Consider the following 57671-nt stretch of genomic DNA (forward strand, 5'->3'; position numbering starts at 1 on the left):
ACGATTGACGCCATCAGCCAGGATAACGTCCTGAACGCGCAGGAGGCCATGCAGCCCCTGAGCCTGAGCGGGACCAGTAATCTGCCGAACGGCAGCGCTGTCACCGTGACGCTGAACAACGTTAACTATCAGGCCACCGTTGAGAACGGTCGCTGGTCCGTTCAGGTGCCGGTTTCCGACGTGCTGGATCTGGCGAATACCCTTTACACCGTCAGCGTCAGCGGCACCGACAGCGTGGGTAACAGCGGCTCCGCCGAGGCGAATCTGCTGGTAGACACCGTGCTGCCGCAGGTGATCGTCAACACCTTTGCCGGGGATAACCTGGTCAATAACGCCGAAGCGGCGGTTGACCAAACCCTCAGTGGACGCGTCACCGGCGCGGCGGCGGGCGATACCGTCTCTGTCACCGTGGGCGGCAAGAGCTACACCGCAACGGTTGGCAGCGACCTGAAATGGAGCGTGACAATCCCATCGGCCGACCTCCAGGCGTTTGGCGACGGCGATTTAACCTTCAGCGCCTCTGTCACCAATGCGCACGGCAATACCGGCACCGGCGAACGTGATATCAACATCAACGCCGAACTGCCGGGCCTGCGCGTGAACACGATCTCTGGCGATGACGTGATTAACGCCATCGAGCAGCAGCACGATCTGGCCGTAACCGGCTCCAGCACTCATCTGGCCGAAGGCACACAGATCACCGTTACCATCAATAATGTCGAATACGTCACCACGGTTAACGCCAGCGGCAACTGGCAGATTGGCGTGCCGGCGGCGGACCTTCAGGCATGGACGGCGGGAGGCATGACCGTCAGCGTCAGCGCGGAAGATGCCTGGGGCAACACCGTGGCGGCTGAACACCCGATCGAGCTTGACCTGAATGCGGTGGCCGTCACCATCGATACCGTAACCACTGACGATATGCTCAACGCGGCGGAAAAAGGCGCGGATGTCACGCTTTCTGGTCAGACGCAGGGCGTGGAGGCCGGGCAGACCGTGGTGGTGAAATTCGCGGATCAAACCTTTACTGCACAGGTGCAGCAGGACGGCTCCTGGCACCTGACCGTTCCGGCGAGCGCGATGGAAACGCTGATCGACGGGCGTGCGCAGGTGAGCGTCAGCGTGACTAACGTCAACGGCAACAGCGCGGACGCCTCACGCGTGGTGATCGTCGATACGCAGCCGCCAGCCATTACGCTTGATAACCTGACCGATGACAACATCATTAATGCGGCAGAAGCGCAGCAGGATCTGGTGCTCAGCGGCAGCACAACCGCTGAAGCGGGCCAGACGGTCACCGTGACGCTGAATGGTAAATCTTACCAGACCACGGTACAGGCGGACGGTCGCTGGCAGCTGAACGTGCCTGCCGCCGACGTAGGCGCGCTGACCGATGGCAATGTCACCGTGACGGCCACCGTCAGTGACGTGGCGGGCAACAGCAGCAGCGCGGACCGCGTTGGGCTGGTGGATGCCACCGTGCCGCAGGTGACCATCAACGATTTCGTCACCGACACCAACACCGTTAACCAGCTGGCCCATGCTCAGGCGCAGATCCTGAGCGGCTCCGTCACCGGCGCGGCGGCGGGCGATTTGGTCACCATCACCATCAATAACGTGGACTACACCACCGTGGTGGATGCGGCAGGCAACTGGAGCCTCGGCCTGCCTGCGTCCGTCGTTCAGGGGCTGACGGACGGCACCTGGACCATTAACGTCTCCGTGACCGACCAATCCGGCAACACCGGCAGCAGTTCAGTGGATGTGGTGGTCAATACTGTGACGCCCGTTATCGGTATTAACACGCTGGCCGCGGATGACGTGATCAATGCGGCAGAGAAGGGCGCAGATCTGCTGCTTTCCGGTACCAGCAACCAGCCGGAAGGAACCACCATCACCGTTAATCTGAACGGTATCAACTACACCGCCACCACCGACGCCAGCGGCAACTGGAGCGTTACCGTCCCCGCCTCTGCGGTGAGCGCGCTGGGTGAAGCCAATTACACCGTGACGGCGAGCGTCACCGATAATGTGGGCAACAGCGCCGCTGCCACGCACGATGTGCTGGTGGACAGCTCGCTGCCGGTGGTCACCATCAACACCCTCGCGGGCGACAATATCGTCAACGCGGCGGAAGTGGCCGCAGGGCAAACCCTGACCGGAAAGGTTTCTAACGCGGCATCGGGCGATACCGTCACGATTATCCTCGGCGGGCAGACATACACGGCCACCGTACAGGACGATCTCACCTGGAGCCTGCCGTTAACCCAGAGTCAGTTAACCGCGCTCGGCAACGGCGACCTGACCGTATCGGCCAGCGTAACGAACGCGCACGGCAATACCGGATCGTCTTCCCTGGATGTCACCATTGACGCCCAGCTGCCCGGCCTGCGCATTGATACCGTCGCCGGTGACGACGTCATTAACGTTATTGAACACGCGCAGAACCTGGTTATCTCCGGCACCAGCACCGACCTGGCGGCGGGTAGCACCGTCACCGTGACCATCAACGGCAAGAGTTATTCCGCCTCGGTACTGGCGGATGGCACCTGGCAGGCTGCGGTTCCGGCCGCCGACGTCTCCCGGTGGGCAGACGGGTCGCTCACCATCAGCGCCAGCGCGCAGGATACCTCCGGCAACCCGGTGAATATCGGTACCGTTGTGGATGTCGATCTCGCCCCGGTGGCGATAAGCATCAACAGCGTGACGGACGACAACGTGCTTAACGCGGCAGAAAAAGGCCAGGATCTGGTGCTGTCCGGCTCCTCCTCGAACGTTGAAGCGGGCCAGACCGTTACCATTATCTTAGCGGGTAAAACCTGGACCACGACGGTCGATGCCAACGGCGACTGGACCTGCACCGTACCGGCTGCCGATCTAAGCGGCCTGAAGGACGGCGACGCCCGCGTACAGGTCAGCGTCACCAACGTGAACGGCAACGCGGCCTCTTCCTCGCAGGCATTCAGCGTCGATACCGCCGCGCCAGCGGTCACCATCAACACCATCAGCGGCGACAACATGCTGAATGCGGCAGAGGCGGCGCAGGATCTGACCCTGAGCGGGACGTCTACTGCCGAAGCAGGCCAGACGGTCACCGTGACCTTCAACGGCAATCAGTACACCGCCCAGGTGCAGGCGAACGGCAGCTGGACGCTGGACGTACCGGCGGCGGATCTGGCGGGGATCGCCGACGGCAGCGCGGCGGTCACGGTGACCGTGTCCGATAAAGCGGGCAACCCGGCCAGTGCGGGGGCGTCCGTGCTGGTCGACACTACCGTGCCGCAGATTACCTTCAACATTGTGGCGGGCGACGACATTGTTAATATTGCCGAGCACGGCCAGGCGCTGATTGTCTCCGGCAAGGTGACGGGCGCGCAGGCGGGCGATGTGATTACCCTGACCCTGAACGGCAAAGACTACACCGCAATGCTGGACGCTGCCGGTAACTGGAGCGTGGGCGTTCCGGCGACGGACGTGGGCGCGCTGGCTAACGGCGATCAGACGATCTCCGCGACACTCACCGATAAAGCGGGCAACAGCACCAGCGCGACGCACGCGTTTGACGTCTCCCTGACCGCGCCGGTGATTGCCATCAATACCCTGGCGGTTGACGACGTGATCAACGCGACCGAAAAAGGCCAGGACCTGTTGATCTCCGGCACCAGCAACCAGCCGGACGGGACCCGCATCACCGTAACCCTGAACGGTATCAGTTACGCCGCCACCACCGATGCCAGCGGTAACTGGAGCGTCACCGTTCCGGCGGCAAACGTCTCGGTACTGGGCGAAGCGAGCTACAGCGTGACGGCCAGCGTGACCGATACCGCGGGTAATAGCGCGAATACCAGCCATAGCGTGCTGGTCGACAGCGCGCTGCCGCAGGTCACCATTAATGCGGTTGCCACCGACGACGTGATTAACGCGGCGGAAGTGGCTTCCGGTCAAACCCTGAGCGGGAAAGTGAGCGGCGCGGCGAGCGGTGACACTGTCACGATCGGTATCGGGGGCAACACCTATACCGCGACGGTTCAGGACGACCTGAGCTGGTCGGTTAACGTGGCGTCTGACGTCTTAACCGCTATCGGTAACGGCGATCTCACCGTAACAGCGAGCGTGACCAACGGCCACGTCAACACCGGCACCGGCGAACGCGACATCACGATTGATGCCAGCCTGCCGGGCCTGCGCGTGGATACCGTAGCAGGCGACGATGTGATCAACAGCATCGAACATGGTCAAAACCTGATTATCACCGGCTCCAGCGACGGGCTGGCGAGCGGATCGGCGCTGACGGTCACCGTCAACGGCAAAACCTACGCGGCAACCGTGCTGGCGGACGGCACCTGGACGGCGGCTATACCGGCGGCGGACGTCGGTGCGCTGAGCGCAGGCACAATCACTGTGACCGTTGACGGCCAGAGCGCGGCGGGTAACCCGGTTTCCATCAGCCACGACGTGAAAGTGGATCTGGCGGCAGTCGCCATCAGCATTAATCCGATTGCCTCGGACGACGTAATCAACGCGGCTGAGAAAGGCGCGGACCTGGTGCTGTCTGGCTCGACCACCAACGTGGAAGAAAACCAGACCGTTACCATCACCTTCGGCGGCAAGTTGTACACCGCGACGGTGGATGCCAGCGGCAACTGGACGGCGACCGTACCGTCTGCCGATTTGGGCGGACTGAAAGACGGCGACGCCAGCGTGCAGGTCAGCGTCACCAACGTGAACGGCAACAGCGCCTCGGCGGGCCGCGAATACAGCGTGGACGCCACCGCGCCGACGGTGTCCATCGAGATCGTCAGCGACAACAACATCATCAACGCGGCCGAAGCGCAGCAGGATCTGGTCGTTAACGGTGTCTCCAACGCCGAAGCGGGCCAGACCGTGACCGTGACGCTGAACGGCGTGGACTACACCACCACCGTACAGGCGAACGGCAGCTGGAGCGTCACCGTACCGTCTGCGGATATCGGCGCGATTACCGACGGCGATTACACCATCACGGCAGCCGTCGCGGATAAGGCGGGTAACCCGGCCTCGGCGGACCGCGATGTGCTGGTGGATACCACGGTGCCACAGCTGACCATTAACACCGTTTCCGACGACGACGTGATCAACAGCGCCGAGCATGCGCAGGCGCTGATTGTCACCGGTTCCGTGACCGGCGCGGCGGCGGGCGACGTGGTGACCGTCACCATCAATAACAAAGATTACACCGCGACCCTGGACACTTCCGGCAGGTGGAGCGTGGGCGTGCCTGCGGCGGACGTGAGTGCCCTGGCCGCCGGGGATTACACCATCACCGCGGCGCTGACCGATAAAGCCGGAAACAGCAACAGCACAACGCACGAGGTTGAAGTCAACCTCACCGCGCCGGTGCTGACCATTGACACCGTGTCCGGTGACGATGTGATCAACAGCAGCGAGAAAACGCAGGATCTGACCATCACAGGTACGGCTTCCGGGCTGGCAGCGGGCGCGGTGGTCACCGTGATGCTCAACGGCAAAGCGTACAGCGCCACGGTGGACACCAATGGCCAATGGACCACAACCGTTCCGGCGAGCGAGGTGGGGCAACTGGGTGAAGCGCTTTACACCGTGTCGGCCTCCGCGACGGACAGCGTCGGCAACAGCTCCAGCACCTCGCACCCCGTGAACGTGGAATCCGTGCTGCCTGGCGTCATCATCAACACCGTGGCGGGCGACGACGTGATCAACGCAGCGGAGCTGGCAACCGGCCAGACCATTAGCGGCACAGTGGTGAATGCCGAAGCGGGCAACACCGTGACTGTGTCTGTTGGCGGCCACAGCTACACCGCAACGGTACAGGACAATCTCACCTGGTCCGTCAGCGTACCGGATTCTGTGCTCACCGCGCTGGGCAATGGCGATCTGACCGTGACCGCCAGCGTCACGAACGGCGCGGGCAACAGCGGCAGCGGCGAGCGCGATATCACTATCGACGCGAATCTGCCGGGCCTGCGCGTGGACACCGTAGCGGGCGATGACGTGATTAACAGCATCGAACACGGGCAGAATCTGATTATCACGGGTTCAAGCGACGGCCTGACGGCGGGTACGGCGCTGACCGTCACCGTAAACGGTAAAACCTATCCGGCTACCGTGCTGGCAGACGGCACCTGGAGCGCGGCGATCCCTTCTGCGGACGTGAGTGCCCTTGCCGCAGGCACGGTCACCGTGAACGTTGAAGGCCAGAGCAGCGCGGGCAATCCGGTGACTATCAACCATGATGTGACGGTGGATCTGGCAAACGTCGCCATCAGCATTGACGCCATCGCTTCCGATGACGTGATCAACGCCGCCGAGAGGGGTGCGGATCTGGTGCTCTCCGGCACCACCTCGAACGTCGAAGAAAACCAGATCATCACCATCACCTTCGGCGGCAAGAACTACACCGCCACGGTGGACGCTGAGGGTAAATGGACCGCCACGGTGCCGTCTGCGGATATGACCGGTCTGAAAGACGGCGACGCCAGCGTGCAGGTCAGCGTCACCAACGTGAACGGCAACAGCGCGTCTGCGGGACGCGAGTACAGCGTGGATGCTACCGCGCCGTCCGTGACCATCAACACGATTGCCACCGACGATATCCTGAACGCCTCAGAAGCGCAGTCCGACCTGGCAATCTCCGGCACCAGTACCGCCGAAGCAGGCCAGACGGTGACCGTATCGCTGAACGGCAAAGATTACACCACAACCGTCAGCGCGAACGGCAGCTGGACGCTGAACGTGCCGGCAGCTGACCTTGCAGGATTAACCGACGGCAGCGTCACCGTGACCGCGGCCGTCAGCGACAAGGCGGGTAACCCGGCGTCGGTGGACCACACCCTGACGGTGGACGTCACCGTTCCGGCAGTGACCATCCACACCGTGGCAGGCGACGACGTGATTAACGTGGCTGAACACAATCAGGCGCAGATTATCAGCGGCTCCGCCACCGGCGCGGCGGCGGGCGATACCGTTACCGTCACCATCGGCGGCCAGACTTATACCACCGTGCTGGATGCGGCGGGTAACTGGAGCGTGGGCGTCCCGGCCAGTGTCATTTCCGGCCTCAGCGACGGCAGCGTGACCGTCACTGCGTCAGTCACCGACGCGGCGGGCAATACCGGCAGCGGCACGCATAATGTGACCGTCGATACCGGTCTGCCGTCGGTCAGCTTCAACGCCATCAGCGATGACAACGTCCTGAACGCCGTTGAAAAAGGCCAGGATCTGAGCGTCAGCGGCACCAGCGCCAACCTGGCGGAAGGCACCGTGGTCACCGTGACCCTGAACGGTAAAAACTACACGGCGACAACTGCGGCAGACGGCACCTGGAGCCTGACGGTTCCGGCTGCGGATCTGGCCGGTCTCGGTCAGGCCAGTTACACCCTGAACGCGACGGCCACCAACGGCGTTGGCAACAGCGTGAGCAGTTCTGCGAACCTGCTTGTCGACACCGCGCTGCCAACCGTTACCATCAACACCGTGGCGGGGGACAACGTCATCAACGCGGCGGAAGTGGCGGCAGGCCAGACACTGAGCGGCACCGTGGCGAATGCCGAAGCGGGCAACACCGTGACCGTGACTATCGGCGGCCACAGCTACACCGCAACGGTGCAGAATAATCTGTCCTGGTCCGTCAACGTGCCGTCTGACGTGCTGACCGCACTCGGCAACGGCAGCCTGAGCGTGACGGCGACCGTCACCAACGGCCACGGCAACACCGGCACCGGCGAACGCGAGATCGCTATCGACGCTAACCTGCCGGGCCTGCGCGTGAATACCGTGGCGGGTGACGACGTGGTCAACACCATCGAGCACGCGCAGAACCTGATTGTTTCAGGCTCCAGCGACGGGCTGGCGCCGGGCACGGCGCTGACGGTTACCGTCAACGGTAAAGATTACGCGGCAACGGTACTGGCAGACGGCACGTGGAGCGCGGCGATCCCGTCCGCCGACGTGAGCGCGTGGCCGGAAGGCACCGTGAAAATCAGCGTTACCGGTGACAGCGCGGCGGGTAATCCGATCACCATCAGCCACGACGTGACCGTGGATCTGGCTACCGTTGCCATCAGCATCAATGCGCTTGCCACCGACGACGTGATTAACGCGGCGGAGAAGGGCGCGGATCTGGTGCTGTCCGGTGTGACCACCAACGTGGAAGCCGGGCAGACCGTGACCATCAGTCTGAACGGCAGGATCTACACCACCACCGTGGACGACAGCGGCAACTGGACTTACACCGTGCCGTCAGCGGATCTGGCTGGCCTGAAGGATGGCGACGCCAGCGTGCAGGTGAGTGTCACCAACGTGAACGGCAACAGCGCCTCGGCGGGCCGTGAGTACAGCGTGGATGCTACCGCGCCGTCCGTGACCATCAACACGATTGCCACCGACGATATCCTGAACGCCACGGAAGCGCAGTCAGACCTGGCAATCTCCGGCACCAGTACCGCCGAAGCAGGCCAGACGCTGACCGTATCGCTGAACGGCAAAGATTACACCACAACCGTCAGCGCGAACGGCAGCTGGACGCTGAACGTTCCGGCGGCGGATCTGGCAGGATTAACCGACGGCAGCGTGACGGTCACCGCCTCAGTCAGCGACAAGGCGGGTAACCCGGCGTCGGTTGACCACACCCTGACGGTGGACGTCACCGTACCTGCGGTGACCATCCACACCGTTGCAGGTGACGATGTGATTAACGTGGCTGAACACAATCAGGCGCAGATCGTCAGCGGCTCCGCGACCGGCGCGGCGGCGGGCGACACCGTCACCGTCACCATCGGCGGCCAGTCGTACACCACCGTGCTGGATGCGGCGGGTAACTGGAGCGTGGGCGTTCCGGCGAATGTGATTTCAGGCCTCAGCGACGGCAGCGTGACCGTCACTGCGTCAGTCACCGACGCGGCGGGCAATACCGGCAGCGGCACGCATAATGTGACCGTCGATACCGGTCTGCCGTCGGTCAGCTTCAACGCCATCAGCGATGACAACGTCCTGAACGCGGTAGAAAAAGGGCAGGATCTGAGCGTCAGCGGCACCAGCGCCAACCTGGCGGAAGGCACCGTGGTCACCGTGACCCTGAACGGTAAAAACTACACGGCGACGACTGCGGCAGACGGCACCTGGAGCCTGACGGTTCCGGCTGCGGATCTGTCAGGCCTCGGTGAAGCCAGCTACACCCTGAGCGCGACGGCCACCAACGGCGTGGGCAACAGCATCAGCACTACGGCGAACCTGCTTGTCGATACCGCGCTGCCAACCGTCACCATCAACACCGTGGCGGGGGACAACGTCATCAACGCGGCGGAAGTGGCCGCAGGCCAGACCATTACCGGTAAGGTGGCGAACGCGGACATCGGTAACACCGTGACGGTGAACATCGGCGGCAACACCTATACCGCGACGGTGCAGAGCGATCTGACCTGGTCCGTTAACGTGCCGGAATCCGTCCTGACCGCGCTGGGCAATGGCGATTTAACGGTGTCAGCAACCGTCACTAATGACCATGGCAATACGGGAACGGGCGAGCGCGATATCACTATCGACGCCAGCCTGCCGGGCCTGCGCGTGGATACCGTCGCGGGCGATGATGTGATTAACAGCATCGAGCATGGACAGAACCTGATTGTCACCGGCTCCAGCGACGGACTGGCGGCAGGCACTACGCTCACCGTAACCGTCAATGGCAAAACCTATGCGGCCTCCGTGCTGGCAGACGGTACCTGGAGCGCGGCGATCCCGGCAGCAGACGTCGGGGCCCTGGCTGCGGGCACGGTTACCGTGACCGTTGCAGGCCAGAGCGCGGCGGGCAATCCGGTCTCTATCAGCCACGACGTCACCGTCGATCTGGCAGCCGTGGCGATCAGCATTGATGCCATCGCCACCGACGACGTGATTAACGCGGCAGAAAAAGGCGCGGATCTGGTGCTGTCCGGCAGCACCTCGAACGTGGAGGAAAACCAGACCGTTACCGTCACCTTCGGCGGCAAGACGTACACCGCCAAAGTCGATGCCGACGGCAACTGGACGGCCACCGTGCCTTCCTCGGATCTTGCGGGTCTGAAAGACGGCGACGCCAGCGTGCAGGTGAGCGTGACCAATGTGAACGGCAACAGCGCGTCTGCGGGCCGGGAGTACAGCGTGGATGCCACGGCGCCAACCGTGACCATTGACACGGTAGCCGGCGACAACGTGATCAACGGCAGCGAAGCGGCTGCGGGCGTGGCCATTTCCGGCACCACCACGGCTGAAGTCGGTCAGACGGTAACCGTTAACCTCGGTGGAAACAGCTATACCGCACAGGTTCAGCAGGGCGGCGTCTGGAGCATTAACGTGCCGGCCGCCGATCTGTCCACTCTGGCGGATAACGGCTACACCGTGCAGGTGAGCGTGAGTGACGCCGCGGGTAACCCGGGCAGCGCGGGCAAAGCGATTACGCTCGATACCACGCCGCCGACCGTCAGCTTTAACGTCGTGGCGGGCGATGACGTCATCAACAGCGTTGAGCACGGGCAGGCGCAGGTCGTCAGCGGCACCGCAACCGGCGCCAGCGTCGGCGATAAGCTGGTCATCACGATAGGTTCGAACCAGTACACCACCACCGTTGACGCCAGTGGCAAATGGAGCGTGGGCGTTCCTGCCAGCGACATTTCTGCCCTGACCGACGGCACCGTGACCCTCAGCGCGACAATCACCGACAGCGCGGGCAACAGCAGCACCCAGACCCATGACGTGGTGGTAAATACCGCATCGGTCGCGCTGACCGTCAACACCCTCAGCGGCGATGACGTGATCAATGCGGCAGAAGCGGGGGCGTCGCTGGTCATCAACGGCTCCAGCGCGCAGTTTGCTAACGGCACGCAGGTCACTATCACCCTGAATGGTAAGAGCTATACGGCCACTATCCAGAGCGATGGCTCCTGGACAACCACCGTACCGGCCGCCGACGTGGGCACCCTGGCCGACGGCGCGAGCTACCAGGTTTCTGTTTCGGCGCAGGACAGCGCCGGGAACAGCGCCTCGGCGACGCACACCATCAGCGTGGACACCACCGCGCCGGTGATTAGCGTGAACACGTTGTCGGGCGACGATGTGCTGAATGCGGCGGAAGCCCAACAGCCGCTCACCGTACACGGCTCTTCCAGCGCGGAAGCAGGCCATACGGTGACCGTCACGCTGGGCGGGAAAACCTACACTGCGCTTGTGGCAAACGACGGCACCTGGACGCTCGACGTCCCGGCCGCCGATCTTGCCAACCTGAGCGAAGGCGCGCTTACGGTCACCGCGTCGGTGAACGACAAGGCGGGTAATAACGGCCAGACGACGCATACCTTAACGGTCGATACCGTCGCGCCAGCCGTGACCATCAGCACCGTGGCCGATGACGATATCGTCAACAACGCCGAGCAGCTGGCGGGACAGACCATCAGCGGGACCACCACCGCGGAGCAGGGCCAGACGGTGACCGTCTCCTTCAACGGCCACAGCTATCAGGCGACCGTGGCGGCGAATGGCTCCTGGTCCGTCTTCGTGCCGGGGCGCGACTTCCTCGGACTGAGCGACGGGGATTACACCATTACGGCTACGGTGAGCGATAAGGCAGGTAACCCGGGCAGCGCAACGCACGACGTGACGCTGAACGGCGACGTGCCGACCATCGCCATTAACACCTTTGCGCAGGATGATATCGTCAACGCCGCCGAGCACGGCACGCCGCTGGTTATCAGCGGCACCACCGATGCGCCAACGGGCCAGACGGTGACCATTACGCTTAACGGTAAAACCTACACGGCTACCGTTCAAAATGACGGCACCTGGAGCTATACGGTCGGCAGCGCAGACGTGACCGCGCTGGCGGACGGCGGTTCGTACGTGATTAACGCGCAGGTGAGCAACGCCATCGGCAACAGCGCCAGCGATAACCATACCGTTACCGTGGATCTCACCGCACCGTCGATGGGGATCAGCATTGATTCCCTGCAAAACGATACCGGCCTCAGCGCGAATGACTTCATCACCAACGACAGCCAGGTAGTGGTGAATGGTTCCCTGACCGCGCAGCTCGGCAATAACGAGAAGGCGCAGATCAGCCTTGACGGCGGTACCACCTGGATTGACCTGACCGTCACCGGCACCACCTGGCGCTACACCGATGGCCGTACCCTGACCGACGGTACGTACCAGTACCAGGTGCGCGTGATCGACAATGCAGGCAACGTTGGGGCAACGGACAGCCAGGACGTGGTAATCGATCTGACGAAGCCTGCGGCGGCGACCATTACCGTGGATTCCGTCTCGCAGGATACCGGCCTGTCCGACAGCGACTTTATTACCAGCGACAACCAGATCAGCCTGAAAGGGACGCTCGGCGCGGCCCTGGGCAGCGGTGACCACGCTCAGATCAGCCTCGACGGTGGCGCAACCTGGACTGACGTGAGCGTCAGCGGCCTGAGCTGGACCTACGTTGACGGCCGCACGCTGGCCGACGGAGACTACAACTATCAGCTGCGGGTGATTGACGACGCGGGGAATATCAGCGCCACTACCAGCCAGGTGGTGACCATTGATACCGTCGCGCCGGACGCCAGCAAAACGATCGCTATCGACAGCATCAGCGACGATACCGGCCTGAGCAGCAGCGACTTTATCACCAATGACACCTCCCTGACGCTGCACGGCTCGCTCGGCGCAACGCTGGCCGACGGCGAATATGCCCAGATCAGCATCGACGGCGGGGTCACCTGGCAGAACGTGATCGTCACTGGCAACAGCTGGTACTACGTGGACGGCCGCACGCTGGGTAACCAGACCTATGACTACTACGTTCGAGTAGTGGATGCGGCAGGCAACGTAGGTGCCAGCGCTCATCAGCAGGTGACGGTCGATACGGTCGCGCCGGATGCGGCGATTACGGTGACCGTGGATAACATCACCGTCGATACCGGCTTCGACAATAACGACTTCCTGACCAGTTCGACCTCGTACACGCTCAACGGGACGCTCGGGGCCGAACTCGGGGCGGGTGAGTATGTGCAGGTGAGCATGGATGGCGGCACCACCTGGGTTTACGCCACGGTAAGCGGCACCCGGTGGAGTTATAACGACACCCGCACCCTGGCCGACGGCGACTACCGCTATCAGGTGCGGGTTGTCGATCAGGCGGGCAACGTTGGGGCCACCACCACGCAGGACGTGACGGTGGATACCCAGGCGCCGCAGTACGGCATCACCATTGACAGCATCAGCAAAGATACCGGGCAGTCCGGGAGTGATTTCATCACCATGGACACCTCGCTGACGATCAACGGCTCGTTGGGCAGCGCGCTGGCCAGCGACGAGCGCGTACAGATCAGCCTCGACGGCGGTAATACCTGGATTGACACTACCGTCACTAACCAGCGCTGGAGCTATACGGATACCCGCGATCTGGCGGACGGGGATTACACCTACCAGGTGCGGATCATCGACCAGGCGGGCAACGTCGGCTCAACCTCTTCGCAGGTGGTAACGGTTGATACCACGCCGCCTGACACGGTGGGAACGGTGGTCAGCTATACCGACGGGGAAGGTGAACGTACAGGCACGTACGGCGCATCAGTCGCGACGGACGATACCTCGCCGCTGATCAACGGTACGCTTAACCGCGCTCCGGAAGATGGCGAAATCGTGCAGCTTTACCGGGACGGGATCTTGCTGGGTCAGGTCACGATGAACGGCAGCGCAAGCTGGTCCTATCAGGACAACGGCCTGCTCGACGGGAATCACACCTACATTCTGCGCGTCACCGACAAAGCCGGTAACTACACGGAATCGGATGGCTTTGTGCTGAACGTCGATACCAGCATCCCGACCACCACCGCGGCGATTACTGCCCAGACCACCTCGGATACCACGCCGATTGTCAGCGGTACGGTCTCCGCAGACCTGGTGAACGGTGAATATCTGGTGGTGACGGTGAACGGGAAAACCTACACCTCCCAGACCGGCGGTGCGGTGGTCGTCGACCCGGATCACAATACCTGGTATCTACAGATCCCGGACAGCGATGCCCTGAGTGTGGCGAGTTACGACGTAACCGCGCAGGTGAAGAGTAGCGCGGGCAACGGTAACACCACCGGTACGGCAACCGGTAGCCTGGTGATCGATACCACCTCGGTGAATACCGACTGGGCGACCACTGCGGGGAACAGCAACAACTCAACCATGACTCTCGGCATGAACAGCAGCGGGCTGTGGAATATCATTGCTAATGGACAGTCTTATTCCAGCAGCGATGATTCAACCTATGCCGGGAATACGTTAACTAACACCCGTAGCTACTATGTGGTGAGCCAGACGGCAGCTGACTTTGACCGTAACGGCACGCAAGATATCTTTGCGACGGAGAACACCTACGCGGGCTCTACGCAGGTGATGTGGACCTACGATGGCAGCAGCTACACTGCCAGCCAGCTGGCGATGGGAACCACCATCTGGTACGGCGGCGTAATTGCCTACGATAAAACCGGCGATGGCTATCTTGATCTGGCGTACGGCGATGCCGGTATGGACTCCCTGACCTACCTGGTGAATACCAACGGCGTTCTGTCGCCGGACGGCACCGGCGGGGAAGGTGGATTCTACGGCCAGTTCGATTCCGGGCGTGAAATCTCCGGCGTCGACCTGAACAACGACGGTACCGTGGACATCGTGCAGCACACCAACCGCAGCGGGGCGTACTCGCTCACCGTGATTAACAACAACGGGAACGGTACGCTTTCCATTGGCCAGAACCTGACCAACGTGTTTGTGGCCAACGCCTCGAATACCACCACGGCGGCCTCCATGACGTGGGCGGACTTTAACGGCGATGGCTACATGGATCTGTACCTCGGCAGCAGCTACAACAACAACGGCGGGGTGATTTACTACAACGACGGTACCGGGCAGCTTTCCACGACCAAAAGCGCGGTGGAAGCCTCTAACGCCACGGCGGGCTATCTGTCGGTGGCGGTAGACTGGAACGGTGACGGGCAGATGGACATCATCAAGCTCAGCACCTACGGCAGCTCACAGACGGCGACCCTGTTCACCAACAACGGCTACGGCTCAACCTGGACTTCAAGCCAGCTGGCTTCTGGGCTGGCCAACGTCACCGGCGTCGCCGCGGTGGACTACAACTGGGACGGTGCGCAGGATCTGCTGGTGTCTCAGCAGAACGGTAAGGTGGTGCTGGTGCAGAACAATGCGGAGATCGCTGACGGTACCGCGATGCATCTGCACATTGTCGATAGCGAAGGCATCAACGCGTACTACGGCAATACGGTCAATCTGTATAACGCTGCGGGCGTGCTGGTGGCCTCGCAGATCATCAACGCTCAGTCCGGCATTGGCTCGAACGATACCTCTGCGCTGGTGAGTTTCTACGGGCTGGATCCGAACGAAACCTACTCGGCGGAGATCGTGAAGATCACCAACGGCGTCTCGGATAACGTCACCTGGACCGGCCTGGACGCGGGCAACGGCAAAGAGGGTTATGTTCTCACCGCCGAAGCGGCCACTGGCGGCCACAGCGGAACCATTACCGGTACCGGGTATAACGACACCTTTATCGCAGAGGATGGGACCTATACCTATAACGGCTCCGGCGGCTGGAATACCCATTCCGACTACGACACCTGGAGCAATACCGGCGGCATGGACGTGGTGGATTATCGTAATGCCACCTCTGGGATAACCGTTGATTTGCGCCTCTCAACGGCGCAGGACACCGGATTCGGTACCACGCGGTTGTTGAATATTGAGGGGATTAACGGCTCCGGCTATGACGACGTGATCACCGGCAACAGCGGTGATAACCAGTTCGAAGGCCGGGGCGGGAACGACACCTTCAACATCGGCAGCGGCGGTCACGATACGTTGCTCTATAAGCTGATCAACGCGTCTGACGCGACGGGTGGCAACGGTAGCGATGTGGTGAACGGCTTTACCGTCGGCACCTGGGAAGGGACGGCGGATACGGACCGTATCGATCTGCGCGACCTGCTTTCCGACAGCGGCTATACCGGCACCGGCTCGGCGAGCTACGTGAACGGCGTGGCGACGCTGGACAGCAGCGCGGGCAACATCGCCGACTACATCCGCGTTGTGCAAAACGGCAGCAACACCGAGATCCAGGTTGACCTGGACGGGACGGGCGGTCAGTTCACGCCCACCACGCTGGTAACGCTGAACGGCGTGCAGACGGATCTGGCGACGCTGTTGGCCAATCATCAACTGTTAATTGCGTAAAACAACGCCGCGGGGAGCGATCCTCGCGGCCTTTTGCGTTTCTTTACACGAATAGCCATAACCCTATATTTCACAAGATTATTTTGCGGGCTCGTTTAGACAGTGTTCGATTTCTAATCATCCCGGAAAGGTATCATTTCAGTGCGAAATCATCGCCCTGAACAGGACGTAGCATTATGAAGACACATCCACAGTACGAACCCTGGTTGCAGGGCATGCTCATCATCGCGAAATATTATCGGCTGGATTTTTCGGCGGAGCATGTTCGGGTCACGATTAACCATGAAAGCCAGTCTCCACGCCAGCTGGTGCTGGAGGAGATGGCGCGCCAGCTTGGGCTGGGGATGCGTTGGGTGGCGGCGGGAGCCGTAGCGCTCGATCCGTGGCGTTTACCGCTGCTGGCGGAGTTCTCCGGCGGGCAAATTGCGGTCATCAACCGTATGGACAACGAAGGGAACGTCAGCGTGCAGTTTAGCGGCGACGGGGGCCTGGAGACGACGCTGACGCGCGACGAACTCGGTTCGCGGTTAAAGGGGCTGATGGTGCTGCGTCCCCTGGAGTCCACGCCGGATGCGCGCGTGGATGATTACATCAAACCCTATGAGAAAAACTGGTTCTGGCAGCTGGCGCTGAAAGACTGGCGTCGTTACAGCGACATAATGCTGGTGGCGCTGGTCGCCAACGTGCTGGCGCTCTCCGGCATGGTCTTTTCCATGCAGGTGTATGACAGGGTGGTGCCGTCCCAGTCGGAGGCCACGCTGTGGGTGCTGTTTGGCGGTGTGATGATCGCCATCGTGTTTGAATTCATCATGCGCATGCTGCGGGTGCATATTTCGGACGTGGTAGGGAAACGCGCCGACCTGCGTATTTCCGAGCGCGTGTTTGCCCACGCCCTGAGGATTAAAAACGGCGCACGGTCGAAATCGACCGGGTCGTTTATCGCCCAGATCCGCGAGCTGGAGTCGGTGCGGGAGCTGATCACTTCCACCACCATTGCCGCTATCTCCGATCTGCCGTTCTTCCTGCTGTTCGTCTTCATTCTGTGGATGATTGGCGGCCCGCTGGTGCTGGTGGTGCTGCTGGCCGTACCGCTGCTGCTCATTCCCGGCCTGCTGGTGCAGCGCCCGCTGGGAAAACTCTCCAGCGAAGGGATGCGTGAATCGGCGATTCGTAACGCCACGCTGGTGGAAGCGGTGCAGGGGCTTGAGGACATCAAGCTAATGCGCGCCGAGCAGAGGTTCCAGAACCAGTGGAATAACACCAATGACGTTGCCGCGAGCGTCGGCATGAAGCAGCGCTGGCTGACGGGGCTGCTGCTGACATGGACTCAGGAGGTGCAGTCTATCGTCTACGCCGTGGTGCTGCTGGTGGGGTGTTATCTGGTTATCAGCGGCGACATGACCACCGGTGCGCTGGTGGGCACCTCGATTCTGGCGTCCCGGACCATTGCGCCCCTGTCGCAGATTTCCGGCGTGCTCTCCCGCTGGCAGTCGGCAAAGGTGGCCCGCAAGGGACTGGATGACCTGATGCAGCGCCCGATTGACGATCCCCAGCACGGCAAAAAAGTGCATAAAGCCCATCTGCGCGGTGATTATCGGCTGGACGACGTCGGGTTTTATTACGATGAAGAAGAGAAGCTTACCGTGCTGAATATCAGCAAACTGCGCATTCGCGCAGGGGAGCGCGTGGCGGTGCTCGGGCGGAATGGTTCGGGGAAAAGCACCTTGCTGCATCTGCTGGCGGGAATGCAGGAGCCACAGCAGGGCAGCATTTTGCTGGACGATATTGCTCTCAATCATCTTGACCCGGCCGACGTGCGCCGCGACATGCAGTTGCTCAGCCAGCAGGCGCGGCTGTTCTTCGGCTCCGTACGCGACAACATCCTGATGGGTAATCCGCTGGCGACAGACGAGGAAATCCATCAGGCGCTGGTCAACAGCGGCGCGCTGGAGTTTGTGCGCAAGCAGAAAATGGGGCTGAACACCATCATCAATGAGGGCGGAACGGGGCTTTCCGGCGGGCAACGTCAGGCGCTGCTGCTGGCGCGCGCGTTGATCACCTCGCCGAATATTCTGCTGCTGGATGAACCCACCGCCTGGCTGGATGAGGTCAGCGAGAAGCAGTTTATCCAGCATCTGCATCAGTGGCTCGGTAAGCGCCGGACGCTGGTGGTGGCGACGCATCGTCTGCCGATTCTGGACCTGGTTGACCGCATCATCGTCCTGGAAAACGGCAAAGTGGTGATGGATGGCCCTCGTGATGCCATTTTACGCCAGCACGGAATGGCACCGCAGCAGGCGCCGCAGCGCACGGTTAAACTGAAAACGGAGGGCGTGGCATGAATGATTTCTCCCGCTTTAACAGCCGGCTGAAGGAGCCCCGCCTGCCGCGTTCGTCGCTGGTGGCATGGTCGCTGTTTGCCCTGCTGGTGGTCTTTATAACCTGGGCCAGCCTGTTCCAGCTGGATGAGGTCACGACGGGTAGCGGCAAGGTGATCCCGTCCTCCCACGAGCAGGTGATCCAGTCCCTTGAAGGAGGGATTATTCACAGTCTGATGGTGCGCGAGGGCGATATCGTCGAGCGTGGTCAACAGCTTGCCCAACTGGACCGGACGAAAACCGAGTCCAGCGTGCTGGAGAGCGAGTCTCGATTAAACGCTGCGATGGCGACGGCCGCGCGTCTGAATGCTGAGGTGAACGACACCGGGCTGACATTCCCGGCAGAGCTGGATGACGACGTTGAGTTGGTCAAACAGGAAACGGCGCTTTATCAGTCACGTCGCGAAAGCCTGGAAAAAGGGCTGGCGGGTTTACGCCAGGGAGCGGATCTCGTGCAGCGTGAACTGGCATTAACGCGCCCGCTGGTGACGCAGGGGGCAGCCAGTAAGGTCGAAGTCTTACGCCTTGAACGTCAAAAAAATGAGCTGGAGAGCAAAATCACCGAAATGAAAAACCAGTACTACGTTCGCGCCCGCGAAGAACTGGCAAAAGCGAACGCGGAAATGGAAGCGCAGCGTTCGGTCATGAAAGGACGCGAAGATTCACTCACCCGCTTAACGTTTAATGCGCCGGTGCGTGGCATCGTGAAGGACATTGACGTGACGACGGTGGGCGGGGTGATCCCGCCGAACGGCAAACTGATGAGCCTGGTACCGCTTGATGACCAGATGGTGATAGAAGCGAAAATCTCGCCGCGCGATGTTGCGTTTATCCATCCCGGGCAAAAAGCGCTGGTGAAAATCACCGCCTATGATTACTCCATCTACGGCGGGCTGGAAGGGGAGGTGACGATGATTTCCCCGGATACCCTTCAGGACGAGGTTAAACGGGATGTTTATTATTATCGCGTTTATATCCGTACGGACAGTAACCATCTGACCAACAGGCAGGGCAAGGAATTTCCGGTGTTCCCGGGCATGATAGCCACGGTTGATATCAAAACCGGCAGTAAATCCGTCATTGATTATCTGCTGAAACCATTGAATAAGGCAAAAGAGGCGCTGCGCGAGCGATAAAAAAGGCGTTCAGCAAACCGAACGCCCGTCAGATCAGAGTGTAGGCGTCATGTTGACAGCATGGCGTCGTTCTTTTGGTACCACGTTGATGTAATGTGTGACATACGCAAAATATAATCCGGCATAATTTTCGACCAGCTCGATAAAGGCCGGGTAAATTGACATTCGGCCATCGCCGCGATCTTTAAGATAACCTGCCTCCTGCGCCGATTTGATAATGCGGTTGACGTGGATACGCGAGACGAAAAATTCTTTTGCCAGTGTGCTGGCTGAATACGCTATTATGGCACCGTGTGCTGTTTTGTTTTTAATGGCCTGCAAATAGAGATAGAGCATAATCATTCGGCCACCATCCTTATCAATAAATAAACCCACCTCCGGAAGCACTTTCCTGAATGTTAATCCGCGGAAAAGGTACTCTGCGGCGCGCCGGAAAAAGTTGTGCCTCAAAATGTCATTATCCAGAAGGTTAACATTAATGTTGAATGTCGGATAAAGAATGCTGACAGGCGTAAATGCCCCGGACATATAGCGTTTCAGCTCATCCAGTCCTTTTTCCGTTGGCGCGATTTTTGTTTTTCGGCGATCTTCGGTACAGCGCCAGGTCTTAATTCGCCCGGTGGTCTTAAGTATGGTGATGATCGCGATAACACTGTTAGGACTGGCGATATTATAGCGGGTACACAGTGCCTTTATCTCTGAAACTGACTCAGCCTGATTACCAAAAACAAAACAACACATTGACAGTATTATGTTGAAGCGTGATTCCTGAAGCATCGTTTTGTAGAACAAGGGTTGTTTTTTATAAATGGCATCATTGATTCTGTAGTGCTCTGTTATAGCTTCACCAAATCGCGGGTTGTTTTTAATAACATCCCTTCGATGTAGCAAAGCCCTGGATGAAATGTGATTATCCATAGCATTTTCTCTTTTTGTCTGGGCCGATAAGATGAAGTGTCCGGTCTTCTTTTTCGGAATTTTCATTATACCTTGTGAAGTGCATATTTACTGTCGTTATATGAAAAGAAAGTAATATTTATGCTGCATATGGATGAGTGGGTTGATTAACGCAAAGATGTTCCCGTGCATAACATTGATAACGGTTTATTAACCAAATGGGGTGCGGTAAAATTATTCAATGCGACAAAGAATATTGGCTTTAATCACATTTGGGAATGATGTTTGCATTCTCAGGAGCAGGTTATGTCTCAAAACTTACCTTTTATGCAAGGTACTTGCTACAAGCAACGATTCGTTATTTCAGCCTGCGGTTTCACCTTCGAGGGGTATAGCCTGCTTCTCAAGTCTCGTGGCGTAAACGTCACGCGGCTCCATTTTGAAGATGATGAAGTTTGCTCAGGTGATGTGCAAAAAATGATGCAAAATCAACAGCCTGATATTTCTGTTTTTCTTGGTCGCGACGTGACTGCCTTTCTTGAAAGCCTGAAACGGTTGGTCTCGGTTCTGAATGCACTGCCGGTTATTTGTAGCGTGACCCTGTATGGTGCAATACCAGAGAGATGGCTTTATGCCACGCTGAAAAGTCTCGTTAATAATACCAAATCGTTGTCGAGGATCAGGGTGGCGAATATTTCAGAGGTAATGAATTGTGTAGAGAGTATTTCTGATGTGCATGCCGATTCGTCACGTTTATTGCGTGAAGGACCTGAGAAGGAAGGTAAGGAAAGCCTGCATGGTTTAACAAAACGTGAGTTAACCGTATTGCTGAATTTTTATCGGGGTATTTCGATAAAAGAGCAGTCAGCGAGGTTAGGGTTGTCAGATAAAACCATTTATACCCATCGGAAAGTGGGGTTGAGTAAATTATATCTTATCAGAGTGTGGTTTAGCGATGCACGTGTCTTAAGGGATGAGGTCTGTGCAGTAAAGAACAAAGCGCAGGGGTTTTCGGAAGCAGAAATAAATATATTGCAGGCGTTACATAAGCGGGAAATCTTTGCGGCTTATCAAATTATTACCGATGGCGATAAAAAAGGAGTAGGCTTTGAAATTCTGCTGCGCTGGCATAAAAACGGTCAGGTCCTGAAACCAGGCCAATTTCTGGATGGGATAAAAAATGGCGAAATTTGGCTCAAGCTGACGGCGTTAGTCATTCACGCGGCCGTATCAGGTATCAACAGATACAATGGAAAATATTATTTTTCGGTTAATATTCCTCCTCAACTGGCTGCCGGGAACGCGCTGCCGGGAATGGCGAAAAAAGCCGTTGAAATGTTACTGAAACCTCAGTGGGCCGGGAAACTTGTCTTCGAATTAGCTGAAACCATTGATGTAACAAAGGATCCAAATATTCCTGTCACTCTCCAGCGTTTACGCGCCGAGGGATGCCGGCTGTTTCTGGATGATTGCTTTTCCAGAAATTACGCTATGTTACCCATCCGACAGATTAATGTTGATGGACTGAAGCTTGACCGTGATATAGTTGAGCACTTTGTTGCTAACGACAATGACAATAGCATTATTAAAGCGATACAGATATACAGCGACATGACGGGAAGGGAATGCGTTGCGGAAGGCGTCGATAGCGAAGAAAAATTTGAAAAACTTGTCGCATTAGGGGTTAAGCGCTTCCAGGGATATTATCTTTCCCGGGCGGTTAAAGAAGATGAGCTGGATCGAATGGTACGGCTATTTAGTTAATGGCTTCACTATACTGGTGGTACGACAGACTTAACTCTTCGACCACCAGCAAAAACAGTCACTCACCAGGGCAATAATCTGTTATCAGATATCATCGCGCGTAAAACCGACAACAATTTCAAGCGTGTTTCGAATGACATCGCAGGCTTCGGGCTCCTCGGTAATTTCGAGGGCGTGAATCAGTTGCAGGATAATCTCTTTATTTGAGAGATTGTCACCGGTCAGCATAATACAGCGTATTGCCGAGCCCAACACTTCAACCTCACCACTGAGATGCTTTCCAGCATTAAGAAAATGTTCCGCCAGTTCTTTATCGTGCAGGGCTTCAAAATTATACGTCTGCTGCATAATCGCTTTACTCATGGTGGTCACCGTTTCGGTTAAAATTAGTGTTTCTTGTCTGGGGTCAGAAGCGTGTTGTGAGTAAAGAGAGAGCGCATGCGCCCAATTTCATAATCGCCCATCACTCTTCCCCGGTCGTGCGAGACGCCGGTTACACGCTGGCGCACTTCATCTTCAGCGGCAATCAATGCATTTTTACGTTCATCATTTGATTCAACGTTAGCCATCGCCCGCAGGCGATTAGCAAGAGACACAAAGGTAATAGGTCCGTTCTCTTTCAGTATGGATAATACGGCCTCACCGATAAGGTCATCCTTAAGTCGTTCAAATTTAGTTCTATGCATAGCTTCAATCTCACTCTGCTACACGCATCAGGCTGTAGCATGGGGTTAGTCATCGCATTCAGGAGCTCTATTCTCACTCAGCATGACTAACTTAGTAAGTTAAAAAAACAGTGTTCAGGTTAACGCTCGAAGAAGAGGGCTATCAGACCGTTATAGTGCGCTTTCTCAACGTCAGACGTTGACTCTTCAATTCTGCGCAACAGCTTTGTACAGATTGTCATTCTGCTCAGTTGTACATTTTCTTTGATGATCTCACTGACGATGGCACCAAGGGTTTCCTGCTTTGTCGGGACGTTATCCTTGTTAAAATACAAGGTGATAGCGCTTTCTGCTGTAGAGGGAGCATGGTTGCGACGCATAATTTTCCACCGTTAACAAACAATTTTGTAACATCAGTGGCATTGAATTTATACTATTCGATCAAATCTGTACATTAAAATTGTACAACTTTTCACATGGATCGTGTTTTTGTCAGGAAAACTATCAACAATAGGGGGGGAAAGAGCAGGAAAGAGGGGAAAAGGAAAGGCCCCGAAGGGCCTGAAATTATTTACGTCCCAGCAGAAGTCCCAGAACGATACCTACCGCACCCGCAGCGATTAAGCCCGTTAAGGGATTGTTTCTGACGGCTTCAGTGACATCCGAGACGGCATCACTGGCCTGGGCAGCATATTTTTTCGCTGCACCTTTCACCTGGTGTTTAGGGGAATCAACGAATTCACCAAACTGCTGCTGCGCAGAGCCGGATAATTCATCAAGTTTGTTTTTGGCTTTATCGCCAGCGTACTGTGCATTTTTATCAGTGTCGAAATCAGACATTCCAGCCTCCTTTTGTTGGTAGTCTAAGAATAGACGCTGATTGCAGGAGTGAGCGAGAATTCGCTGAATTCGACGGCAGATTGCCCCTTTTTAGGACATGTCTTTCTTACATGACCACCATAACGTCCAAAAAATGTCGTTGATAAATATTTCCCTCGCCATCGTTCTCTACGTAGCGCGAAGAGACTGTTTCTGCCGTGCGTGAGTGCGAAAGGTAACGTAATAGCCAAGAGATGCGGCCAGGCACAGCATATAGCCGAAGGATTCCGAACCTTCCTCCACGGCGTTTTTCACGACACGCATATAGCCATGCTCCAGGATGTCGTGCCACAGCACCTGCATTCCAAAGAGGCGGGAGAAGACCAGTACAGCCAGCAGGCCGCTCAACAGAATGCCGTACCAGGGGGATTGGGTATATTTTGCCAGCTGTTCCAGGGTAGCGCGAAAATGCATAACGGGGCGAATTAACGCCAGCAGAGCGGTAATCAGCGCGAACCACACCCAACTCCCATGAGAAATGAGATCAAAAAGCGCGTCCAGTTCACGAATTAGCATTGTCAGGAAAAATCCGCCCACCAGAATATTACAGTAACGCATGGATTCGTCCATTTTCGCCAGACGAAAATGGAGAAAGACAATAGTCGCTAATACCGTTTCCTGCATAATTTCGGTCAGTGATAATTCCGGAATATCATGGCCGACAAACCGCATATCAACCCAAAGACACAGTACGATAAGTGCGCAAGCGGCCGCTGCGCCAACGAAGAATAAAAAGCTCTTTAGTACAATCATTAACACCACCATTTTGTTTGTAGCGAATATGTTAGGTGACGAGAATGTTATTTCTGTTCACATTGTGCCATATAAGTGCGGATTTTTAACATTTTGAGCTAAATAGGGTTGGTCACGACGAGACGAAAGCGTAAATATCGTCAGCCTCGTCTGTGCTGTTTAGGCGGGCGCTGTCATTACGGAGGGTGCCTTCAGGCAACGGGATGTTAGGGTATTGAGGGACCAGCGAGAGGTGGAAAACACAGCTGCGGAACTATCTTGTCGATGTTTTTTTAAGAACGAACTCTGATAGAGAAAGCGTTCAGTTCCACAAAAAATGCTGTTTCTCCACCCTGGCAATTATTTTTCTTCTTTGTACTCACCTTTTGATTTCAGTTTATCTCTAACCAGGTTGGCGCAACTGGTTGCATTCTGTAAACTCAGGTCGTTTACAATAGAAGATCGAGATTTTAAAACTTCGTTGTAAGCTTCTTTAACTTTCGGACTGACTGTTGCAGCAAAACTATCTGGTGGGAAGTTACCCAAAGGTTCTTTGTCACCGCTTAAGGCCTTAGCACAAGCATTATTAATTTGGTCATCAATGCTTAATTGATTAGCGATAGCTGTTAACGAAAAAGATAAAACCAAAGAGGCGAGAACAATTTTTTTCATACTTAGTCATTCCTTAATGATGAAGCGTTGTGATCCGAATTCAATATGTAAAACCCAATTGTGATAGTAATATTTATCAAAGTGTATAGAAATTCTATTAGATAAACCGGATCCGAACCAGTTTCAGCAATGTTTTCTGTCCGAACATGCTGCACCCGACTTATTTTGTTTACTACAGGCTAAATGTTATCAAAGATAAATATATCCAACATGTATTAGTCTATTCTTTTTCGTATTCTTATGACACCTACATTCTTTAGTGGGGGGTAGTGTGCTTGCACAAGTCTTTAAAAGTAGGATTTTTAAGGGAGAATGACGTTGTATGACTTCATCTGTACCACACCTGCATTACACTTAATAACAAGAACAACCAACACGTTAATTTTAAAGGAGCAGTGCATGTCTGCCATGGATTTATCCAATCTACTTTTCGCTCATGACGCACCTGATTGCCCACTTCTGGTATATCAGCGAGTCACCAATATTAACTCCAGACGCTGATTTTTCACATTACCTACGGCTCTACTTAAAACCCACACTAAACTTCATGTTTACATAAAATCGTATTAACAGATACAATACCCCCCTATAGTATCAGGAGGGCGTATGCCGCATTCACCCGAAGATAAAAAACGTATTCTGACCCGCGTCCGCCGCATTCGGGGCCAGGTTGATGCCCTTGAACGCGCCCTGGAATCGGGCGATCCCTGTCTCGCCATTTTGCAGCAAATTGCCGCCGTGCGCGGCGCTGCCAATGGTCTGATGGGGGAAATGGTCGAAATTCACCTCAAAGATGAGCTGGTGACGGGGGAGACCACCCCGGATCAGCGGGCAGTGCGGATGGCGGAAGTCGGCCATTTACTGCGCTCTTATCTAAAATAAACCCACACACCTCACAACAAGGGAAAGACATCATGAAATCTCGCGCAGCTGTCGCGTTCGGCCCAGGCCAGCCGCTGAAAATCGTTGAAATTGATGTTGCTCCGCCGAAGAAAGGCGAAGTGCTGATCAAAATTACCCACACCGGCGTTTGCCATACCGATGCGTTTACCCTGTCCGGTGACGATCCGGAAGGCATATTCCCGGCGGTGCTCGGCCACGAAGGGGGCGGTGTGGTGGTGGAAGTGGGTGAAGGCGTCACCAGCCTGAAGCCCGGCGACCATGTGATCCCGCTCTACACCGCAGAGTGCGGCGAGTGTAAGTTCTGCAAATCCGGCAAAACTAACCTCTGCCAGGCCGTGCGCGCCACGCAGGGCAAAGGACTTATGCCGGACGGCACCACCCGTTTCTCCTATAACGGCGAGCCCATTTATCACTACATGGGTACCAGCACCTTCAGCGAATACACGGTGTGCGCCGAGATCTCACTGGCGAAAGTGAATCCGCAGGCCCCGCTGGATAAAGTCTGTCTGCTCGGCTGCGGTGTCACCACCGGTATCGGCGCGGTGCATAACACGGCGAAAGTGAAAGAGGGGGACACCGTGGCGGTGTTCGGCCTGGGCGGGATCGGTCTGGCGGTTATCCAGGGCGCGGTACAGGCGAAAGCTGGGCGTATCATTGCTGTGGATACCAACCCGGAGAAATTTAAGCTCGCAGGTGAGATGGGGGCGACCGACTTTATCAACCCGAAAGACTACGACAAACCGGTTCAGGACGTGATCGTTGAGCTGACCGACGGCGGCGTGGACTTTAGCTTCGAATGTATCGGCAACGTCAACGTAATGCGCTCAGCGCTGGAGTGCTGCCACAAAGGTTGGGGCGAGAGCATCATTATCGGTGTGGCCGGCGCGGGTCAGGAGATCAAAACCCGTCCCTTCCAGCTGGTGACAGGGCGCGTATGGCGCGGGTCAGCATTTGGCGGCGTGAAAGGCCGTACTCAGCTGCCGGGCATGGTTGAAGATGCGATGGTCGGTAAAATTCAGCTTGATCCGTTCATTACGCACCGCCTGCCGCTGGAGCAGATCAACGAAGCCTTCGATCTGATGCACGAAGGAAAATCCATTCGCACCGTTATCCATTTCGGCGACAACTGATTATTCTGCCAGCGGTTTTTTCCGCTGGCATTTCTTCCCTGATCTTCTCTAAAGTGTGACCTGTCCGGCGCTTTTAGACGTAATTTAATTCCCTGGCGTGCCGATGACTCTTTTACAGGCGTGTTATTACGCATCTTACCTATAAGAGAGTCGACGGTCATGGACAACACAACATCGATGCAGGCGCAGCCTAAGCTGAGTTTCTTGCATCACATCCGGCTGGTTCCGCTGTTTTCCTCCATTCTCGGTGGCATTATTCTCCTGTTTGCATTGAGCTCAGGTCTGGCAGGCTATTTCCTGCTCCAGGCCGATAACGATCAGCAGGATGTCACGGCAGAAATCCAGGTGCGCACCGGTCTGTCAAACAGTTCCAACCATTTACGCACCGCCCGTATCAACATGATCCACGCGGGGGCGGCGAGCCGTATCGCGGAGATGGAGGCGATGAAACAAAACATCGCTGAGGCTGAGATCCGCATCAGGCAGTCGCAGGATGGATTTGCCGCCTATATGAAGCGCACCGTTCGTACCCCGGCTGATGAAGCGCTGGATGGCGATCTGAAAGCCCGCTATGACGCCTACATCGCCGGTATGCAGCCGATGCTGAAATATGCCAAAAATGGCATGTTTGAAGCCATTATTAACCACGAAAATGAGACCGCGCGTCCGCTGGACGATGCCTATAACGCGGTGCTGCTGAAGGCGATAAAAATCCGCACCGAACGCGCCAACGCGCTGACGGCACAGGCTCACACCCGCACCCGGCTGGGGCTGATGTTTATGTTCGGCGCGTTTGGCCTGGCGCTGGCGCTGGCGGTGATCACCTTTGTGGTGCTGCGCCGTACGGTGATAAACCCGCTCCAGCGAGCCGCTACGCGTATCGAAAATATCGCAAAAGGCGATTTGACCATGCCGGACGAACCGACCGGACGCAGCGAAATTGGCCGCCTGACGCGCGATCTGCAAACGATGCAGCACGCGCTGGTGACAACCGTGGGCACCGTGCGGCAAGGGGCGGAGGAGATCTACCGTGGAACCAGCGAGATCTCCGCGGGTAACACCGATCTCTCTTCCCGTACCGAGCAGCAGGCGGCGGCGATTGAACAGACGGCGGCCAGCATGGAGCAGCTCACCGCGACGGTGAAACAGAACGCCGATAACGCGCATCATGCGAGTAAACTGGCAGAAGATGCCTCCGGTAAGGCCAGCCGCGGGGGGCAGATGGTCTCCGGCGTGGTGAAAACCATGGGTAATATTTCCACCAGCTCGAAGAAGATCTCTGAAATTACCGCTGTGATTAACAGTATCGCGTTCCAGACCAATATTCTGGCGCTCAACGCGGCGGTCGAGGCGGCGCGTGCGGGTGAACAGGGACGCGGCTTTGCGGTCGTGGCGAGTGAAGTCCGCACCCTGGCAAGCCGCAGCGCGAATGCGGCGAAAGAGATTGAAAGCCTGATTAATGAATCGGTGTCGCTTATCGATCAGGGTTCCGGGGAAGTGGTTGCGGCGGGCAATACCATGAATGAGATTGTCGAGGCGGTTAAACGCGTCACCGATATTATGCTGGAGATTGCCGCGGCGTCCGATGAGCAGAGCCGCGGCATTGTTCAGGTGAGCCAGGCGATTTCCGAGATGGACAAGGTGACGCAGCAGAATGCCTCGCTGGTGGAAGAAGCTTCTGCGGCGGCGGCCTCGCTGGAAGAGCAGGGCGCACGTCTGACGGAGGCCGTTGGCGCGTTTCGTCTCAACGGGGCGCGCGCAGGACGGACTACAGCCGCTGCAACCGCAGCGAAACCCGCGCCTTTAACCCCGGCGGCGGCCGTCTCAGGTGATAACTGGGAAACGTTCTGAGTAAGACAGACCCGCCCTCGCGGCGGGTTCTGCGTTTAGGGTCAGAGAGGCATTGATTTACGAATGGCGCTTAACAGCGTTTGGGCGCCTTCAGAGAGCGGGGCATCTACCCGCGTCAGGATCCCAATCGGTTCTCCCGCGCCGGGCGATGTTACCGGCAGCGCCGTAAGCACACCGCGTCGCAGATCGTCCTTCACCGCGCCGGACGGCACAAACCACACGTAGTCGTAATCCACCGTAAGCTGGCGCGACAGCGACGCCGAAAGCGTTTCAATACACCCGGAAGGCAGCGTGCAGCCCTGCATTTGCAGCAACGCCTCCGCATTCTGACGCGGAACGGTTCCTTTTGGTGAGACTACCACCGGCCACTCCATCACGCGGCTCAGGGTCACGGTGTCCTGCAACAGGGGATGATTCGGACGCACGACCAGCTTGAGCGATTCCAGGAACAGCAGCTCGTAATTCAGGCCGCTCATCAGTTCCGGATCGGACATCCGCCCAATGCCCAGATCCAGCTCGCCTGACTTCAGGCCCGCCAGCAGCATGGTATTATTCATGGTCGCGACCTGAAGCGTGGCGTGCTTTTGCTGACGGTGGAACTGGCCGATCGCCGCAGGCAGTATACCCAGCGCCGCCGTTGGCAGCGCGCCCACGCGCACGATGTCGCTGGCCGACTCCTCTTTACGGTTGAGCGCCTGACCGGCGGTATTGAGGGCATCGAGAACTTTAACGGCATGCGTCAGGAACTGTTCACCCACGAGAGTAAGCTGAGCGCCCAGACGGCCGCGATCGAACAGGCGGGTTCCGGTAAGCTGTTCCAGTTCGTTCAGCGTTTTGGATAGTGCAGGCTGACTGAGGTTAAGGGTTTCAGCCGCTCGCCCCAGCGTTCCCTGTTGAGCGACGGCCACAAAAGTATGCAAATGGCGCAAGCGTATGCGCTGACTGAACAGACCATTTTTTTCCATAGGCGATGTTAAAAACAGAGCGACGCGGGTGACAAGTTAAGATGTTTGAATTTGATAACCTGATAGCAAAATATTTTTAACATTTGATCTATTTGAGTTACAACCGTTTTTCGAAAATGCCCACGCTTTGACCACTGGTCTGCCTGGATCACAATTCGTAAATTCTTCCCAACGAAAGGAACGGGCTTCTCTACACTCCAGGTAGTATTCACTGGAGGCATGACATCATGGCGAACACCATCACGGCTGATGATATTCGGGAACACTTTTCGCAGGCTATGTCGGCGATGTACCAGCAGGAAGTTCCGCAGTACGGCACCTTGCTGGAACTGGTGGCGGACGTTAACCTGGCGGTTCTGGAAAATAACCCACTTTTACATGAACAACTGGCAAACGCAGACGAACTGGCGCGCCTGAATGTTGAACGTCACGGTGCGATCCGCGTTGGCACCGCGCAGGAGCTTTCCACCCTGCGCCGGATCTTCGCCATTATGGGCATGTATCCGGTCAGCTATTACGATCTCTCCCAGGCGGGCGTGCCCGTCCACTCGACGGCGTTTCGTCCGACAGACGATGCAGCGCTCTGCCGTAATCCGTTTCGCATTTTTACCTCGTTGCTGCGCCTGGAGCTGATTGAAAACGTTGCGCTGCGCGAAAGGGCGGCGGAGATCCTCTCCCGGCGCAACATCTTTACGCCGCGCTGCCTGGAACTGATCGACCTGCATGATGCGCAGGGACACTTTACTGAGGCACAGGCGCGCGAATTTGTGCAGGAAGCCCTGGAAACCTTCCGCTGGCATCGCCATGCGACGGTCGATCAGGAAACCTATCTGGCGCTGAGCAACGAACATCGCCTGATTGCCGACGTGGTCTGTTTCCCGGGGTGTCATATAAACCATCTCACGCCGCGCACGCTGGATATCGACCGGGTGCAGGAGCTAATGCCGAAGTACGGCATTGAGCCGAAAATTCTGATTGAAGGCCCGCCGCGCCGCGAGGTGCCGATCCTCCTGCGCCAGACCAGCTTTAAGGCGCTGGAGGAGCCGGTGCTTTTCGCGGGAGAACACAAGGGCACCCATACCGCGCGTTTCGGTGAGATTGAGCAGCGCGGCGTGGCCCTTACGCCGAAAGGGCGCGAGCTGTACGACAGTCTGTTAAATCAGGCCGGGACCGGCAAAGACAACCTGACCCACCAGCTTCACCTGCGCGAGATCTTCAGCGCCTTCCCGGACAGCGAAATGTTCCTGCGCCGTCAGCGGCTGGCTTATTTCCGCTACCGTCTGACCCCGACAGGTGAGGCGCATCGCCACGCATTTCGTCCCGGCGACGATCCGCAGCCGCTGATCGAACGGGGCTGGGTTGTGGCACAGCCCATCACCTACGAGGATTTTCTGCCCGTCAGTGCGGCGGGGATCTTCCAGTCGAATCTTGGCAATGAAACGCAGGCGCGCAGCCACGGCAATGCCAGCCGCAATGCCTTCGAAGCCGCGCTCGGCTGTGCGGTGTACGACGAGTTTTCGCTTTACGAGGAGGCGGAAGCGCGCAGCAAACAGCGTTGCGGTTTGCTCTGAAACCGTTACTCTGCAAGGGTGTGATGGAAAAAGAAGGTTGGTATGGAAAATCCCTCCGCCCCTGTGGTTGAAACGCGCCAGGGCGCACTGATTGGTTTTACTGAAGGCGATACTCACGTGTGGTGCGGCATTCCCTATGCGGCACCCCCTGTTGGCCCGTGGCGCTGGCGCTCCCCGCGTCCCCCCGCGCGCTGGGACGGCGTACGTCCGGCGACGGCGTTCTCCGCCTCCAGCTGGCAGAGCAGCGAAAGCTGTCAGGAGCTGGGCGGCGGCGATCCCGGCCAGTTCTCTGAAGACTGCCTGTACCTTAACGTCTGGTCGCCAGTCGCACGCGCCGATCCGCTTCCGGTGATGGTCTGGCTTCACGGCGGAGGATTTACCCTCGGCGCTGGCGGGCTGCCTCCGTATAACGGCAGGGCGCTGGCGAAGCGCGGCACGGTGGTGGTGACGATCAATTACCGTCTCGGACACCTCGGCTTTTTTGCCCATCCGGCGCTGGAGGGGGAAGAAGAGCGCGTGGTGCATAACTTTGCGCTGCTCGATCAGATCCAGGCCCTGGAATGGGTGCGCGATAACATCGCCGCGTTCGGCGGCGATCCTGAGAACATCACCGTATTTGGCGAGTCGGCCGGCGCGCGCAGCGTGCTGTCGCTGATGGCCTCTCCGCTTGCGCGAGGACTGTTCCATAAAGCCATTGTGCAAAGCGGGTACACGCTGCCCGACACCCCACGCGGGCAGGCCATGCATAAAGGCGAAGCGATTGCCGCCCATTTCGGCCTGCACAATGCCACCGCGGAACAGCTTCGCGCGATCCCGCCTGAGGCGTTCTGGCCGCTGACCTCGCCGCTGAATATCGCCCCTGCGCCCATCGTGGGGGATTGCGTTTTGCCTGAGGCCATGCTCGACGTCTTTTTCGCGGCCCGCCAGCATCCTGTACCGGTGATGATTGGGTCAAACAGCGACGAAGCCAGCGTGATGTCGGTGTTCGGGGTCGATCTGGCCGGGCAGATCCAGAAGCTTCGCCGCGAGCGGCGCTTTGGCCTGGGGCTGATTAAGCTGCTTTATCCTGGCGTGAAGGGCGATGAGGAACTTGGCAGGCAGGTATGCCGCGACATGGCCTTCACCACTATGGGATACGTGGTGATGCAGGCGCAGCAGCGGGCGGGCGGCCTGTGCTGGCGATACTGGTTTGATTATGTGGCCGAAGCGGAGCACGCGACGTACATCAACGGCGCCTGGCACGGCAACGAAGTGCCCTACGTGTTCGATACCCTTGGACAGGTTGAACCCTCGCGGCAGTATGTAAATGAACGCGATCTGGCCTTCGCCGCTCAGGTGGCGGACTACTGGGTGAGCTTCGCCCGGGATGCGGGGGCACGCGATAGCCTGACAGGGCCCACGCGCTGGCCCGCCTGCCGGAAAGGGCGAGACGTGCTGTTACGTATCGGTGTGAATAAACATGCAGGTTTTCGGCTTGAAAACCGCTTCATGCGTGCCCGTATGAGCCTCTTCAAACGGGTGATGAAACACCACGTCAGCCTCGACTGAGCAGACAGGCGCGAAACGCATCCAGTCCGTTTTCCGGGCCGGGTGCGTCGCGTAATACCAGCCGGTAGCTCGCCCCCGTCTTTATGCTTGTGTCAAAAGGCCGCATCAGCCGTCCGGCGCGCACGTCCTCCTCCACCAGCGTTTCATCCGCGATGGCGATGCCCAGCCCCTGAATGGCGGCGGTAATGGCCAGATCCATGGTTTCGAAGTGTTGATTTTTGAGCATAGCTGGCGGCGGACCCGGCTGTTTCGCCAGCCACAGCGTCCAGTCCGTTTTGTCCCGCGTGGGGTGAAGGAAGGTGAGAGTTTCCAGCGCAGAACCGGCCCGTAGCGGGCTCATCACCGGGGTTAAGGCCTCTTCGAACAGCAGATCGCCGGCGCTCATGTGCGTCCCAAACACAATCGCCGCGTCACAGGATTCGGTTTTGAAATTGACGTTATGATCGGTGGTGGTGGTCAGCGCAATCTGGAGTTCCGGCTGTTCGCGCTCCACCTGTAGCAGACGCGGCACCAGCCAGCGCATCGCGCAGGTAGGCGCTTTCAGACGAATAACGGTCTGGTGCGTTCGCGCCTGTTCAGCAACGTTCAGCAGGTGCTCAAACGCAGATTGCAGCTCCGGCAGCAGGGCGCTTCCCTGAGATGAGAGACGCAGGCCGCGCGCATGGCGCTCGAACAGCGGGAAGCCGAACCAGCTTTCCAGCGAAGCGATTTTGCGGCTTACCGCCCCCTGCGTCAGACAAAGCTCCCTGGCGGCATGGGTAAGATTCAGGTGACGCGCGGTCACGATGAACGTCTCTACGGCATTGAGCGGAAATGATCGACGCGACATATCTCACCTTAGCTATGCGTTTTTGTCATGGCTATTATGACAACAATTCGATTGTCCCGGCAATGAAGTTGTTGTTTGAATAGTTATGCATTCACCACGAGAAGGGACAGAGGATGACTTTGAAAACGCCGGTGCAGACACGATCCAAATTGCCCGATGTGGGAACCACCATTTTTACCGTTATCGGCCAGCTTTCAGCCCGGCATAACGCCATCAACCTTTCTCAGGGTGCGCCGAATTTTTCCTGCGACCCAAAACTTATCACCGGCGTGACCCGCGCCATGGAGGCAGGGCATAACCAGTACGCCTCCATGACCGGGCTGCAACCGCTCAGGGAGCGCATTGCGGACAAAATTGCCACGCTCTATGGCACGCGCTATGACCCGGCGAGTGAGGTACTGGTGACCGCCAGCGCCAGCGAAGGGCTTTACTCAGCCATCAGCGGGCTGGTTCATCCTGGGGATGAGGTGATCTATTTCGAGCCTTCCTTTGACAGCTATGCGCCGATTGTGCGTCTGCAAGGGGCGATGCCGATCGCCATTAAGCTGACGGTACCGGATTTTGCCGTGAACTGGGATGAAGTACGGGCGGCTATTACCCCGCGCACGCGGATGATCATCGTCAATACGCCGCACAACCCGAGCGGGCAGGTGTTTTCAGCCGCCGATCTGCACCAGCTGGCAGCGCTGACGCGCCACACCGACATCATCATTTTGTCTGACGAAGTGTACGAGCACGTCGTTTTTGATGGCGAACCGCACCACGGAATGGCGACGCACCCGCAGCTGGCGGAGCGCAGCGTGATTATTTCTTCTTTCGGAAAAACCTATCACGTCACCGGCTGGCGCGTGGGTTATTGTGTGGCGCCCGCGGAGCTGATGGATGAGATATGTAAAGTCCATCAATTTTTAATGTTCTCGGCCGATACGCCGATGCAGTACGCGTTTGCCGAACACATGACCGATCCGCAAACCTGGCTGTCGCTGGCGGCGTTTTATCAGCGCAAGCGCGATCTGCTGCAAAGTTTGCTCGCCGACTCACCGTTCAGGCTGCTACCGAGTGCCGGTTCGTTCTTCCTGCTGGCGGATTACAGCGGCTTTAGCGACGAGCGCGACAGCGAGATGGTGAAAAGGCTGATTGTCGAGTACGGGGTTGCCACCATTCCGCTGTCGGCGTTTTATGCCGATGGCACGGACAATAAGTTAATCCGTCTCTCTTTTGCGAAAGATGAGGCGACGTTACGGGCAGGTGCCCAGGCCCTTTGTCGGGTTACACCACGTTAAGGAATTTGAGATGAAATTACGCGCGTTAGTTGTCGGCATGGGACTGTTGTGTTCATTCTCGTCGTTTGCCGCTACCGAGTTGCGATACGGGCTGGAAGCGGAATATCCGCCGTTTGAAAGCCGCAATGCGTCAGGGGAGCTGGAAGGGTTTGACGTAGAGCTGGGAAATGCCATCTGTAAAGCCGCCGCGCTGAAGTGCAGCTGGGTTGAAACCTCGTTTGATGCGTTGATCCCCGGTCTGGTGGCGAAAAAGTTCGACGCCATAAACTCGGCGATGAACATCACCGAACAGCGTCGCAAAAGCATTGATTTCACCCAGCCCATCTATCGCATTCCCTCCCAGCTGGTGGGCAAAGCCGGTTCTGCGGTAGAGGCTACCCCCGAAGGGCTGAAGGGCAAAACCATCGGCGTTCTTCAGGGTTCAATTCAGGAAACTTACGCCAAAGAGCACTGGGAAAAGCACGGTGTCACCGTGGTGTCTTATAAAGATCAGAATATGGCCTGGGGAGATCTGCTGAATGGCCGCATCGATGCCTCGCTGGTCATGTCAGCGGCCGGGCAGGCAGGTTTCCTCAGTAAGCCGCAGGGTAAAGGGTTTGGCTTTATCGGCAAACCGGTGTCGGACGACACCATCCTCGGCAGTGGGATCGGCTTTGGGCTGCGTAAGGGGGATGAGGCCACCAAAAAGCAGCTTGATGCCGCAATTGATAAAGTACGTGCCGATGGCACGATCGCTAAACTGGCTGATAAGTACTTCCCGGGTATCGATGTCAGCGTAAAATAACCGCCTCGTTGGTCCCGGCTGTTGATGTCCAGCCGGGACTCTTTTATACATAACTTTACCCCTTTTTCAGGCCGTTCTGGTCGACAGAAAATATTTCTCGGTTTGTTCAGATAATCACCCGCCAACAATTGGATTCTTAACCGTTTTTGTTTAGGCTGTGCGTTCTTTCTTGCCGTCATTTCGCTGCGCGCGAAACTCATTCACACGACCATAAGGACGTTTTCTCAGGCATGAATCGCAGACGTTTTCTCAAAGGTTCCCTGGCAATGGCTGCCCTGAGCGGCACTTCTGGCCTTGCTTCTCTGTTTTCCCAGGCGGCGTATGCTGCTGACTCCGACATTGCCGACGGTCAGAGCCGTCGCTTTGACTTCTCTGTTCTGCAATCCATGGCGCACGATCTGGCTAAAACCCCGTGGGGCGGTGCGCCGCGTCCGCTGCCGGAAACGCTGGCCACCATGACGCCGCAGGCGTACAACGCCATCCGTTACGATGAGAAGCAGTCGCTGTGGAATAACATTGAAGGCCGTCAGCTGGACGCCCAGTTCTTCCATATGGGGATGGGGTTCCGCCGCCGCGTGCGCATGTTCTCGCTGGATCAAACCACCTCTCAGGCGCGTGAGATCCACTTCCGGCCTGAGCTGTTCAGCTACGGCGATACGGGCGTGGATACCCGCCAGCTTGAAGGGCAGAGCGACCTCGGCTTCGCCGGATTCCGCGTCTTTAAAGCGCCGGAGCTGGCGCGACGCGATATCGTTTCGTTCCTGGGCGCGAGCTACTTCCGCGCGGTGGATGATACCTACCAGTACGGCCTCTCTGCGCGTGGTCTGGCGGTGGATACCTTTACCGACACCCCGGAAGAGTTCCCGGATTTCACCTCCTTCTGGTTTGAAACCGTGAAGCCGGGTGATACCACCTTTACCGTCTATGCGCTGCTGGACAGCCCGAGCATTACCGGTGCCTATAAGTTTGTGATCCACTGTGAGAAGAGCCAGGTGATCATGGACGTCGAAAACCATCTCTATGCGCGCAAAGACATCAAGCAGCTCGGCATCTCGCCAATGACCAGCATGTTTAGCTGCGGCAACAACGAACGCCGCATGTGCGACACCATTCATCCGCAGATCCACGATTCAGACCGCCTGGCGATGTGGCGCGGTAACGGGGAGTGGATCTGCCGGCCGCTGAACAACCCGCAAAAGCTGCAATTTAACGCCTACCTGGATAAAAACCCGAAGGGCTTTGGTTTGTTGCAGCTTGACCGTGACTTCTCTCATTACCAGGACGTCATGGGCTGGTATAACAAGCGACCAAGCCTGTGGGTCGAGCCGCGCAACAACTGGGGGAAAGGTTCCATTGCCCTGATGGAGATCCCGACAACCGGCGAGACGCTCGATAACGTGGTCTGCTTCTGGCAGCCAGAGAAACCGGTGCAGGCGGGTGATGAGCTGGACTTCAAATACCGTCTCTACTGGAGCGCGCAGCCGCCGGTGCGTTCCCCGCTGGCAAACGTCTACGCCACCCGTACCGGTATGGGAGGCTTCCCGGAGGGCTGGGCGCCGGGTGAAAATTACCCGAAAGTGTGGGCCCGTCGCTTTGCCATTGATTTCGTCGGGGGCGATCTGAAGGCCGCCGCACCGAAGGGCATTGAGCCGGTGATCACCCTGTCCAGCGGTGAAGCGAAGCAGGTGGAGATACTCTATGTCGAACCGTTCGACGGGTATCGCATTCTGTTTGACTGGTATCCAACCTCTGACTCCACCGAGCCGGTGGATATGCGCCTGTTCCTGCGCTGTCAGGGCGATGCCATCAGCGAGACCTGGCTTTACCAGTACTTCCCGCCCGCGCCGGACAAACGTAACTACGTTGACGACCGGATCATGCGCTAGTCCTTATGGGTTTGTGCCGGGTGGCGACCCGGCCTGCTCCGGACGCATTTGTAGGCCGGGTAAGCGTTAGCGCCACCCGGCAATTAAGAGGCACCATGTCTTCAGAAATCATCCCCGTTAACCAGGAAATCGAGCTTCGCGCCGTCGAAGAGCGCTATACCACCGATCTGCATAACCTCGTAATCAAAAACAAAACCTGGCTGCAAACCGCCTTTGACTGGGCGCAGCATGTCGGCAGCGAAGAGGACACGCGCCGCAACGTGCAGAGCAACCAGATGTTGCACCAGCGCGGTTACGCCAAAATGTTCCTGATTTTTATGAATGACGAGCTGATAGGCGTGCTCTCCTTCAACGCGATCGAGCCTGCGAATAAGGCCGGGTATATCGGCTACTGGCTTGACGAAGCACATCAGGGGCAGGGTATTCTTTCTCAGGCGCTCCAGGCGTTTATGCGCTATTACGTTGAGCGCGGCGAGATCCGCCGTTTTGTGATCAAGTGTCGCGTGGATAACCAGAGCAGTAACCGGGTGGCGCAGCGCAACGGTTTCACGCTGGAAGGTTGTTTGCGGGAAGCGGAAATGCTCAACGGTCGCTACGATGACGTGAACCTGTACGCCAGAATCTTCCCGCTATAGCGCCCCCAGCAGCGGCGTCCGGGTGATCCGCGTGTCGCCGTTGATCACTTTGGCTCCCCGGACGTGAATGCTTTCACCCTCCAGCGCCTCGATAACCGCATCGTCCGTTATTTCCACCTGATGCTCAATCAGGACATCGCCGCTGATACGCGCCCGCCCCTGAATGACCACTTTGTCATCAATCAGGATCGGCCCGCCGCGTAACCACGCCTCGCCGCCTATTAATACGTGGTGTTTAATGACGCAGTTGCCTTCGACGAGGGCGTTTTCCGCGACCTGTGAACTGTACCGCACGGTCGGGATGGCATCATCCTCCAGACCGGCCAGCAGACGGGCGTTGCCGTACACTTTGGCGCAGTCGCACACCCAGACGTTATTCAGCGCGTTGCCCTCAATAATGGCGCGATCGAACACCTCGGCGCGGTGCTCAACAAAGGCCCAGGTCACCATGGCATCGCCGTAGATTTGCGCCTGATGCACAATACGCGACTGGCTGACCGTGGCTCTGTCATAGATTTGCAGGATCTGCTCACGGTCGGGTGTCAGCCCTTTGGCTGCAATCACCAGGCTGTTATGCAGCACCCGCGCATCACCCGCGATACGGCATTCCCCGCGTACGGTGGAGTGCTGAATGGTGACGTTGTCACTTATTACCGCCCCGTGACTCACCTCTGCCGCGTCAAGCCAGCCGTTGCCGCCAACGTGTGCGCGGTGGCTTACGATGCAGGGTTGGGTGAGGCGGGCGTTACCGGATATCCTGGCCCCGGCAAACACCACGCTGTTTTCATCGTAAACCCAGCAATCCCCATCCTGGGCGAGCGCGTGTTCATCCTCAACCCAACCGCCTTTAGTCCCGCGGGTCACATCGTTAAAATCCTTCACGGCAATAATTTGTCTGAGAGGCGTTGTGCACGGCGTTGATCCGTCCTGCCAGCGCCAGAGACGCGTTTCATTGCTAAGCCGATATTTTGTCATCGTGTTATCCCTGAAAAGCCTTTCAATAAACGTAGCAAAGTTTTGGTTTTTCGAAGTGCTGGCGTCCGCTCAGGAAACCCCTTAAAATGGCATTTAAAATACATTTTAAACTTTAAAAAAAATGCATAACCAAAACCAACGCGTTCTTAACTTGCCCGCCGGGTATTTCGGTATGGTCCTGGGAACCATAGGCATGGGGTTCGCCTGGCGTTATGCCAGCACCATCTGGCCAGTGACGCGCTGGCCGGGCGAGATCCTGGTGGCGCTGGCGGTGGCGATCTGGTTGCTTCTGAGCATGGCGTTTCTTACCCGTGCGGTACGGTTTCCACATAGCGTGCTGGCCGAGATGCGGCATCCGGTAATGAGCAGTTTTGTCAGCCTGTTTCCTGCCACAACGCTGCTGGTGGCCATCGGCTTTGTGCCGTGGTATCGCCCGCTGGCGCTGGGGTTGTTTAGCGTGGGCGTGGTGATCCAGCTTGCGTATGCCGCCTGGCAAAGCGCCGGGCTGTGGCGCGGCAAGCATCCGGAAGAAGCCACGACGCCGGGACTGTATCTGCCGACGGTAGCGAACAATTTTATCAGCGCGATGGCCTGCGGTGCGCTAGGCTTCCACGACGCGGGGCTGGTGTTCCTTGGTGCCGGGGTCTTTTCCTGGCTGAGCCTGGAGCCGGTCATTTTGCAACGCCTGCGCAGCGCGGGCGAACTGCCCGCTGCCCTTCGTACCTCGCTCGGGATCCAGCTTGCGCCTGCCCTGGTGGCCTGTAGCGCCTGGTTTAGCGTCAACGGCGGCGAAGCGGACACCTTCGCCAAAATGCTTTTCGGCTATGGCCTGTTGCAACTCCTGTTTATGCTGCGTCTGATGCCGTGGTATCTGTCGCAGCCGTTCAACGCGTCGTTCTGGAGCTTCTCGTTCGGGGTGTCGGCGCTGGCGACCACCGGTTTACATCTGGGGCAGAGCAGTCCGTCAGGGCTCTTTCATGCCCTCGCGGTTCCCCTGTTTATTTTCACCAACGTCATCATCGCGATGCTGCTGGTCCGTACTTTTATCTTGCTGATGCAGGGCAAACTTCTGGTGCGCGCTGATAAGGCACTGCTTATGCAATCTGAGGAAAAATAATGACTGTCGATGAAAACTACTTTACTGAGAAATATGGGCTGACCCGCACGCACTCAGAGGTGCTGCTCAGCGCGGACATTGTTAAGCCCGGTAAAACGCTCGATCTGGGTTGCGGAAATGGCCGCAACAGCCTCTACCTCGCTGCCAACGGCTATGACGTGACGGCGTGGGATAAAAACCCGATGAGCATCGATAACATTGAGCGCATTAAGGCGGCGGAAGGGATCGCGAATCTGGAAACGGCGATTAAGGATCTGAACAACCTGACCTTTGACGGCGAATACGACTTTATTCTTTCCACCGTCGTGTTGATGTTCCTCGAAGCGAATACCATCCCTGGTCTTAACGCCAATATGCAGCGTTGCACCAGACCAGGCGGCTATAACCTGATCGTTGCTGCCATGGATACGGAGGATTATCCGTGCACAGTCGGCTTCCCGTTTGCCTTCAAAACCGGTGAACTGAGCAACTACTACGAAGGCTGGGAGCTGATCAAGTACAACGAAGAGGTAGGGGAACTCCACCGTACCGATGCCAACGGGAACCGTATCAAGCTGCGCTTCGCTACCATGCTCGCACGCAAGCCCGCTTAACGCGCGGCCAGCAGACAGAGTTGCAGGGCCGTGCGACAGGAGGCCTCGAACGACGACAGCGGTAAAAACTCAAACTTCGAGTGGAAGTTATGGGCGCCGGTGAAGAAGTTCGGGGTGAGCAGGCCTTTGGCTGACAGGGCCGCTCCATCCGTGCCACCGCGCATGGGGATCGGTTTTGGGGTGATGCCGAGCGATTCCATCGCCTCGAACATCAGGTCGATCGCGCGGCGGTCTTCGCCAATCGCATTGCTGATATTGCTGTAGGTATCCTCAATGCGGTATTCCACGTTTGCCGTGGGATGCTGCGCGGCTATTTGCGCCGCCACATCGGCAATGTGCTGCTTGCGGGCGGCGAAACCATCTTTGTCAAAATCACGAATATTGGCTTTCAGTATCGCTTCGTTCTGCCCGGCCTGGATGCCGTTAAACCAGATATAACCTTCGCGCCCCTCGGTGCATTCCGGGGTTTGCCGGCGATCGAAATGGCTGATGAAATCCGTTGCCATCAGCAGCGGATTGACCAGCACCCCTTTGGCGGACATCGGGTGAGCCGTGACGCCGGTAAAGCGAATTTCAGCCGCCGCCGCGTTAAAGTTCTCGTAAACAATCTCCCCCAGCTCGCAGCAGTCGATGGTCCAGGCAAAATCGACGTCGAAGCGCTTCAAATCCAGCGCTTTCGCGCCACACAGGCCAATCTCTTCATCGGGTACAAACGCCACCACAATATCGCCATGCCTATGTTCAGCGGTGAGGTTTTCCAGCACCGTCATGACCACGGTGACGGCCGCTTTATTATCTGCGCCTAATACGCTGGTTCCGTCGCTGAAAATAATCTCCTCATCAGGATAAGCCAGAATTTCCGGGTGCTCATTTACGCGCAGCCAAATATCTTTCTCTTTATTCAGGCAGAGATCATCCCCCGTAAACGTTAATATTTGTGGATGAATATCCGGGGATAAACCGACGTCGACGGTGTCGATATGGGTAATAAAACCAATCCGCGGCGCGCCGGGAACATTGCCTTTTTTCACGGCGGTAACGGTGGCGAACTCATCTATCACAATATCATCTAACCCCAGCGTTTTCAGCTCCTTCGCCAGCTCCCGCGCCATGTCGTGCTGGCCCGGGGTGGAGGGCAGGGTTTTGACTTTCGGGTCGCTCTGGCTGGTGATGGCGAGATAGCGGAAAAAGCGTTGGGTTAATTGTCTGGAGAGTTCTGAGCCCATAGTGTTTCCTTCTGTATTTATTTTTCATGTGTTTGCGCCATCACTTTAATGTTATTTATGAAATGGCAAAAGAAGTAATTAGCCGTCGAATTAAAAAGACAGGAATAAATGATGAAAAGCACATTCACAATGATAACGCTGGCGCTTGCTGCGCTGACGGTCAGTTCCACCGTCGCGGCAAAAACGCTGGTGTATTGCTCCGAAGGATCGCCGGAAAATTTCAATCCTCAGCTCTATACGTCGGGGACCAGCGTGGACGCCAGCGCCGTACCGGTTTATAACCGTCTGGTCGATTTCAAACCGGGCACTACCGAACTGGTGCCGAGCCTGGCGGAAAGCTGGGAGGTAAGCGACGATGGCAAGATCTATACCTTCCACCTGCGCAAGGGGGTGAAATTCCACAGTAATAAGCTGTTCACGCCGACGCGCGACTTCAACGCGGACGACGTGATTTTTTCGTTTATGCGCCAGAAGGATGTGAATCATCCCTACCATAACGTCTCCAACGGCAGTTATTCCAACTTCGAAAGTCTGGAGTTCGGCAGCCTGATTACCGCCATTGATAAAGTTGACGATCGCACCGTGCGCTTCACCCTGGCGCATCCGGAAGCGCCGTTTGTCGCTGATCTGGCGTGGTACTTTGCCTCCATTCTGTCGGCGGAGTATGCCGATGCCATGCTGAAAGCGGGCACGCCAGAAAAGGTCGATATGCAGCCGATTGGCACCGGGCCGTTTAAGCTGGCGCAATATCAGAAGGATTCCCGCATCCTCTTCACCGCTTTCCCTGACTACTGGCAGGGAAAATCGAAGCTGGATCGTCTGGTGTTCACCATCACGCCGGACGCCTCGGTGCGTTTTGCCAAAGTCGAGAAGAATGAGTGCCAGGTGATGCCGTTCCCGAACCCGGCGGACCTGCCGCGTATGAAGGCTAACAAAGACATCAACCTGATGAGCAAGGCCGGTCTGAATACCGGTTTCCTGGCGTTTAACACGCAAAAGCCACCGCTGGATAACGTAAAAGTGCGCCAGGCGCTGGCGATGGCGATTAACAAACCCGCCATCATTGAGGCGGTGTTCCACGGCACCGGCACGGCGGCGAAAAACCTGCTGCCGCCTGGCGTCTGGAGTGCCGACAGCGAGCTGAAAGACTACGATTACGATCCAGAAAAAGCGAAAGCGCTGCTAAAGGAGGCGGGATTTGCCAACGGCGTAAACATCGATCTGTGGGCCATGCCTGTGCAGCGGCCGTATAACCCGAACGCGAAGCGTATGGCGGAGATGATCCAGGCGGACTGGGCGAAAGTGGGCGTGCAGACCAAAATCGTGACCTACGAATGGGGCGAATACCTGAAGCGCGTGAAGGGCGGGGAGCATCAGGCCGCACTGATGGGCTGGACAACGGCGACGGGCGATCCGGATAACTTCTTCGGCCCGCTGTTTACCTGTACGTCCGCCAACGGCGGGTCGAACTCGGCCAAATGGTGCTATAAGTCGTTTGATAACCTGATTGCCGAAGCTAAATCGATAACCGATCGCGAAAAACGCGTGGCGCTGTACAAGCAGGCGCAGCAGATGATGCACGATCAAATGCCGGCGGTAATGATTGCCCACTCGACGATTTTTGAGCCAGTCCGTAAAGAGGTCACGGGCTATGAAATCGATCCCTTCGGCAAGCACCTGTTCTGGCAAGTGGACCTTAAGGAGTAATTTTTCACTGCCCGGTTTCGTTCGGGCAGTTTTTTCGCTATTTGTGCTGTCTTCGTCATTTTTTGCCACAACACATCGCCCGGTTTTTTGTTATAACTTCAAGTGCATACTTGCAGATAACATGGAATACCATCATGCGTACTCACACTTTTTTTAAAGTTGCAGTGCTTTCTGGTCTGTTGGCCCTTTCCGGCTGTGCGTCAAAAGTCGCAGCCCCCGATCAATATTCAGGCTTTTTAAAAGATTACTCCGGCTTGCAGGAGATGAAATCTGCAACCGGGAAGCCAACCCTGCGTTGGGTTGACCCGTCCTATAATGAGGCGAATTACGACAGCATTATCTGGACGCCGATAACCTATTATCCGACGCCAAAACCGACCACTCAGCTTGGGCAAAAAACGCTTGATGAGCTGTTGAATTATACCAATACCAAACTGAAAACCGCGATTGGCCAGCGTAAGCCGATTGTGACGACGCCGGGCAAACATAGCCTGATCTTCCGCGGCGCCATCACGGGTGTGAGCTCAGACAAAGAAGGTTTGCAGTTCTATGAAGTGGTGCCTGTGGCGCTGCTGGTTGCGGGTACGCAGATGGCAACGGGCCATCGTACCATGGATACGCATCTGTTCTTCGAAGGTGAGTTAATCGATGCGGCCACGAACAAACCAGTGATTAAGGTTGTTCGTAAGGGTGAAGGGAAAGAGCTGGCGAACGAGAATACGCCAATGGGCTTCGGCACCCTGAAGCAGGTTGTGGATGATATGGCGACGGATGCCACCATGTTTGATGTTCATCAGACAGCAAATTAATAAAAAATGGCCTGCATTTTCGCAGGCCGTTTTTTTATGCCGTCCGCAGGCGGCGGAACCAGGTTTCTGGCTTCGTAAACATCACCATATTCCCGCCCAGTATCAACAGCAGGCCGACGATCCCGTTGAGATGCCACACGTAACCCTCGTACACCGTTGAAATCGAGAGCGCCACCAGCGGGAACAGCAGGGTGCTGTACGCGGCTTTACCGGGACCAATGCGGCCTACCAGCGTAAAGTAGGCGCCGAAGGCAATCACCGAGCCAAACAGCGCAAGATAGAGCAGCGCCCCCATATAGCTCACCGTCCATTCCGGCATAAAGCTATCGCCCCTGAAGAGCGCGATAAGGCCCATCACGACGGTGCCGTACAGCATCGCCCAGGCGTTGGTGGTCATAGTTTCCAGCCCGTTTCGCTGATGACGCATGCTGATCATATTCCCCAGCGAGAAGCCGTAGGTGCCGAGGGCGGAAAGCCCGATGCCCGTAAGCAACGACGCGCTCCAGCCGCTGGCGAGCAGATCGTTCCAGAAAAGGGTAATGATCCCGATAAGCCCCAGCGCTGCCGCCGTCCAGAAGCGTGCGGGTGGGCGCTGGCCGAAGAAGATAAAGCTGTTGATGGCGTTATACAGCACGGCCATCGAGAAAATCACCGACTCAAGGCCGGTATTGATATGGGCGGCGGCGGTGTAAAAGCACCAGAAGTTGAAACAGAAAACGCAGCAGCCCTGAAGCATGCAATAGAGATGATCCCGCAGCGCCAGCCTGCGCAGGCGGCGAAGGGCGACCAGGACGATCATCATCGTGGCGCTGGCCACGGCGAAGCGCCAGAAAATGGAGACCGGCGCTGCAACCGGCCCCTGTTGTAAAAAAATGGCGATCCAGGTCGTGCCCCAGATCACAACGACCAGCCCATAGAGTAATGCGTTCATGGTGTCTCTCTTCTCATACCGCGAAAAACAACAGTGTGGCGAAAGAAGGGGGGGCCGTCTTTCATCGCCTTGCGCCGGACTTGCAAATTCTTGCGCTTTTTTCTCGCACAATGGCTGGTAACAGGCTGCAACACTTCTTAGACTGACAGTCTGATTAATCACCTGTTTACGGCCATGTCTCTCGTTTACGACACCTTTGAAACGTTACGCCAACAAAATGCAGTGCTGCGGGAAACCGTCGCGCTCAATACTGGCATTCAACTGGCGGCGTGGTACAACAAGCACGACACGATCACGGTGAAAAGCAACCATCACACCCTTAGCCTGTACGTGGCGGATGGCTATGAAAGCTATCAAAAAACGCCGGGTGGCTGGAAAAATGGTGGCGGGCCGGACCGTTTTTGTCTGATGCCGGAAGAGAGCGAATCCACGTGGGATATTCGTGACGACCTGTCGTTTGTGCACCTCTACTGCACCGATGAACACCTGCGGGACGTGGGGGAGAAAATCTGGGATAAACGACCGCTATCGCTGACGCTCGAGGAAAAAATCTTCGGCAGCGATCCGAAAATCACCGCCCTTTATCGCCAGTTTTTGCTCGGCTGCGACTGGCAGCAAAACGCCAATCAGCTCACCCTGAGCACCGCGTCGACCTTATTGCTGACGCATTTGGTCCAGCACTATTCCAGCGTACAGTGGAAGCTGCCGGTAGTGACCGGCGGGTTATCACCGTTTGTACTGCGCAACGTGCTGGCCTTTATCGAGGAAAACCTGGCACAACCCTTAACCCTGGCGGAACTGGCGGGCCAGGCCGCACTCAGTGAGTATCACTTTGCGCGGATGTTCCGCCAGTCGATGGGGCTGGCGCCGCATCAGTATGTCATGCAGCGCCGCATGGAGAAGGCCAAAGCGCTGGTGCAGCACACGACCACGCCGCTCACCGACATCGCGCTGGCCTGCGGATTTAACTCCGCCAGCCATTTCAGTAACCGTTTTCGCAGTATGACCGGCATCACGCCGTCACAGCTACGCGCGGCGAAGGCGTGAGAAGACGGCGTAACAGATCCCACCCAGCACCAGCCCCCAGAAGGCGGAGCCAATTCCCAGGAGCGTGACGCCGCTGGCGGTCATCAGGAAGGTAACGATCGCCGCGTCGCGCTCTGCTTCATGGTTCAGTGCCTGATACAAGCTGCCGCTGATAGTGCCGAGCAGGGCCAGCCCGGCCAGCGTCTGGATGCCGCTCAGCGGCAGGGCGGCCATCAGCCCGGAAATCGACCCGCCGAACACCCCCGCCAGCAGATAAAACCCGCCTGCCGCCGCCGCGGCCAGCCAGCGTTTACTGGCATCCGGATGGGCGTCCGGGCTCTGGCAGATGGCGGCAGTGATGGCGGCGATGCATATAGAATAAACGCCGAAGGGGGATAACAGCAGCGCCAGCCCGCCGGTGGCAACGATCAGCGGTGAGACCGCCAGCGGATAGCCCGATGCCTGCATGGTGGCGAAGCCGGGCGCATTCTGCGACGCCATGGTCACCAGGAAGAAGGGTAAGCCGATACTGATCAGGCTGGTGATGGTGAACGCAGGGGCAATGAATTCCGGCATGATGACCGATAACGTCATCCTGTCCGTGACAACGTCACCTCCGGCCCAGGCCACGAACACGCCCACCAGCAGCGTGGCGACAATGGCGTAGCGGGGCGCGACGGCTTTGGTCACCAGCCAGGCGGCCAGCATACTGCCGCAAAGAAAAATGTGTCCCTCAAGATTGCTGAATGCCTTCAGGCCAAACTGTAACAGCACGCCCGCCAGCATAGCGGCGGCAAGCGAGTGCGGGATTAGTTTCATCAACCGGGCAAACAGGCCGGTGACGCCGCACAGCAGAATCAGCGCATTCGCGAATATAAATACCCCGCTGGTTTCCGCCAGCGTCACGCCTTGCAGGCTGGTGGCGAGCAGCGCCGCGCCGGGAGTCGACCAGGCGGTCAGCACGGGGGCTTTATACCACCACGACAATGCCAGCGTGCTGATCCCCATCCCGAGCCCCAGCGCGGTCATCCATCCGGCGATTTGCTGTGTACTGGCGCCAGCCGCCGCAGCCGCCTGCCAGATAATGGCGGCAGAGCTGGCATAGCCCACCAGCACGGCAACAAAACCGGCCAGCACGGCAGGAAAGAGAGAGGCAGTCGATCGCATGGAAACTCCGTTGTGCGTTATAACGTCCGGGATAAGGTATCACTGTGCGCTATAGCGTACAAGTGGTATGCTTTGCCGCAACGGGAGGAACTATGGATATCACTCAACACCTGGCAACCACACTGAAAGCGCTGCGTCAGGCGCGGGGCTGGAGCCTGTCGAAACTGGCGGAAGAGACGGGCGTGTCGAAAGCGATGCTTGGGCAAATCGAACGCAATGAGTCCAGCCCGACGGTCTCTACCTTGTGGAAAATCGCCACCGGGCTGAACGTACCTTTTTCGGCGTTTATCACTCCAGAAAGCGAACCGCAGGCGGTGTTCGATCCGCAGCAGCAGGCGATGGTGGTGAAACCGCTTTTCCCCTGGGATGAACAGCTTAAGTTCGACCATTTCTCCATCACCCTGTCGCCCGGCGCACTGAGTGAGTCCACGCCGCACGAAGCCGGGGTGATCGAGCACGTGGTGGTGATAAGCGGTGAGCTGGACATGCAGATTGACGGTGTCTGGCGCACGCTATACGCTGATTCCGGCGTGCGTTTTGCCGGCGATAAACCGCACGCGTACCGCAACAGCAGCGCCCGGACGGTGCATTTTCACTCTCTGATCCATTATCCCCGCTAAAGCGTCGCAAAACGGTTTCACTGGCACAGACTTCTGACTACAATAGCCGCCATTTTGACCATAACGGATAACGACGAAGTATGCGCCTGCACTCCCATCATCTTGAACTGCTAAGCCCGGCCCGCGACGCCGCCATTGCCCGTGAAGCCATTCTTCACGGAGCAGATGCCGTCTACATTGGCGGCCCTGGCTTCGGTGCCCGTCATAACGCCAGCAACAGCCTGCGCGACATTGCCGAGCTGGTCCCGTTCGCCCACCGTTTCGGGGCGAAGGTGTTCGTGACCCTGAACACCATTCTTCATGATGATGAGCTTGAGCCCGCGCAGCGTCTTATTACCGATCTCTACCAGACCGGCGTTGACGCCCTGATCGTTCAGGATATGGGCGTTCTGGAACTGGATATCCCGCCGATTGAGCTGCACGCCAGCACCCAGTGCGATATCCGCACCGTTGAGAAGGCGAAGTTTCTTTCGGACGTCGGGTTTACGCAGATTGTTCTGGCGCGCGAGCTGAACCTGAACCAGATCCGCGATATCCACCAGGCGACCGACGCGACCATTGAATTCTTTATCCACGGTGCGCTGTGTGTGGCGTATTCCGGGCAGTGTAATATCTCTCACGCCCAGACGGGGCGCAGCGCTAACCGGGGCGACTGCTCTCAGGCCTGCCGTCTGCCGTATACCCTGAAAGACGATCAGGGCCGCGTGGTGGCATTCGAAAAACACCTGCTGTCGATGAAAGATAACGATCAGACGGCCAACCTCGGCGCGCTGATCGATGCCGGTGTACGCTCCTTCAAAATTGAAGGGCGCTACAAGGACATGAGCTACGTGAAAAATATCACCGCCCATTATCGTCAGATGCTGGATGCCATCATCGACGATCGCGGTGACCTGGCGCGCGCGTCCGCCGGTCGTACAGAGCATTTCTTTATTCCGTCGACGGACAAGACCTTCCACCGCGGCAGCACGGACTATTTCGTGAATGCCCGTAAAGGGGATATTGGCGCGTTCGATTCACCGAAGTTTATCGGCCTGCCGGTGGGTGAAGTGCTGAAAGTGGCGAAAGATCATCTTGACGTTCAGGTTACAGAGCCGCTGGCGAATGGCGATGGTCTCAACGTGATGATCAAACGTGAAGTGGTGGGTTTCCGTGCCAATACGGTGGAGAAAACCGGCGAAAATCGCTATCGCGTCTGGCCGAACGAAATGCCTGCCGATCTCTACAAAGCCCGTCCTAATGCGGCGCTTAACCGTAACCTGGATCACAACTGGCAGCAGGCCTTGCTCAAGACCTCCAGCGAGCGCCGCATTGCGGTGGATATCGCGCTGGGTGGCTGGGAAGAGCAACTGATCCTGACCATGACCTGCGAAGACGGCATCAGCGTGACGCATTCGCTCGACGGCCTGTTCGAGGTGGCGAACAATGCGGAGAAAGCGCTTAGCAACCTCAAGGATGGCGTGGCGAAGCTGGGGCAGACCATTTATTACGCGCGCAATATTGAGGTGAATCTGCCGGACGCGCTGTTCGTGCCGAACAGCCTGCTGAACCAGTTCCGCCGTGAAACGGCAGAGATGCTGGATGAAGCACGGCTGGCAAACTATCCGCGCGGCAGCCGTAAGGCCGAAACGGTGCCTGCGCCGGTCTACCCGGACACGCATCTCTCGTTCCTCGCGAACGTTTACAACCACAAAGCGCGTGCGTTTTACCATCGTCACGGCGTGCAGCTGATTGACGCCGCGTATGAAGCGCATGAAGAGAAGGGCGATGTGCCGGTGATGATCACCAAACACTGCCTGCGGTTTGCCTTTAACCTTTGTCCGAAACAGGCGAAAGGCAATATTAAAAGCTGGAAAGCGACGCCGATGCAGCTGGTGAATGGCGATGAAGTGCTGACGCTGAAGTTTGACTGCCGTCCGTGTGAAATGCACGTTATCGGCAAGATGAAGAATCACATCTTCAAAATGCCGCCGCCGGGAAGCATTGTGGCCTCCGTCAGCCCTGACGATTTGATGAAGACCCTGCCGAAGCGTAAAGGCAGCTAACCCGCAGAGTGGGTATCCGGTTTGCGCGATTTCTGCCAGGCATGGTGCTCGCGCAACCCCTCCGCAGACTCCTCAGCCGCGCTGCGTAACTCGTCGCTGTCAGCTTCATGACGAAGCTGATGGTCGGCGTTTTTCACATACACAAATTCATGCCCTTTGTGCTCCGCCATAATCTGCCCTGAGAACAGGGCGCTAATCACCAGCAGTAGCGAAAATTCTTTTCTGAACATCCTTTATCCCCTGAAAATACGCTACGGTCATCGTAGGGATAATTTCATAGAGTAATTATTCGACTGTTTAAATTTGAGAAAATAGACTGTCAAAAATTGTGGTCGCAATAAAACTCACTTAAGACTATTCTTAAAAGCAATATCGCCGTTGTAAACTCCCATTTCTGGTATGCAAAGAGAAGCTAGATTTATTGGGAAATCATTTACAATAAGATTTTTCTGGCTAAGGATTGGATCGAATAAATGAAAAAAATAATCGTGCTATCACTTCTGGGCGTAGTGGTTGCGGTGGGTGCTGCGGCCAGCATCTATTCAAATGAAGAACCAGAATATATTCAGTCAGCAAAAAGCCGTGTCGGATCGTATTTAACCAGCGATTACGGCCGTGTCGAATGTAATAGCACCCAGGTAAGTGAAGATCGCTGGGAGCTGGGCTGTACCAATAAGGCGAGGGGCAAAACCTTCCAGTTCGCCGTTTATCCATCCGAGCAGGCGCCGTATGGGGTCTCTCGTGCGTTTTATCTCGAAGCGATTAATGATGATGCCCGCCAGAGTGCAGAGCAGGGGCTGATGCGTTATCTGCAAATTAATACCAAAGCGGGTTAATCGATTCGTTTATGCTTCGTTGAGGCTCACAGTGGTAGATTGCAGATGATCCACATCCCGGTATGGAATACCGGAGCGTAGATACCAAAATACAAATCTATCCATGCAAGCATTTACCGCCAGATTATGGCGGTTTTTTTTTGCCCGTTTATCGTACCGGCTGTGAAAATTGTTTGCGATATTGCGCGGGCGAAAGCGCAAATTGCTGCCGGAAATGGTGGCGCAGCGTGCCGCTTTGTCCAAATCCGGTTTGTTCCGCAATATTGTCGATGCTGAGCCGACTGTTTTCGAGATAATCTTTTGCCCGCTGCAATCGCGCAGTTAATAACCAGCGCGCGGGCGTTGTTCCGGTCGCGTCCTGGAAACGGCGCAGAAAGGTGCGCTGACTCATACCCACCCGCAGGGCCAGCGATTCGACGGTATGGGAAACGGCCAGATGCTGGTGAAGATAATCAAACAGCTGGCCCAGGCGCTGGCTCTCCCGCAACTGAGCCACCGGTCGGCTAAGCTGCTGGGTTTGCGAGCCGTCCCGATGGGGCGGGATCACCAGCCGACGCGCCACGCGGTTTGCCGCTTCAATACCGTAATTCCGGCGCACCACGTGCAGGCACAGATCAATCCCCGCGGCGCTGCCTGCGGAAGTGAGAATATCGCCTTCGTCCTGGTACAGCACATCCTCAACCACGGTGATAGCGGGATAGCGTGCTTTCAGAGCTTGCGTGTAGCGCCAGTGGGTGGTTGCCTTCCGCCCGTCAAGCAGGCCTGAGGCTGCCAGAACGAAAACGCCAGAACAGATTGAGAGTAGCTGGCAGCCGCGGGCATGCGCCGCGCGGAGCGCCTGGCAGAGCGCGTCGGGTACGGGTTCGTCCAGCCCTCGCCAGCCGGGTACGACAACCAGATCCGCCGTTTCCAGCAGACCCAGATCGCCATCGGCCAGAATACGGATCCCGCCCGTTGCCCGAAGTTCGCCGTCATCCACGCTCGCCACGGCGAACTGATACCAGTCATCGCCCATCTCCGGGCGCGGCAAGCCAAAGATTTCTACCGCCACGCCAAACTCAAAGGTACATAAACCGTCATATGCCAGCACGACCGCGCGCGGCGAGGGATGTCTTAAGTTTGTCATCTTTTTGCTGTTTTCTGGCATAGGCGGACGCATTCATGGGCTGAATTAAGGGATAAAGTAGTGTTAACACAAACACCACAAATGAGGAAGATTCATGAGCTATGTTACTGAATTTCCGGCTGCTGAGCCGCAGGAAGCCGTGGGGCATTTCCTGCGTCGTCTGAGCGTCGAGACGGACTGCGCCGATGTCCATCACGCGGTATCCAGCGGTGAGCAGGACTTTGTTCTGCTGCACGTTGTCGGAAAACCTGAACATTTTGCCCGGCGGCATCTGCCCGGCGCGCTGCATTTACCCTGGAGCCAGATCACCGCCGAGCGGATGAAAGCGTGGCCAGAGGGCACGCTGTTTGTCGTCTATTGTGCAGGCCCGCACTGCAACGGGGCGGACAGGGCGGCGCTGAAGCTGGCGCGTCTGGGTCTGCCGGTCAAGATTATGCTCGGGGGCATCACCGGCTGGGAAGATGAGCGGTTCGCGTTTGCAGGATCTTCATCACCCGCCCTGTGAACATGAATTTATTTCAACACAGATGAAATTTTCTCGTTTGTCGGCGGCGAGCCGGTATGACATCTTTTCAGGACGTTTAGACATCCAGAAGTCTAAAGATTCAAGAGATGAATTATCACTGTGGGCAATTAACGCCGACAGACAGAGGAGATTTCCATGCAGCGACACCATGCCCCGTACCGCGCCGATGTAGTCGGCAGTTTTTTACGCCCGGATTCTGTTAAACAGGCCCGTCTGCAATTTGCCAGCGGTGAGATCGATGCCGGTCAGCTTCGCGCGGTTGAGGACGAGGCCATTCGCCATGTTGTCGAGCAGCAGTGCGCCTGCGGTCTGCATGTGGTAACGGACGGTGAATTCCGCCGCGCCTGGTGGCACTTTGACTTCTTTGACGGGCTACAGGGCGTAGAGCGTTATGATTCGCAGCAGGGCATTCAGTTCAACGGGGTGCAGACCAAAGCCCATGGCGTGCGCGTAACGGGCAAACTGGGCTTCGGCGATCATCCTATGCTGGAAGATTTCCGCTACCTCAAAAGCATCAGCGGTAACGCACAGCCGAAGATGACTATTCCGAGCCCGAGCGTGCTGCACTTCCGCGGTGGCCGCAAGGATATTGATGCCACAGTCTACCCGGATCTGAAAGATTATTTTGACGATCTGGCGACCACCTGGCGCGATGCCATTCGGGCCTTTTACGATGCAGGCTGCCGCTATCTGCAACTGGATGATACCGTCTGGGCCTACCTTTGTTCAGAAGACCAGCGCCGGCAGATCCGCGAGCGCGGTGATGATGCAGACGAACTTGCCCGAACCTATGCCCGGGTGCTGAATAAGGCGCTGGAGGGCAAACCGGACGATCTGACCATTGGGCTACACGTTTGCCGCGGCAACTTCCGCTCAACCTGGATTTCCGAAGGCGGCTATGAGCCGGTGGCGGAGGTGCTGTTCGGTACGGTGAACGTCGACGCGTTCTTCCTGGAGTACGACAACGACCGTAGCGGCGACTTTGCGCCACTGCGTTTTGTGCGCCCGGGTAAACAGCAGGTGGTTCTGGGGCTAATCACCACCAAGCACGGTGAACTGGAGAACCCGGAAGGGGTGAAAGTGCGTCTGGAAGAGGCCGCGCGCTACGTGGCGAAAGAGCAGATTTGCCTCAGCCCACAGTGCGGATTTGCCTCCACGGAAGAGGGTAACAGCCTGAGCGAAGCCCAGCAGTGGGATAAAGTTCGCCTGGTGACGCAAATCGCCAGCGACGTCTGGTAACATCGTTCACAGCGCTGCATTATTACAGTGCAGCGCTGTACCATTCTGAGTCGTTTCCCGTAGATCCTCTCTTCGAACCCGTTTAAATCCTGCCTCTGCAACCTGGCACCCTTTTTGCTCTCCTGAAACTGACGTTACTTTTTCTGCGTCCGGGCGGTAACGGACGTCTTCGCACAGCTTTCTTTTTCAGGAGTGAAAATATGCACCGTCGTACCTTTATAAAAGCGTTCGCCTTGTCCGCCTCCGTGGTCGCCATGGGGGTCAGTTTTGGCGTCCAGGCCGCAGAGACCATTAAAGTCGGGATCATGCACTCACTCTCCGGCACGATGGCCATTTCAGAAACGCCCCTGAAAGATGTCGCCCTGATGACCATCGACGAAATCAACGCCAAAGGCGGCGTGCTCGGGAAAAAGCTGGAGCCGGTGGTGGTTGACCCGGCATCCAACTGGCCGCTGTTTGCCGAAAAGGCCCGCCAGCTTCTGAGCCAGGATAAGGTCGCCGTGGTGTTTGGCTGCTGGACCTCCGTATCGCGTAAATCAGTTCTGCCGGTTTTTGAGGAGCTGAACGGTTTGCTGTTCTATCCGGTGCAGTATGAAGGTGAAGAGATGTCACCTAACGTCTTCTATACCGGCGCGGCGCCTAACCAGCAGGCGATCCCGGCGGTGGAGTACCTGATGAGCGAGGACGGCGGCAGCGCGAAACGCTTCTTCCTGCTGGGAACGGACTACGTTTACCCGCGCACCACGAACAAGATCCTGCGCGCCTTCCTGCACTCGAAAGGCGTGGAAGATAAAGATATTGAAGAGGTCTACACCCCGTTTGGTCATAGCGATTACCAGACCATCGTCGCCAGTATCAAGAAATTCTCCGCGGGCGGTAAAACGGCGGTGGTCTCCACCATCAACGGTGATTCCAACGTGCCTTTCTATAAAGAGCTGGCGAACCAGGGGCTGAAAGCCACGGACGTGCCGGTGGTGGCGTTCTCGGTGGGCGAGGAAGAACTGCGCGGCATTGATACCAAACCGCTGGTGGGTAACCTGGCGGCGTGGAACTACTTTGAATCCGTCGATAACCCGACCAACCAGACTTTTGTCGCGGCCTACAAAGCCTACGCGAAAGCCCATAAGCTGCCGAATGCCGATACCGTCGTCACCAACGATCCGATGGAAGCGACCTATGTCGGCCTGCATATGTGGGCGCAGGCGGTTGAAAAAGCGGGGACAACCGACGTGGACAAAGTGCGCTCGGCAATGGCGGGCCAGTCGTTCAACGCGCCGTCCGGCTTTACGCTGACCATGGATGCCACCAACCACCACCTGCATAAGCCCGTCATGATTGGTGAAATCGAAGGCAACGGCCAGTTCAATGTCGTCTGGCAAACCGAACAGCCGGTACGCGCTCAGCCGTGGAGCCCGTTTATCGCCGGGAATGACAAAAAACCTGACCAGCCGATGAAAACCGCCAGCAACTAAGCCACCACCAGGGAGAGACGTCATGAACGCCATGCGCATAATTATTGCGATTGTGTGGCTTACCGGACTGCTGCCAGGGATGGTGCAGGCATCGGATGCCGATGATTTCGTTGCCGCTAGCCGCAGCCAGCAAACCGCCATGCTGACCCACTGGGCAGCCACGCCGGAACCTGCACGTTTGCCGCTGCTTAAGGCGCTGCAACAGGAGAACCTCTACACCGACAGCCAGAAGAAGGCTTTTACCCGCATCGACGGCGAAATGGTCGCCCTGGGCGCGGCAAAGAGCGCCGAAGGAACGACCAAAGCCGTGCGGCTGACCAACCGGCTGCGCGTGTTAACCGTCACGGCGCTGGCGACGCATCAGCTTGTTAGTGACAGTGTCACCGAAAGGCGTCATGCCGCGCGGCAACTTCAGCGTGACGCCCAGCCGGATATGCTCGGGTTTCTGAAACAGCGGGCTAACCGCGAAACGGATGACGTCACCCGACAGTCGCTGAGGCTGGCGCTGGCAAATCTTCAGCTGGCGAGTCCGCAGGCGGAAACACGCTTCAACGCGGTTGAACTGTTGGGACAGTCTGACGATCCGGACGTTCAGGCCACGCTGACGCCGTTCACCCGGGCGCAAACCGAGCCGGACGCACGGGTACGTGCCGCCGCCGCTGAGAGCCTGGACCGTATTCAGCACCGGCTGATGTGGGGCGAACTGCTGGGGCAGGCCTTCATGGGCCTGTCGTTGGGGTCGGTACTCTTGCTGGCCGCGCTCGGGCTGGCTATCACCTATGGTCTGCTGGGGGTGATTAACATGGCCCACGGCGAAATGCTGATGCTCGGGGCGTATGCCACCTGGATGGTGCAGCAGGTGATGGCACAGTGGATGCCTCAGTGGCTGGCGCTTTATCCGGTGGTGGCGCTGCCGGTGGCGTTTTGCCTGACGGCAAGTATCGGGATGGTGCTGGAGCGCACGGTGATCCGCCATCTGTATGGCCGCCCGCTGGAAACCCTGCTCGCCACCTGGGGGATCAGCCTGATGCTTATCCAGCTGGTGCGCATGACCTTTGGCGCCCAGAACCTTGAGGTCGCAAACCCGGCCTGGCTGTCCGGCGGGGTGCAGGTTTTCGCCAACCTGACGCTGCCGTGGAACCGCATTGTGGTGCTCGGGTTTGTGCTGATGGTGCTGTTCTTCACCTGGCTCATTCTGAATAAAACGCGTCTGGGGCTGAACGTGCGGGCGGTGACGCAAAACCGCAGCATGGCGGCCTGCTGCGGCGTCCCCACCGGACGGGTAGATATGCTGGCGTTTGGCCTCGGGTCCGGCATTGCCGGGCTGGGCGGCGTGGCATTGTCCCAACTGGGGAACGTGGGACCGGAGCTGGGCCAGGGATACATCATTGATTCGTTTCTGGTGGTGGTGCTCGGCGGCGTCGGCCAGCTGGCCGGTAGCGTCGCGGCGGCCTTTGGTCTGGGGAT

40 protein-coding genes (2 of these 40 only partly in view) are annotated in these 57671 nt (G+C 57.3%); 25 read left to right on the plus strand and 15 right to left on the minus strand.

Annotation, left to right across the window (positions count from 1 at the left end; all coding sequences use genetic code 11):
* The 3 genes from ACQG0T_RS11160 to ACQG0T_RS11170 form a co-directional block, all read left to right on the plus strand.
* Positions 1-16281 carry the 3' portion of an Ig-like domain-containing protein gene (locus ACQG0T_RS11160; RefSeq protein WP_426723792.1) on the plus strand. It extends 1725 nt beyond the left edge of the window, so 16281 of the gene's 18006 nt are visible here — the last part of the coding sequence; its start codon lies beyond the left edge, outside the window; the stop codon is at positions 16279-16281.
* Between the two features lie 176 nt (positions 16282-16457).
* On the plus strand, positions 16458-18623 hold the full coding sequence (locus ACQG0T_RS11165; RefSeq protein ID WP_193042187.1) for a type I secretion system permease/ATPase: 2166 nt from the start codon (positions 16458-16460) through the stop codon (positions 18621-18623).
* Positions 18620-19795, plus strand: a complete 1176-nt coding sequence (locus ACQG0T_RS11170) for an HlyD family type I secretion periplasmic adaptor subunit (protein WP_032104109.1) — start codon at positions 18620-18622, stop codon at positions 19793-19795. Before ACQG0T_RS11165 ends, ACQG0T_RS11170 begins: the two co-directional genes overlap by 4 nt.
* 33 nt (positions 19796-19828) lie before the next feature.
* Here ACQG0T_RS11170 and ACQG0T_RS11175 read toward each other — a convergent pair whose 3' ends face one another.
* Complete coding sequence (locus ACQG0T_RS11175) at positions 19829-20713, minus strand: hypothetical protein (protein WP_023296585.1); 885 nt, start codon at positions 20711-20713, stop codon at positions 19829-19831.
* A gap of 285 nt (positions 20714-20998) precedes the next feature.
* Here ACQG0T_RS11175 and ACQG0T_RS11180 point away from each other — a divergent pair, with 285 nt between their 5' ends.
* A complete protein-coding gene (locus ACQG0T_RS11180; RefSeq protein WP_045911721.1) occupies positions 20999-22456 on the plus strand; it encodes an EAL domain-containing protein in 1458 nt (485 codons plus the stop codon).
* Positions 22457-22540: 84 nt separating this feature from the next.
* Here ACQG0T_RS11180 and ACQG0T_RS11185 read toward each other — a convergent pair whose 3' ends face one another.
* The 6 genes from ACQG0T_RS11185 to ACQG0T_RS11210 all read right to left on the minus strand — a co-directional run bounded on the left by ACQG0T_RS11185 (position 22541) and on the right by ACQG0T_RS11210 (position 25404).
* A complete protein-coding gene (locus ACQG0T_RS11185) occupies positions 22541-22819 on the minus strand; it encodes a biofilm development regulator YmgB/AriR family protein (protein ID WP_017384011.1) in 279 nt (92 codons plus the stop codon).
* 23 nt (positions 22820-22842) lie between these two features.
* Positions 22843-23142 carry a hypothetical protein gene (locus tag ACQG0T_RS11190; protein WP_017693452.1) on the minus strand — a complete coding sequence of 100 codons (300 nt, stop codon included), beginning with the start codon at positions 23140-23142 and terminating at the stop codon, positions 22843-22845.
* 119 nt (positions 23143-23261) lie between these two features.
* Positions 23262-23501 (minus strand): regulatory protein YcgZ, encoded by a 240-nt coding sequence (ycgZ, locus tag ACQG0T_RS11195; RefSeq protein WP_252051027.1) that lies wholly within the window; start codon positions 23499-23501, stop codon positions 23262-23264.
* A gap of 187 nt (positions 23502-23688) precedes the next feature.
* Positions 23689-23961, minus strand: a complete 273-nt coding sequence (locus ACQG0T_RS11200) for a DUF883 family protein (RefSeq protein ID WP_003857263.1) — start codon at positions 23959-23961, stop codon at positions 23689-23691.
* Positions 23962-24129: 168 nt separating this feature from the next.
* Positions 24130-24753: a transporter gene (locus ACQG0T_RS11205; RefSeq protein WP_252051028.1), complete on the minus strand. Its 624-nt coding sequence runs from the start codon at positions 24751-24753 to the stop codon at positions 24130-24132.
* A 339-nt stretch (positions 24754-25092) separates the two neighbouring features.
* Positions 25093-25404, minus strand: a complete 312-nt coding sequence (locus ACQG0T_RS11210) for a hypothetical protein (RefSeq protein ID WP_109963051.1) — start codon at positions 25402-25404, stop codon at positions 25093-25095.
* 606 nt (positions 25405-26010) lie between these two features.
* On the opposite strand from ACQG0T_RS11210, the gene ACQG0T_RS11215 reads away from it, so the two are divergent.
* The 3 genes from ACQG0T_RS11215 (at position 26011) to ACQG0T_RS11225 (ending at position 29288) form a co-directional block, all read left to right on the plus strand.
* On the plus strand, positions 26011-26286 hold the full coding sequence (locus ACQG0T_RS11215) for a metal/formaldehyde-sensitive transcriptional repressor (protein WP_003857256.1): 276 nt from the start codon (positions 26011-26013) through the stop codon (positions 26284-26286).
* Positions 26287-26318: 32 nt separating this feature from the next.
* Positions 26319-27437, plus strand: a complete 1119-nt coding sequence (locus ACQG0T_RS11220; RefSeq protein ID WP_047741297.1) for an S-(hydroxymethyl)glutathione dehydrogenase/class III alcohol dehydrogenase — start codon at positions 26319-26321, stop codon at positions 27435-27437.
* Between the two features lie 159 nt (positions 27438-27596).
* Complete coding sequence (locus tag ACQG0T_RS11225; RefSeq protein ID WP_040117625.1) at positions 27597-29288, plus strand: methyl-accepting chemotaxis protein; 1692 nt, start codon at positions 27597-27599, stop codon at positions 29286-29288.
* A 41-nt stretch (positions 29289-29329) separates the two neighbouring features.
* Here the strand turns inward: ACQG0T_RS11225 and ACQG0T_RS11230 are convergent, their stop codons facing one another.
* Complete coding sequence (locus ACQG0T_RS11230; protein ID WP_015570563.1) at positions 29330-30253, minus strand: LysR substrate-binding domain-containing protein; 924 nt, start codon at positions 30251-30253, stop codon at positions 29330-29332.
* 227 nt (positions 30254-30480) lie between these two features.
* Between ACQG0T_RS11230 and hglS the strand changes: the two genes are divergently transcribed.
* Together hglS and ACQG0T_RS11240 are read left to right on the plus strand one after the other, a co-directional pair.
* Positions 30481-31824, plus strand: coding sequence for a 2-oxoadipate dioxygenase/decarboxylase HglS (hglS, locus tag ACQG0T_RS11235; protein WP_017384005.1), 1344 nt, complete (start codon positions 30481-30483; stop codon positions 31822-31824).
* Between the two features lie 42 nt (positions 31825-31866).
* Positions 31867-33372, plus strand: coding sequence for a carboxylesterase/lipase family protein (locus tag ACQG0T_RS11240; RefSeq protein ID WP_252051029.1), 1506 nt, complete (start codon positions 31867-31869; stop codon positions 33370-33372).
* Here ACQG0T_RS11240 and ACQG0T_RS11245 read toward each other — a convergent pair.
* Positions 33359-34201, minus strand: a complete 843-nt coding sequence (locus tag ACQG0T_RS11245) for a LysR family transcriptional regulator (RefSeq protein WP_017384003.1) — start codon at positions 34199-34201, stop codon at positions 33359-33361. The two genes, ACQG0T_RS11240 and ACQG0T_RS11245, sit on opposite strands and share 14 nt — an antisense overlap.
* 113 nt (positions 34202-34314) lie before the next feature.
* Between ACQG0T_RS11245 and ACQG0T_RS11250 the strand changes: the two genes are divergently transcribed.
* From ACQG0T_RS11250 to rimL, 4 genes are all read left to right on the plus strand, one after another.
* Positions 34315-35484, plus strand: a complete 1170-nt coding sequence (locus tag ACQG0T_RS11250) for a pyridoxal phosphate-dependent aminotransferase (protein ID WP_058686397.1) — start codon at positions 34315-34317, stop codon at positions 35482-35484.
* Between the two features lie 10 nt (positions 35485-35494).
* Positions 35495-36268, plus strand: coding sequence for an ABC transporter substrate-binding protein (locus ACQG0T_RS11255; RefSeq protein ID WP_003857237.1), 774 nt, complete (start codon positions 35495-35497; stop codon positions 36266-36268).
* 230 nt (positions 36269-36498) lie between these two features.
* Positions 36499-38154, plus strand: coding sequence for a glucan biosynthesis protein D (locus ACQG0T_RS11260; protein ID WP_015570558.1), 1656 nt, complete (start codon positions 36499-36501; stop codon positions 38152-38154).
* A 95-nt stretch (positions 38155-38249) separates the two neighbouring features.
* Positions 38250-38789, plus strand: a complete 540-nt coding sequence (rimL, locus tag ACQG0T_RS11265) for a 50S ribosomal protein L7/L12-serine acetyltransferase (protein WP_017384000.1) — start codon at positions 38250-38252, stop codon at positions 38787-38789.
* Here the strand turns inward: rimL and ydcK are convergent.
* Positions 38784-39764 carry a YdcK family protein gene (ydcK, locus tag ACQG0T_RS11270; protein WP_110292239.1) on the minus strand — a complete coding sequence of 327 codons (981 nt, stop codon included), beginning with the start codon at positions 39762-39764 and terminating at the stop codon, positions 38784-38786. The two genes, rimL and ydcK, sit on opposite strands and share 6 nt — an antisense overlap.
* Positions 39765-39885: 121 nt before the next feature.
* Between ydcK and tehA the strand changes: the two genes are divergently transcribed.
* Both tehA and tehB read left to right on the plus strand, forming a co-directional pair.
* On the plus strand, positions 39886-40881 hold the full coding sequence (gene tehA / locus ACQG0T_RS11275) for a dicarboxylate transporter/tellurite-resistance protein TehA (RefSeq protein WP_163294333.1): 996 nt from the start codon (positions 39886-39888) through the stop codon (positions 40879-40881).
* A complete protein-coding gene (gene tehB, locus ACQG0T_RS11280; RefSeq protein WP_271040803.1) occupies positions 40881-41474 on the plus strand; it encodes a tellurite resistance methyltransferase TehB in 594 nt (197 codons plus the stop codon). Before tehA ends, tehB begins: the two co-directional genes overlap by 1 nt.
* On the opposite strand, the gene pepT is transcribed toward tehB, so the two are convergent.
* Positions 41471-42700, minus strand: a complete 1230-nt coding sequence (pepT, locus tag ACQG0T_RS11285) for a peptidase T (RefSeq protein ID WP_163294331.1) — start codon at positions 42698-42700, stop codon at positions 41471-41473. The two genes, tehB and pepT, sit on opposite strands and share 4 nt — an antisense overlap.
* A 111-nt stretch (positions 42701-42811) precedes the next feature.
* On the opposite strand from pepT, the gene ACQG0T_RS11290 reads away from it, so the two are divergent.
* Positions 42812-44407, plus strand: a complete 1596-nt coding sequence (locus ACQG0T_RS11290) for an ABC transporter substrate-binding protein (RefSeq protein ID WP_023303717.1) — start codon at positions 42812-42814, stop codon at positions 44405-44407.
* Positions 44408-44541: 134 nt separating this feature from the next.
* Positions 44542-45216: a DUF3313 domain-containing protein gene (locus ACQG0T_RS11295; RefSeq protein ID WP_003857221.1), complete on the plus strand. Its 675-nt coding sequence runs from the start codon at positions 44542-44544 to the stop codon at positions 45214-45216.
* A gap of 34 nt (positions 45217-45250) precedes the next feature.
* On the opposite strand, the gene ACQG0T_RS11300 is transcribed toward ACQG0T_RS11295, so the two are convergent.
* Positions 45251-46147 (minus strand): DMT family transporter, encoded by an 897-nt coding sequence (locus ACQG0T_RS11300; protein WP_023303719.1) that lies wholly within the window; start codon positions 46145-46147, stop codon positions 45251-45253.
* 174 nt (positions 46148-46321) lie between these two features.
* On the opposite strand from ACQG0T_RS11300, the gene ACQG0T_RS11305 reads away from it, so the two are divergent.
* A complete protein-coding gene (locus tag ACQG0T_RS11305) occupies positions 46322-47194 on the plus strand; it encodes a helix-turn-helix domain-containing protein (RefSeq protein ID WP_006810606.1) in 873 nt (290 codons plus the stop codon).
* Here the strand turns inward: ACQG0T_RS11305 and ACQG0T_RS11310 are convergent.
* On the minus strand, positions 47174-48340 hold the full coding sequence (locus ACQG0T_RS11310; protein ID WP_271040804.1) for a benzoate/H(+) symporter BenE family transporter: 1167 nt from the start codon (positions 48338-48340) through the stop codon (positions 47174-47176). The genes ACQG0T_RS11305 and ACQG0T_RS11310 overlap by 21 nt on opposite strands.
* Positions 48341-48432: 92 nt before the next feature.
* On the opposite strand from ACQG0T_RS11310, the gene ACQG0T_RS11315 reads away from it, so the two are divergent.
* Positions 48433-48960, plus strand: coding sequence for a helix-turn-helix domain-containing protein (locus tag ACQG0T_RS11315; RefSeq protein ID WP_015570550.1), 528 nt, complete (start codon positions 48433-48435; stop codon positions 48958-48960).
* An 80-nt stretch (positions 48961-49040) separates the two neighbouring features.
* Positions 49041-51005 carry a peptidase U32 family protein gene (locus tag ACQG0T_RS11320; protein ID WP_058686393.1) on the plus strand — a complete coding sequence of 655 codons (1965 nt, stop codon included), beginning with the start codon at positions 49041-49043 and terminating at the stop codon, positions 51003-51005.
* Here ACQG0T_RS11320 and ACQG0T_RS11325 read toward each other — a convergent pair.
* Complete coding sequence (locus ACQG0T_RS11325) at positions 51002-51235, minus strand: DUF2554 family protein (protein WP_015570548.1); 234 nt, start codon at positions 51233-51235, stop codon at positions 51002-51004. The genes ACQG0T_RS11320 and ACQG0T_RS11325 overlap by 4 nt on opposite strands.
* Before the next feature lie 243 nt (positions 51236-51478).
* Here ACQG0T_RS11325 and ACQG0T_RS11330 point away from each other — a divergent pair, with 243 nt between their 5' ends.
* On the plus strand, positions 51479-51841 hold the full coding sequence (locus ACQG0T_RS11330) for a hypothetical protein (RefSeq protein ID WP_015570547.1): 363 nt from the start codon (positions 51479-51481) through the stop codon (positions 51839-51841).
* A 148-nt stretch (positions 51842-51989) separates the two neighbouring features.
* Here ACQG0T_RS11330 and ftrA read toward each other — a convergent pair whose 3' ends face one another.
* Positions 51990-52988 (minus strand): transcriptional regulator FtrA, encoded by a 999-nt coding sequence (ftrA, locus tag ACQG0T_RS11335; RefSeq protein WP_058686392.1) that lies wholly within the window; start codon positions 52986-52988, stop codon positions 51990-51992.
* Positions 52989-53061: 73 nt separating this feature from the next.
* Here ftrA and ACQG0T_RS11340 point away from each other — a divergent pair, with 73 nt between their 5' ends.
* The 4 genes from ACQG0T_RS11340 to urtB form a co-directional block, all read left to right on the plus strand.
* Entirely contained in the window at positions 53062-53472 is a 411-nt protein-coding gene (locus ACQG0T_RS11340) for a rhodanese-like domain-containing protein (RefSeq protein WP_017383989.1), read from the plus strand.
* 156 nt (positions 53473-53628) lie between these two features.
* Positions 53629-54732 (plus strand): cobalamin-independent methionine synthase II family protein, encoded by a 1104-nt coding sequence (locus ACQG0T_RS11345; protein ID WP_252051032.1) that lies wholly within the window; start codon positions 53629-53631, stop codon positions 54730-54732.
* Between the two features lie 200 nt (positions 54733-54932).
* Positions 54933-56204, plus strand: coding sequence for an urea ABC transporter substrate-binding protein (urtA, locus tag ACQG0T_RS11350; protein WP_252051033.1), 1272 nt, complete (start codon positions 54933-54935; stop codon positions 56202-56204).
* 22 nt (positions 56205-56226) lie between these two features.
* Positions 56227-57671, plus strand: partial view of an urea ABC transporter permease subunit UrtB gene (urtB, locus tag ACQG0T_RS11355; RefSeq protein WP_252051034.1) — the 5' portion only. It continues 130 nt past the right edge of the window; the window shows 1445 of its 1575 coding nt (coding positions 1-1445); it begins with the start codon at positions 56227-56229; its stop codon lies off the right edge, out of view.

The organism is Enterobacter cloacae complex sp. 302F9, from assembly GCF_050030335.1.
GTDB lineage: Bacteria > Pseudomonadota > Gammaproteobacteria > Enterobacterales > Enterobacteriaceae > Enterobacter > Enterobacter hormaechei_C.

What these genes read in the sequence shown, in the direction of transcription:
- ACQG0T_RS11165 (WP_193042187.1), top strand. Translation starts at nt 16,458, where the DNA reads ATGAAGACACATCCACAGTACGAACCCTGGTTGCAGGGCATGCTCATC.
- ACQG0T_RS11170 (WP_032104109.1), top strand. Translation starts at nt 18,620, where the DNA reads ATGAATGATTTCTCCCGCTTTAACAGCCGGCTGAAGGAGCCCCGCCTG.
- ACQG0T_RS11175 (WP_023296585.1), bottom strand. Translation starts at nt 20,713, where the DNA reads ATGGATAATCACATTTCATCCAGGGCTTTGCTACATCGAAGGGATGTT.
- ACQG0T_RS11180 (WP_045911721.1), top strand. Translation starts at nt 20,999, where the DNA reads ATGTCTCAAAACTTACCTTTTATGCAAGGTACTTGCTACAAGCAACGA.
- ACQG0T_RS11185 (WP_017384011.1), bottom strand. Translation starts at nt 22,819, where the DNA reads ATGAGTAAAGCGATTATGCAGCAGACGTATAATTTTGAAGCCCTGCAC.
- ACQG0T_RS11190 (WP_017693452.1), bottom strand. Translation starts at nt 23,142, where the DNA reads ATGCATAGAACTAAATTTGAACGACTTAAGGATGACCTTATCGGTGAG.
- ycgZ (WP_252051027.1), bottom strand. Translation starts at nt 23,501, where the DNA reads ATGCGTCGCAACCATGCTCCCTCTACAGCAGAAAGCGCTATCACCTTG.
- ACQG0T_RS11200 (WP_003857263.1), bottom strand. Translation starts at nt 23,961, where the DNA reads ATGTCTGATTTCGACACTGATAAAAATGCACAGTACGCTGGCGATAAA.
- ACQG0T_RS11205 (WP_252051028.1), bottom strand. Translation starts at nt 24,753, where the DNA reads ATGATTGTACTAAAGAGCTTTTTATTCTTCGTTGGCGCAGCGGCCGCT.
- ACQG0T_RS11210 (WP_109963051.1), bottom strand. Translation starts at nt 25,404, where the DNA reads ATGAAAAAAATTGTTCTCGCCTCTTTGGTTTTATCTTTTTCGTTAACA.
- ACQG0T_RS11215 (WP_003857256.1), top strand. Translation starts at nt 26,011, where the DNA reads ATGCCGCATTCACCCGAAGATAAAAAACGTATTCTGACCCGCGTCCGC.
- ACQG0T_RS11220 (WP_047741297.1), top strand. Translation starts at nt 26,319, where the DNA reads ATGAAATCTCGCGCAGCTGTCGCGTTCGGCCCAGGCCAGCCGCTGAAA.
- ACQG0T_RS11225 (WP_040117625.1), top strand. Translation starts at nt 27,597, where the DNA reads ATGGACAACACAACATCGATGCAGGCGCAGCCTAAGCTGAGTTTCTTG.
- ACQG0T_RS11230 (WP_015570563.1), bottom strand. Translation starts at nt 30,253, where the DNA reads ATGGAAAAAAATGGTCTGTTCAGTCAGCGCATACGCTTGCGCCATTTG.
- hglS (WP_017384005.1), top strand. Translation starts at nt 30,481, where the DNA reads ATGGCGAACACCATCACGGCTGATGATATTCGGGAACACTTTTCGCAG.
- ACQG0T_RS11240 (WP_252051029.1), top strand. Translation starts at nt 31,867, where the DNA reads ATGGAAAATCCCTCCGCCCCTGTGGTTGAAACGCGCCAGGGCGCACTG.
- ACQG0T_RS11245 (WP_017384003.1), bottom strand. Translation starts at nt 34,201, where the DNA reads ATGTCGCGTCGATCATTTCCGCTCAATGCCGTAGAGACGTTCATCGTG.
- ACQG0T_RS11250 (WP_058686397.1), top strand. Translation starts at nt 34,315, where the DNA reads ATGACTTTGAAAACGCCGGTGCAGACACGATCCAAATTGCCCGATGTG.
- ACQG0T_RS11255 (WP_003857237.1), top strand. Translation starts at nt 35,495, where the DNA reads ATGAAATTACGCGCGTTAGTTGTCGGCATGGGACTGTTGTGTTCATTC.
- ACQG0T_RS11260 (WP_015570558.1), top strand. Translation starts at nt 36,499, where the DNA reads ATGAATCGCAGACGTTTTCTCAAAGGTTCCCTGGCAATGGCTGCCCTG.
- rimL (WP_017384000.1), top strand. Translation starts at nt 38,250, where the DNA reads ATGTCTTCAGAAATCATCCCCGTTAACCAGGAAATCGAGCTTCGCGCC.
- ydcK (WP_110292239.1), bottom strand. Translation starts at nt 39,764, where the DNA reads ATGACAAAATATCGGCTTAGCAATGAAACGCGTCTCTGGCGCTGGCAG.
- tehA (WP_163294333.1), top strand. Translation starts at nt 39,886, where the DNA reads ATGCATAACCAAAACCAACGCGTTCTTAACTTGCCCGCCGGGTATTTC.
- tehB (WP_271040803.1), top strand. Translation starts at nt 40,881, where the DNA reads ATGACTGTCGATGAAAACTACTTTACTGAGAAATATGGGCTGACCCGC.
- pepT (WP_163294331.1), bottom strand. Translation starts at nt 42,700, where the DNA reads ATGGGCTCAGAACTCTCCAGACAATTAACCCAACGCTTTTTCCGCTAT.
- ACQG0T_RS11290 (WP_023303717.1), top strand. Translation starts at nt 42,812, where the DNA reads ATGAAAAGCACATTCACAATGATAACGCTGGCGCTTGCTGCGCTGACG.
- ACQG0T_RS11295 (WP_003857221.1), top strand. Translation starts at nt 44,542, where the DNA reads ATGCGTACTCACACTTTTTTTAAAGTTGCAGTGCTTTCTGGTCTGTTG.
- ACQG0T_RS11300 (WP_023303719.1), bottom strand. Translation starts at nt 46,147, where the DNA reads ATGAACGCATTACTCTATGGGCTGGTCGTTGTGATCTGGGGCACGACC.
- ACQG0T_RS11305 (WP_006810606.1), top strand. Translation starts at nt 46,322, where the DNA reads ATGTCTCTCGTTTACGACACCTTTGAAACGTTACGCCAACAAAATGCA.
- ACQG0T_RS11310 (WP_271040804.1), bottom strand. Translation starts at nt 48,340, where the DNA reads ATGCGATCGACTGCCTCTCTCTTTCCTGCCGTGCTGGCCGGTTTTGTT.
- ACQG0T_RS11315 (WP_015570550.1), top strand. Translation starts at nt 48,433, where the DNA reads ATGGATATCACTCAACACCTGGCAACCACACTGAAAGCGCTGCGTCAG.
- ACQG0T_RS11320 (WP_058686393.1), top strand. Translation starts at nt 49,041, where the DNA reads ATGCGCCTGCACTCCCATCATCTTGAACTGCTAAGCCCGGCCCGCGAC.
- ACQG0T_RS11325 (WP_015570548.1), bottom strand. Translation starts at nt 51,235, where the DNA reads ATGTTCAGAAAAGAATTTTCGCTACTGCTGGTGATTAGCGCCCTGTTC.
- ACQG0T_RS11330 (WP_015570547.1), top strand. Translation starts at nt 51,479, where the DNA reads ATGAAAAAAATAATCGTGCTATCACTTCTGGGCGTAGTGGTTGCGGTG.
- ftrA (WP_058686392.1), bottom strand. Translation starts at nt 52,988, where the DNA reads ATGCCAGAAAACAGCAAAAAGATGACAAACTTAAGACATCCCTCGCCG.
- ACQG0T_RS11340 (WP_017383989.1), top strand. Translation starts at nt 53,062, where the DNA reads ATGAGCTATGTTACTGAATTTCCGGCTGCTGAGCCGCAGGAAGCCGTG.
- ACQG0T_RS11345 (WP_252051032.1), top strand. Translation starts at nt 53,629, where the DNA reads ATGCAGCGACACCATGCCCCGTACCGCGCCGATGTAGTCGGCAGTTTT.
- urtA (WP_252051033.1), top strand. Translation starts at nt 54,933, where the DNA reads ATGCACCGTCGTACCTTTATAAAAGCGTTCGCCTTGTCCGCCTCCGTG.